This window comes from Pseudomonas sp. FG86 (assembly GCF_057808775.1).
In genome coordinates this window covers 1-56,191 of the sequence record NZ_JBMDIS010000038.1, presented here as the reverse complement: position 1 = coordinate 56,191, position 56,191 = coordinate 1, and the positions used below count along the sequence as shown (strand labels likewise).

53 protein-coding genes and 2 pseudogenes (1 of these 55 cut by a window edge) are annotated in these 56,191 nt (G+C 59.6%); 25 read left to right on the top strand and 30 right to left on the bottom strand.

Annotated elements, in window-relative coordinates:
- Both ACODSV_RS22020 and ACODSV_RS22015 read left to right on the top strand, forming a co-directional pair.
- Positions 1–317, top strand: the 3' portion of a protein-coding gene (locus ACODSV_RS22020; RefSeq protein ID WP_024074981.1) for an SCO family protein. It extends 289 nt beyond the left edge of the window; only the last 317 of its 606 coding nucleotides appear in the window; its start codon lies off the left edge, out of view; it ends in the stop codon at positions 315–317.
- A complete protein-coding gene (locus ACODSV_RS22015; protein ID WP_150053790.1) occupies positions 317–784 on the top strand; it encodes a copper chaperone PCu(A)C in 468 nt (155 codons plus the stop codon). The genes ACODSV_RS22020 and ACODSV_RS22015 overlap by 1 nt, the downstream gene beginning before the upstream one ends.
- A 24-nt stretch (positions 785–808) precedes the next feature.
- Here ACODSV_RS22015 and ACODSV_RS22010 read toward each other — a convergent pair whose 3' ends face one another.
- From ACODSV_RS22010 to ACODSV_RS21985, 6 genes are all read right to left on the bottom strand, one after another.
- Positions 809–1,735: an iron dicitrate transport regulator FecR gene (locus ACODSV_RS22010; RefSeq protein ID WP_150053791.1), complete on the bottom strand. Its 927-nt coding sequence runs from the start codon at positions 1,733–1,735 to the stop codon at positions 809–811.
- Positions 1,704–3,593, bottom strand: a complete 1,890-nt coding sequence (locus ACODSV_RS22005) for a two-partner secretion domain-containing protein (RefSeq protein ID WP_223817797.1) — start codon at positions 3,591–3,593, stop codon at positions 1,704–1,706. The genes ACODSV_RS22010 and ACODSV_RS22005 overlap by 32 nt, the downstream gene beginning before the upstream one ends.
- 7 nt (positions 3,594–3,600) lie before the next feature.
- A complete protein-coding gene (locus tag ACODSV_RS22000; protein WP_454843832.1) occupies positions 3,601–5,184 on the bottom strand; it encodes a ShlB/FhaC/HecB family hemolysin secretion/activation protein in 1,584 nt (527 codons plus the stop codon).
- Positions 5,185–5,324: 140 nt separating this feature from the next.
- Positions 5,325–5,654 (bottom strand): DHCW motif cupin fold protein, encoded by a 330-nt coding sequence (locus ACODSV_RS21995; RefSeq protein WP_150053793.1) that lies wholly within the window; start codon positions 5,652–5,654, stop codon positions 5,325–5,327.
- 191 nt (positions 5,655–5,845) lie between these two features.
- On the bottom strand, positions 5,846–6,316 hold the full coding sequence (locus ACODSV_RS21990; RefSeq protein ID WP_150053794.1) for a GNAT family N-acetyltransferase: 471 nt from the start codon (positions 6,314–6,316) through the stop codon (positions 5,846–5,848).
- Between the two features lie 12 nt (positions 6,317–6,328).
- Entirely contained in the window at positions 6,329–6,763 is a 435-nt protein-coding gene (locus ACODSV_RS21985; RefSeq protein WP_150053795.1) for a GNAT family N-acetyltransferase, read from the bottom strand.
- A 276-nt stretch (positions 6,764–7,039) separates the two neighbouring features.
- Here ACODSV_RS21985 and ACODSV_RS21980 point away from each other — a divergent pair, with 276 nt between their 5' ends.
- The 4 genes from ACODSV_RS21980 (at position 7,040) to ACODSV_RS21965 (ending at position 10,769) form a co-directional block, all read left to right on the top strand.
- Positions 7,040–7,876, top strand: a complete 837-nt coding sequence (locus tag ACODSV_RS21980; RefSeq protein ID WP_069076395.1) for an AraC family transcriptional regulator — start codon at positions 7,040–7,042, stop codon at positions 7,874–7,876.
- Between the two features lie 108 nt (positions 7,877–7,984).
- Entirely contained in the window at positions 7,985–8,578 is a 594-nt protein-coding gene (locus ACODSV_RS21975; RefSeq protein WP_150053796.1) for a LysE family translocator, read from the top strand.
- Positions 8,579–8,758: 180 nt separating this feature from the next.
- Positions 8,759–9,730: a LysR family transcriptional regulator gene (locus ACODSV_RS21970; protein WP_024074972.1), complete on the top strand. Its 972-nt coding sequence runs from the start codon at positions 8,759–8,761 to the stop codon at positions 9,728–9,730.
- A gap of 175 nt (positions 9,731–9,905) precedes the next feature.
- Complete coding sequence (locus tag ACODSV_RS21965) at positions 9,906–10,769, top strand: NmrA family NAD(P)-binding protein (RefSeq protein ID WP_150053812.1); 864 nt, start codon at positions 9,906–9,908, stop codon at positions 10,767–10,769.
- A 28-nt stretch (positions 10,770–10,797) separates the two neighbouring features.
- Here the strand turns inward: ACODSV_RS21965 and ACODSV_RS21960 are convergent, their stop codons facing one another.
- Positions 10,798–11,748, bottom strand: a complete 951-nt coding sequence (locus ACODSV_RS21960; protein ID WP_069076396.1) for a LysR family transcriptional regulator — start codon at positions 11,746–11,748, stop codon at positions 10,798–10,800.
- A gap of 98 nt (positions 11,749–11,846) precedes the next feature.
- Here ACODSV_RS21960 and ACODSV_RS21955 point away from each other — a divergent pair, with 98 nt between their 5' ends.
- Positions 11,847–13,061, top strand: coding sequence for an MFS transporter (locus ACODSV_RS21955; RefSeq protein WP_150053797.1), 1,215 nt, complete (start codon positions 11,847–11,849; stop codon positions 13,059–13,061).
- Between the two features lie 239 nt (positions 13,062–13,300).
- Here ACODSV_RS21955 and ACODSV_RS21950 read toward each other — a convergent pair whose 3' ends face one another.
- On the bottom strand, positions 13,301–14,014 hold the full coding sequence (locus tag ACODSV_RS21950) for a class I SAM-dependent methyltransferase (protein WP_150053798.1): 714 nt from the start codon (positions 14,012–14,014) through the stop codon (positions 13,301–13,303).
- A 226-nt stretch (positions 14,015–14,240) separates the two neighbouring features.
- Positions 14,241–14,636, bottom strand: coding sequence for a hypothetical protein (locus ACODSV_RS21945; protein WP_150053799.1), 396 nt, complete (start codon positions 14,634–14,636; stop codon positions 14,241–14,243).
- Positions 14,637–14,899: 263 nt separating this feature from the next.
- On the opposite strand from ACODSV_RS21945, the gene ACODSV_RS21940 reads away from it, so the two are divergent.
- Positions 14,900–15,310, top strand: coding sequence for a hypothetical protein (locus ACODSV_RS21940; protein WP_150053800.1), 411 nt, complete (start codon positions 14,900–14,902; stop codon positions 15,308–15,310).
- Between the two features lie 219 nt (positions 15,311–15,529).
- Positions 15,530–15,840: pseudogene (locus ACODSV_RS21935) on the top strand (DUF3363 domain-containing protein); the annotation flags it as partial.
- Here the strand turns inward: ACODSV_RS21935 and ACODSV_RS21930 are convergent.
- The 4 genes from ACODSV_RS21930 to ACODSV_RS21915 all read right to left on the bottom strand — a co-directional run bounded on the left by ACODSV_RS21930 (position 15,814) and on the right by ACODSV_RS21915 (position 20,208).
- Positions 15,814–16,215, bottom strand: a complete 402-nt coding sequence (locus tag ACODSV_RS21930) for a hypothetical protein (protein WP_024074966.1) — start codon at positions 16,213–16,215, stop codon at positions 15,814–15,816. The pseudogene ACODSV_RS21935 and the gene ACODSV_RS21930 sit on opposite strands and share 27 nt — an antisense overlap.
- Positions 16,202–16,615: a hypothetical protein gene (locus tag ACODSV_RS21925; protein WP_223817798.1), complete on the bottom strand. Its 414-nt coding sequence runs from the start codon at positions 16,613–16,615 to the stop codon at positions 16,202–16,204. The genes ACODSV_RS21930 and ACODSV_RS21925 overlap by 14 nt, the downstream gene beginning before the upstream one ends.
- A 119-nt stretch (positions 16,616–16,734) precedes the next feature.
- Positions 16,735–19,047, bottom strand: a complete 2,313-nt coding sequence (locus ACODSV_RS21920; RefSeq protein WP_223817799.1) for a TonB-dependent siderophore receptor — start codon at positions 19,045–19,047, stop codon at positions 16,735–16,737.
- Positions 19,048–19,356: 309 nt separating this feature from the next.
- Complete coding sequence (locus tag ACODSV_RS21915) at positions 19,357–20,208, bottom strand: AraC family transcriptional regulator (protein WP_150053801.1); 852 nt, start codon at positions 20,206–20,208, stop codon at positions 19,357–19,359.
- A gap of 540 nt (positions 20,209–20,748) precedes the next feature.
- Here ACODSV_RS21915 and ACODSV_RS21910 point away from each other — a divergent pair.
- The 4 genes from ACODSV_RS21910 to ACODSV_RS21895 all read left to right on the top strand — a co-directional run bounded on the left by ACODSV_RS21910 (position 20,749) and on the right by ACODSV_RS21895 (position 24,246).
- The gene (locus tag ACODSV_RS21910; RefSeq protein WP_223820625.1) at positions 20,749–21,420 is read left to right on the top strand and encodes a hypothetical protein; all 672 of its coding nucleotides are present in this window, start codon (positions 20,749–20,751) and stop codon (positions 21,418–21,420) included.
- Positions 21,421–21,609: 189 nt separating this feature from the next.
- Positions 21,610–22,425, top strand: a complete 816-nt coding sequence (locus tag ACODSV_RS21905) for an alpha/beta fold hydrolase (RefSeq protein ID WP_041160912.1) — start codon at positions 21,610–21,612, stop codon at positions 22,423–22,425.
- Entirely contained in the window at positions 22,415–23,584 is a 1,170-nt protein-coding gene (locus tag ACODSV_RS21900) for a PAS domain-containing sensor histidine kinase (RefSeq protein ID WP_150053803.1), read from the top strand. The genes ACODSV_RS21905 and ACODSV_RS21900 overlap by 11 nt, the downstream gene beginning before the upstream one ends.
- Before the next feature lie 230 nt (positions 23,585–23,814).
- On the top strand, positions 23,815–24,246 hold the full coding sequence (locus ACODSV_RS21895) for a bleomycin resistance protein (protein ID WP_150053804.1): 432 nt from the start codon (positions 23,815–23,817) through the stop codon (positions 24,244–24,246).
- Between the two features lie 295 nt (positions 24,247–24,541).
- On the opposite strand, the gene ACODSV_RS21890 is transcribed toward ACODSV_RS21895, so the two are convergent.
- The 3 genes from ACODSV_RS21890 to ACODSV_RS21880 form a co-directional block, all read right to left on the bottom strand.
- A complete protein-coding gene (locus ACODSV_RS21890) occupies positions 24,542–25,258 on the bottom strand; it encodes a hypothetical protein (RefSeq protein ID WP_190300929.1) in 717 nt (238 codons plus the stop codon).
- 2,462 nt (positions 25,259–27,720) lie between these two features.
- Positions 27,721–28,575, bottom strand: coding sequence for an MBL fold metallo-hydrolase (locus ACODSV_RS21885; protein WP_190300930.1), 855 nt, complete (start codon positions 28,573–28,575; stop codon positions 27,721–27,723).
- Positions 28,572–29,081: a sugar ABC transporter gene (locus ACODSV_RS21880; RefSeq protein WP_168233563.1), complete on the bottom strand. Its 510-nt coding sequence runs from the start codon at positions 29,079–29,081 to the stop codon at positions 28,572–28,574. The genes ACODSV_RS21885 and ACODSV_RS21880 overlap by 4 nt, the downstream gene beginning before the upstream one ends.
- A 126-nt stretch (positions 29,082–29,207) precedes the next feature.
- On the opposite strand from ACODSV_RS21880, the gene ACODSV_RS21875 reads away from it, so the two are divergent.
- Positions 29,208–30,095, top strand: a complete 888-nt coding sequence (locus ACODSV_RS21875; RefSeq protein ID WP_150053805.1) for a LysR substrate-binding domain-containing protein — start codon at positions 29,208–29,210, stop codon at positions 30,093–30,095.
- Between the two features lie 106 nt (positions 30,096–30,201).
- Here the strand turns inward: ACODSV_RS21875 and ACODSV_RS21870 are convergent, their stop codons facing one another.
- The 3 genes from ACODSV_RS21870 to ACODSV_RS21860 all read right to left on the bottom strand — a co-directional run bounded on the left by ACODSV_RS21870 (position 30,202) and on the right by ACODSV_RS21860 (position 34,189).
- A complete protein-coding gene (locus ACODSV_RS21870; protein ID WP_150053806.1) occupies positions 30,202–32,625 on the bottom strand; it encodes a TonB-dependent siderophore receptor in 2,424 nt (807 codons plus the stop codon).
- A 98-nt stretch (positions 32,626–32,723) separates the two neighbouring features.
- Entirely contained in the window at positions 32,724–33,686 is a 963-nt protein-coding gene (locus ACODSV_RS21865) for a FecR domain-containing protein (protein WP_041160911.1), read from the bottom strand.
- Positions 33,683–34,189: a sigma-70 family RNA polymerase sigma factor gene (locus ACODSV_RS21860; protein WP_024074944.1), complete on the bottom strand. Its 507-nt coding sequence runs from the start codon at positions 34,187–34,189 to the stop codon at positions 33,683–33,685. Before ACODSV_RS21860 ends, ACODSV_RS21865 begins: the two co-directional genes overlap by 4 nt.
- Before the next feature lie 417 nt (positions 34,190–34,606).
- Here ACODSV_RS21860 and ACODSV_RS21855 point away from each other — a divergent pair, with 417 nt between their 5' ends.
- The 3 genes from ACODSV_RS21855 (at position 34,607) to ACODSV_RS21845 (ending at position 36,441) form a co-directional block, all read left to right on the top strand.
- A complete protein-coding gene (locus ACODSV_RS21855) occupies positions 34,607–34,753 on the top strand; it encodes a hypothetical protein (RefSeq protein ID WP_024074943.1) in 147 nt (48 codons plus the stop codon).
- Between the two features lie 217 nt (positions 34,754–34,970).
- A complete protein-coding gene (locus tag ACODSV_RS21850; protein WP_150053807.1) occupies positions 34,971–35,840 on the top strand; it encodes an AraC family transcriptional regulator in 870 nt (289 codons plus the stop codon).
- A 109-nt stretch (positions 35,841–35,949) separates the two neighbouring features.
- Positions 35,950–36,441 (top strand): GNAT family N-acetyltransferase, encoded by a 492-nt coding sequence (locus tag ACODSV_RS21845; protein ID WP_150053808.1) that lies wholly within the window; start codon positions 35,950–35,952, stop codon positions 36,439–36,441.
- Positions 36,442–36,546: 105 nt separating this feature from the next.
- Here ACODSV_RS21845 and ACODSV_RS21840 read toward each other — a convergent pair whose 3' ends face one another.
- Both ACODSV_RS21840 and ACODSV_RS21835 read right to left on the bottom strand, forming a co-directional pair.
- A complete protein-coding gene (locus tag ACODSV_RS21840; RefSeq protein ID WP_024074940.1) occupies positions 36,547–37,077 on the bottom strand; it encodes a GNAT family N-acetyltransferase in 531 nt (176 codons plus the stop codon).
- Between the two features lie 107 nt (positions 37,078–37,184).
- Positions 37,185–37,742 carry a hypothetical protein gene (locus ACODSV_RS21835; RefSeq protein WP_069076416.1) on the bottom strand — a complete coding sequence of 186 codons (558 nt, stop codon included), beginning with the start codon at positions 37,740–37,742 and terminating at the stop codon, positions 37,185–37,187.
- Positions 37,743–37,894: 152 nt separating this feature from the next.
- Between ACODSV_RS21835 and ACODSV_RS21830 the strand changes: the two genes are divergently transcribed.
- On the top strand, positions 37,895–38,788 hold the full coding sequence (locus tag ACODSV_RS21830) for an AraC family transcriptional regulator (RefSeq protein WP_150053809.1): 894 nt from the start codon (positions 37,895–37,897) through the stop codon (positions 38,786–38,788).
- Here ACODSV_RS21830 and ACODSV_RS21825 read toward each other — a convergent pair.
- Complete coding sequence (locus ACODSV_RS21825; protein WP_024074937.1) at positions 38,730–39,317, bottom strand: LysE family translocator; 588 nt, start codon at positions 39,315–39,317, stop codon at positions 38,730–38,732. The genes ACODSV_RS21830 and ACODSV_RS21825 overlap by 59 nt on opposite strands.
- A 191-nt stretch (positions 39,318–39,508) precedes the next feature.
- On the opposite strand from ACODSV_RS21825, the gene ACODSV_RS21820 reads away from it, so the two are divergent.
- Positions 39,509–40,096, top strand: coding sequence for a TetR/AcrR family transcriptional regulator (locus tag ACODSV_RS21820; RefSeq protein WP_223817801.1), 588 nt, complete (start codon positions 39,509–39,511; stop codon positions 40,094–40,096).
- Positions 40,097–40,150: 54 nt separating this feature from the next.
- Here the strand turns inward: ACODSV_RS21820 and ACODSV_RS21815 are convergent, their stop codons facing one another.
- Positions 40,151–40,855 (bottom strand): FadR/GntR family transcriptional regulator, encoded by a 705-nt coding sequence (locus ACODSV_RS21815; RefSeq protein WP_024074935.1) that lies wholly within the window; start codon positions 40,853–40,855, stop codon positions 40,151–40,153.
- Between the two features lie 321 nt (positions 40,856–41,176).
- On the opposite strand from ACODSV_RS21815, the gene ACODSV_RS21810 reads away from it, so the two are divergent.
- Together ACODSV_RS21810 and gudD are read left to right on the top strand one after the other, a co-directional pair.
- Entirely contained in the window at positions 41,177–42,526 is a 1,350-nt protein-coding gene (locus tag ACODSV_RS21810) for an MFS transporter (RefSeq protein ID WP_024074934.1), read from the top strand.
- 12 nt (positions 42,527–42,538) lie between these two features.
- A complete protein-coding gene (gudD, locus tag ACODSV_RS21805) occupies positions 42,539–43,888 on the top strand; it encodes a glucarate dehydratase (RefSeq protein ID WP_069076418.1) in 1,350 nt (449 codons plus the stop codon).
- A 35-nt stretch (positions 43,889–43,923) separates the two neighbouring features.
- Here the strand turns inward: gudD and ACODSV_RS21800 are convergent, their stop codons facing one another.
- A complete protein-coding gene (locus ACODSV_RS21800; protein WP_150095225.1) occupies positions 43,924–44,808 on the bottom strand; it encodes an NAD(P)/FAD-dependent oxidoreductase in 885 nt (294 codons plus the stop codon).
- Positions 44,809–44,951: 143 nt separating this feature from the next.
- Between ACODSV_RS21800 and ACODSV_RS21795 the strand changes: the two genes are divergently transcribed.
- A complete protein-coding gene (locus ACODSV_RS21795; protein WP_024074931.1) occupies positions 44,952–45,389 on the top strand; it encodes an Rrf2 family transcriptional regulator in 438 nt (145 codons plus the stop codon).
- Positions 45,390–45,394: 5 nt separating this feature from the next.
- Here the strand turns inward: ACODSV_RS21795 and ACODSV_RS21790 are convergent, their stop codons facing one another.
- The 5 genes from ACODSV_RS21790 to ACODSV_RS21770 all read right to left on the bottom strand — a co-directional run bounded on the left by ACODSV_RS21790 (position 45,395) and on the right by ACODSV_RS21770 (position 51,635).
- Positions 45,395–46,840 carry a mechanosensitive ion channel family protein gene (locus ACODSV_RS21790; protein ID WP_024074930.1) on the bottom strand — a complete coding sequence of 482 codons (1,446 nt, stop codon included), beginning with the start codon at positions 46,838–46,840 and terminating at the stop codon, positions 45,395–45,397.
- Between the two features lie 128 nt (positions 46,841–46,968).
- Positions 46,969–47,829 carry a pirin family protein gene (locus ACODSV_RS21785; RefSeq protein WP_024074929.1) on the bottom strand — a complete coding sequence of 287 codons (861 nt, stop codon included), beginning with the start codon at positions 47,827–47,829 and terminating at the stop codon, positions 46,969–46,971.
- A gap of 757 nt (positions 47,830–48,586) precedes the next feature.
- Positions 48,587–49,816, bottom strand: a complete 1,230-nt coding sequence (locus ACODSV_RS21780) for a M20/M25/M40 family metallo-hydrolase (RefSeq protein ID WP_150055743.1) — start codon at positions 49,814–49,816, stop codon at positions 48,587–48,589.
- Positions 49,817–49,863: 47 nt separating this feature from the next.
- Complete coding sequence (locus tag ACODSV_RS21775; protein ID WP_150055742.1) at positions 49,864–50,922, bottom strand: diguanylate cyclase; 1,059 nt, start codon at positions 50,920–50,922, stop codon at positions 49,864–49,866.
- Between the two features lie 71 nt (positions 50,923–50,993).
- Positions 50,994–51,635 carry a LysE family translocator gene (locus ACODSV_RS21770; RefSeq protein WP_150055741.1) on the bottom strand — a complete coding sequence of 214 codons (642 nt, stop codon included), beginning with the start codon at positions 51,633–51,635 and terminating at the stop codon, positions 50,994–50,996.
- Between the two features lie 144 nt (positions 51,636–51,779).
- On the opposite strand from ACODSV_RS21770, the gene ACODSV_RS21765 reads away from it, so the two are divergent.
- Positions 51,780–53,180: an aminotransferase-like domain-containing protein gene (locus tag ACODSV_RS21765; RefSeq protein WP_150055740.1), complete on the top strand. Its 1,401-nt coding sequence runs from the start codon at positions 51,780–51,782 to the stop codon at positions 53,178–53,180.
- A gap of 35 nt (positions 53,181–53,215) precedes the next feature.
- On the opposite strand, the pseudogene ACODSV_RS21760 reads toward ACODSV_RS21765, so the two are convergent.
- A pseudogene (locus tag ACODSV_RS21760) lies at positions 53,216–53,650 on the bottom strand (thioredoxin family protein); the annotation flags it as partial.
- 317 nt (positions 53,651–53,967) lie between these two features.
- Here ACODSV_RS21760 and ACODSV_RS21755 point away from each other — a divergent pair.
- The gene (locus ACODSV_RS21755; protein ID WP_150055739.1) at positions 53,968–54,708 is read left to right on the top strand and encodes a response regulator; all 741 of its coding nucleotides are present in this window, start codon (positions 53,968–53,970) and stop codon (positions 54,706–54,708) included.
- A complete protein-coding gene (locus ACODSV_RS21750) occupies positions 54,705–56,036 on the top strand; it encodes an ATP-binding protein (protein WP_150055738.1) in 1,332 nt (443 codons plus the stop codon). Before ACODSV_RS21755 ends, ACODSV_RS21750 begins: the two co-directional genes overlap by 4 nt.
- Positions 56,037–56,191: the final 155 nt, after the last annotated feature.

Here is a 56,191-nt window from a genome sequence, read left to right as displayed (position 1 = left end):
GCGACGGCGAGATCATGCAGGTGATCTTCATCACCCTCGACCCGGAACGCGACACGCCCGAGATTCTCGACAAATACGTCAAGGCCTTCGACCCCAGCTTCGAAGCGCTCTACGGCACCCCGGAAGAAATCGCCGTGGCCGCCAAGGAGTTCGGGATTTTTTATGAAAAGATCCCGGCCGGCGACACCTACACCCTGTCCCACACGGCCACCAGTTTCGTGTTCGATACCCGTGGCAACCTGCGCCTGGGCCTGCAGGCATCCCTTACCGCTAAAGAGTGCGCAGAAGACCTGCTCACCGTCATGGAGGTCTGCTAATGACTGCCGTTCAACACCTCAAGCGCTTCACCTTTGGCCTGACCCTGCTGGGTCTCGCCGCCCATGCCAGCGCCCAGGTGCAAGTCACCGACGCCTGGGTACGCGCCACCGTGCCGGGCCAACCGTCCAGCGGCGCGTTCATGACCGTGACCGCCGACAGCGACAGCAAGCTGCTCAGCGTGGCCTCGCCGGTGGCCAAGGACGTGCAGATCCATGAGATGAGCATGAAGGACGACGTGATGCGCATGGGCCCGGTGGACTCGGTGGCCCTGCCAGCGGGCCAGGCGGTCAAGCTCGACCCGGACGGTTACCACGTGATGCTGATGGGCCTGACCGGGCAGATCAAGGAAGGCGACCAGGTGCCGCTGACCTTGACGGTGCAGAATGCCAAGGGCGAGAAGCAGACCGTCGAGGTCCAGGCCAAGGCGCGTGGGCTGGATGGCATGGACCATAGCAAGATGCATTGATGGGTTCAGCGGGGTCCATCCGGCTTAGCGCACCTCGCAATCAACGTTATTCGATTTGCTGGCGTTGGTCGCGGGGCCCTGCGGCCCCGTGGATTGGTTGAATGCGGGCGGTAGGGTGAACGAAATACCGGGGTTCTTCGGCAAGACCGCAGGAGGTTCCCTAAAGCTCGACGTGAATCCGAACTGGCCAGCCTTGAAACCCTGCGTACCGCCCTCGTTAGTCAAATTGATCAGACCGTCGAGCACGTGCACGTATAAACCGGGTGGCAGCACTGACGTAGCCTTTTGCACCACTGCCGCAAGCGATGCCTTTCCTTGCGCCGCCCATGACTCGACCGATGCCAGCACATTGGCCAGGCGATAAACATAGCGTGCCGAAACCGCAGCGACGACGGCGCTGTAAGAGTCGTCAGCGTGTCCGGCCGACGCGGCCAACCCCATGGCCAGGCTTTTCACCCGCGACGAAGCTCGCGTCGCCACCCCTGCCGTCGGCTGGTAATACACCTCCACGCTGGCCGATTGCAGGTTGATACGGCCTCGGGGCGTCATCAACGTCGAGCGATCCTGGCTGCGCTTACCGAGCAACCCACTGTCCGAGCGTAACCCGCCCTGTTTCAGGGTGAACACCGCCGCATCGGCGCCAGGCACATTCACGTCGTAGGCAAACGCGTCCACGCTGAGCACGGTACCCGGTTGCAGGGTCAACAGGCTGTCATCGCGCAGGCGCACTTGCGCATAGCCCTTGCCCTGGGTCGACAAGGTATCGCCGACTTCCACCAACGACTGCTCACCCAGTACGCGCAGGCTGCCGTCGAGCTTCTTGACGAACAACGGCCCGCTCAGATGCGTCACCACACCGGCCTGCGGGGCGGCCTGAACCCAGGTCGCTGCACTCAGCAGCGCCAGCAACAGCCACGCGTTAATTGCAGTACAGCTTTTTAGCGGGTTCATGTTTATTGCCCTGATCAGTGGAAGCGTCTGTATTGCCTTCCGCCTTGTTAGCGGGTACTGAGGGGCCCCGGCTTTTTTCAGCCGGAATACCGGAGGAGACAGTATCCATAACGCTGGAGGACGACCGGTTCACGGTCTTGATGACCTCATTCGTTGCCATTTGCACCGGGTTGTTCGGCTCTCTCGCCGTGGGTGGCGACAGCACCTGGCACAACGCCGAGTTCGGCGCCAACGTACAAATATCGGCGCTGGGCGGCACTGTGACAGGCTTCGGGGGCTCGACAGGCGGCCGCTCGACGTCAGTGATCGTCAAGCGCCCGCCAGCGGTGGGCACGCCCTCGGTAAACACCCGCCCGCTGCCGCTGGCCGTGCCGGCGCCGTCATGGTTGGCGGCCAGGGTGATATCTCCGCTGAACCGGATCAGCGAATTGACATGAATGTCGTTACCCGCCTGCGCCGTGAGGCCGACACCGCTGTTGGTGTTGTTGACCCCCGTGTAGAACGTGATGTCGTGGGTGGCTTGCAACAACACATTGGAGGTCGCGTTGGACAGCAGGTCGGCATCGATTTCACTGTCGGCGCCCGGTGCATTGGCGAAAGCCGACACATCGCCCAGTGAAGCCGAAGGGCCGGACAGGAACGAGGTAACCAGGATATTCGCCGGGTCCAGCTGCCAGAAGCCCGCCGTGCCGAGGGCCGCACGTGTGTCGACCCGCGCGCCGGCCACATCCAGGAAATGCCCGGACGTCTCGACAAGGCCGCCGTTGCCCGAGGCCGCGCCGCCGCGAGCCGACAGCGTGCCATAGACCCGCGTCGTGTCATTGCCCCATACGATGATCTTGCCGCCATCGCCGCTGGCCAGGGCGTCGGCGGAAATCCGCGCGTCCTGGCTCACATAACTGTGTTTGGCGTTCAGGATGGCCGGATTCTTGCCTTGGTAGTCACCGCCAATCAGCACACGGCCACCGCCGCGCTGGCCGCTGGCATCGATGCGCGCATTGCCCATCACACCGACCTGCTCGCCCAGCACGTGTATGTCACCACCACCCCCGACGCCCGTGGCGGTGGTGCTGCTACCGGCTTCGAGCAAGGTGGTACGGCTGGACTTGAGCACCACCTTGCCGTTGGCGCCGACCACGGCACTGTTGGCGTTCAGCGTGCCGCGCTGGTTGACCAGTGCACCGTAGATGCCGATGGTGCCGCCTTGGGCAATCACGGTGCCCAGGTTCAGCGCCTGGTCCTTATCCGCCGACACCACCACGTGCATGCCTGGATTAGTGGAGTCCACCAACTGCACCGAGTGCCCCGCCGCCAGCACCGTCTCGCCCTGGGGCGTGGTGATGATGCCGGTGTTGTTCACATCCGGCGCGATCAGGTACACCTGGCCCCCCGACGGCGTGGTAATCGCGCCCTGGTTGCTGACCTGGCCAGCCGGCCCGTCAGCGGAGAAACGCCGGTTGCCCGAGAGGAAGTCCGCGTTGGAAATCGCCAGGCTCGACGCCACCAGGCCGCCGACATCGATCTGCGCCCCGGCACCGAACACGATGCCGTTGGGGTTGATCAGAAACACCCGCCCGTTGGACTGCAAGGTACCGAGGATCACGCTGGGGTCCTGGCCGGTGATACGGTTGAGCACGCTGCTGTTGCTGCTCTGTTGTACAAACCGCACCAGCTCGCCCTGGGCGATGGAGAAGCTCGACCAGTTGATGATTGCATTGGGGCTGTTGGTGACGGTCAGGGTGTTGCCATCCTGGGTAAACGTCACCTGGCCGTTGACGATCACCGGGTTGACCGGGGCCGCCACCGCACTGGTTGCCATCGCCAGGGACAGCGCCATCAAGGTAGGTTTGATTGTCATGGCACCCTCAAAAGGCCAGGCTGAGACGGACGTGCAGGCGATCATCGCCGCGCTGGGTATCACTGGCTTCGGCGTGCAAGGCATGGCCGTAATCCATTTGCAGATTGAGGTTGCGTCGGTAGATCAGGCGCACACCCAGGCCTGCGCTGCTCAGGCTGATGTGTTCGAACTCACCGGGCAGCGCGTTGTTACGCGTCAGGTAGCCGGCGTCGTAGAACGCCAGGGCGCGGCACTGCCAACTGCCCCCCAGGCACAACGGCGGCGTGTAGGCTTCGAGGTTGCCGACCACACCCGAGTCGTTGCTCACCTCGCGCTCACGGAAGCCACGCACCGACGCCGCGCCGCCGGCGCCAAATTGCTCGCCGGGCACCAGGGCATCCTTGGTGTACTGGCCGTTCAACGCCGCGCGCAACTGCCAGGCGGCCGGCAGGATCTGCGTGAGGCTCATGGCAAAGCGCAATGCCGTGTAGTCATCCCGTGCATGGGCACGCGCCAGGTCGAAATCACTCTGTTGGCCCTTGGACCCGCCGGGGATGTTGTGCAACAGCGACAGGCCGATATTCGCGTCGCCATCCAGGCGCACCCAGGTGCCTTGGTAACCCAGGCTGAGGGGGTGCACGGTGATGTCGTTGCCCAGTTGCACATCGAACAGCTCCAGGCTGCTTTTATAGGCCTTGTAGTCGATGCCATAGACCAGCTTGGATTGGTAATTACCCACCGTCGCCAGGTTGTGGTTGTAGCGCGTGCCGAAGATCGTGCCGCGGCCGCTGACGGCCAGGTCGAAGATGCCCGCCGTCACCGTACCGCTGTCGACATCCGAGTAACTGGTGAAAAAGTCCAGGGAGTCGCCCAGCGCATACAGCGGCAGGTGGTAGCCCAGGCCGTAGACACTGACACGCTCGGGCTTCTCCACGGTGGTGGTGTATTGCAGGCTCATCACCTGGTCGCGCCCGAACATATTGGCGTTCTGCAACACGGCACCGACGTAGGTGCGCCCGGTTTCCTTGGAGCCACTGTTGTCCAGGTTCAGCGCAGCGCTCCATGGCGACTCATCGCTGACTTGCACGTCGGCGTCCACCGTATCGGCGGCCGCGCCAGTCTTGAGCTTCATCACGGTCTGCTTGGCCGGGTTTTCGTTGGCCAGCTTGAGGCTCTTGGACACCGCCGCCAGGTCAGGCGAGGTGCCCTCTTGCAGCGCCGACAGCGACTGGCGCACGTTGGCCGTGCTGAAATGCTGGTTGCCGGTGACCGTCACCTGGCCAATCCGCACTTGCACCACGTCCAGCACTACCACACCACCGTTCAACTCCTGCTCAGGCAGGTCGATGCGCACCAGTGGATAGCCTTGTCGGTGGAAGACGCCTTCAAGCGCCTCCTGGGCCTTGGCCACATCGCTGAAATCGCGCTGGGCCCCCACGAACGGCGCCACACTCTGCGCCAGTGCGTCGGCGGGCAGCAGCGTATTACCGCGCACCTCAAAGCGGGTGATATCGAAGCGTGGCGACAACGGCTCGCTATCAGCGGCCACTGCGAACGAGGTGCACACCGCCAATGAGGCGGGCACCAGCAACAGCATGAAACGGTCAATCATGGGTTGGCCCTTAGGCAGCGTGAGGTTTAAACGTCTTACGCTGCGTTAAGTGCCAGCAGGGGGTGGGCCCCGGCGCAGAGTGTAGCCACTACATTGCCACTGCGATAGAGAGTCCCCATGTTTTCGAGGGATTTGCAGGCTTAATCCACAATAAACAGCTTGGCCCCAGTGGCGGTGGATGAACGATGCCCTTCCATGTCATTGCCCACCTGGTAACTCATCCCGGCCGTCAGCGTGAACTGGCGGCCGTCTTCCAACGCCGTGTGCAACTCGCCTTCGAGGCACAGCAGCACATGCCCGCGCCAGCACCAGTGATCGGCCAGGTAGCCGGGGCTGTATTCGACCCAGCGCACGCGGGTGGTGCCGAAGTGGCGGGTGCGCCATACCGCATTGCCGGTAACACCGGGGTGAAGTTCGGGTTCGACAGTGGACCCGTCGGTGGTGCCAAACGGGACAGCAGTGAGTTCCATGGTGGGCTCGGTCGTCAGTTAACGTGGCTCGACCCTATCCAACTGACACCCGGCGCGATAGACACAGATCGCGGGCTTTTGTGGGATACAGGCGCGGGTACTTGTCATCCCGCCGCGCCGGTTTGCTTGGACGTGCGCTTAGGCTGATCGACCCTGCTTTCATCCTTCCCACAAAGCTGAACGGTACGAGTTCAGCAAACCAATCGCTTGACCATCGGGATACACGCCAGCTGCAACCCCGATGGCGAGTGGTAGACCGCCTGGTCCTGCCCCACGTAACCGCATTGCCGGTAAAAACTGGCGGCATTCAACGTGGCATCCAGCACAACTTCCTGGATGTGCAGCTCCCTCGCCAGGCCCTCCAGGAAATCCAGCATCGCCTTGCCGTACCCCCGTCCGGTGTAGCCCGGCAGCACGAACAACGCGCCGACTTCGTGATTGGTCAGGTCGAGCATGCCGGTGGCGACCGGTTTTCCATTCAACCAGCCCAGGTAAAACGGCTTGCTCATCAATTCGCGGTAGCCATCCTCGGCGGTGCCACGGGTCCATAGCGCCATTTGTTCGGCGGTGTAGGCGCCGATGCAGTGTCCCCGGATCGCTTCGCGGCGAACATCAAAAGCGGCGTCGGCGTCATCTGGGGTGGCGCGTTTTATCTCCAGCATAGGGTCCTTCCTTCATGCATTTTCATTGCCCGACCGGGTGAATGAGTAACGGTCGATATCGGTACGCAATTGCCAGCCCTGGCCTTGCCAATACTGGGCCGCAGGGGTGTTGGTCTTGAATACATCCAGGTGGCATTTGTAGATGCCCAGTGCCTCCAGTGCGTTGAGGCAGCGCTGGGTCAACGCCTGCGCGATGCCCTGGCGTCGATAGGCCGGCAGCACCAGCAGATGTTGCAGGTAACCGCGACGCCCATCATGGCCGCACATCACACAGCCGATCAACCGGCCTTCATGTTCAGCGACAAAGCTCAGCCCGGGGTTGCGCGCCAGATAGCGCTCGGTGGCCTCGCGGGAGTCGGCCTCACGCAGGGAGATGCCGGGCGTGTCTTGCATCAGCGCAAGGACGGCGGCGTAGTCGGAGGGCGTCATGGTGCGGATCGTGTGCATGGTGCGAAACCTTTTGGGATCGGGTGTACTCGTGATGGCGACAGGTGAGATAGGACGCTACCGGCTCGAATAAACCATTTCGAGCGGATACCGCCCTCCCCGGACAACAATACCGATGGCCGGGCACGGTGCTGAAAGGTCGGCTTTCGGCCTTTTCAGCTCAGGCAGTCATGGCTCAGCATCAACCCGCACAAATCTTCTAAACGTCCTGTTCAAAAGCACGGTAATTTAGTCGCCCGCACAGTTCAAAGCTGAACCCTACATCTGGAGCCTTCCGTGGATAAACGCAACTGGATTGAGCTGTCCCAGGATGCCGATACCGGGATTGAATCGATTCGTGCCCATTTTCAGGGGCATGCCTACGATCCGCACTGGCATGACAGTTTTCTGGTGGGGGTCACCGAACAAGGGGTGCAGCAGTTCAATTGCCGACGCGTGCGCCATCTTAGTACGCCGGGCAAGGTATTCATGCTGGAGCCGGGGGAAATCCACGATGGGCATGCGCCGACCGAGGAAGGGTTTACCTATTCCATGCTCTACCTTGATCCGCACTGGCTTGAACGGGAGTTGCATGGGTTGTTCGAGCACGCGCCAGCCAACAGTCAACCGGGCTTTGCCGACACCCTGAGCCAGGAGCCGGGCTTGGCCACTGCCGTTTATCACGCCTTCCACGTGCTCCATGAGGGTGACTTGCGCATCGTGCGCCAGAGCGCCATCGATACCTTGTTGGGGTCGCTCACTTGCCACCTTGATTGGCGCAAGCGGCGGGCCTTCGATCCGCGTCTGCCGTTGGTGGCCCAGGTCGCGCGTGACTATCTGCATGCCCATGTCTACGAGGACATTGGGCTGGATGATCTGGCTCAAGCCTGTGGGGTTGATCGCTTTCGCCTGACGCGGGCCTTCAAGGCAGCCTTTGGGCTGGCGCCTCATGCTTATCTGATCCAGCTGCGTCTGGCCAAGGCGCGGCAGCTGCTGGCGCGGGGCGAGTCGCCGGCGCAGGTAGCCAGTGCGCTCGGATTCTCCGATCAAAGCCATATGGGGCGCTGGTTCCGCCGTGCCTACCAGCTCACGCCAGCGGACTACCGTAAGCGCTGCTCAAACCTTCCAGACTGAATCCAGCCGACCCGCGACCATGGTCTCCTATCTGATCAAGGAGTCCATGCCATGTCTTTTCCGCTGTTCTTTTCTGCGTCTTCGATGCGTCCTCAGGGAGCCTGAGCCATGGAGTCGTTGCTGCCTTTCCTGCTGTTTGCGTTCGTGGCCTCGATCACCCCGGGGCCAACCAATATTCTGGTGCTGAGCCACAGTTCGCGGTGGGGGCTGGGCGCTACGCTGCCGATCATTTTTGGCGCATGCGTGGCGGCGGCGCTGATTGTGTTTGCAGTCGGGCTTGGCGTGGGCGAGACGCTGCTGCGGTTTCCCCGCGTGCAGCAGGCGATGGCCTGGGCCGGGGTGCTCTGGTTGAGTTGGCTGGCCTGGCAGATCTTTCAAAGCGCGCCGCCGTCCCTGAACCCGCCCCCGCGCGACGAGGGCCTGAGCGTGTTCGGTGCCGCCACCCTGCAATTGCTCAACCCCAAAGTCTGGATGATGGCGGTGGCGGTGACGAGCGTGTTTGCCAGTGGCGGCGACAAGACCATGCGGCTGGTGGTGTTGTCGCTGGTGTTTCTGTCGGTATCCTTGCCGTGCATGACCCTGTGGGCATTGCTCGGCGTAGGCAGTGCTCGGTTTTTTGGTTCACCACAGGCCTTCAAACGCGTGAACTTTGCACTGGCTTTTTTGCTGCTGGTGTCGGCCTGGTTGACCGTGCTGGTGTAGGTCCAGAAATGGGGACGGATCTGTTTTCTCTCCTTGGCTGCCTTCTCGGGAGTTGCCGAACAATCATCGCCTGGCAACCCTCCTGAAGGTACAAAACGTTTGGAGCGGGTAGAGAAAGCGCTGTATTGACAGAATGCCCACACAGCCAGATATTTGATGACTTTTGAGCACCAATAAATCATGAGTTTCGACGGTCGCATGCTCGCTAACATCAGTGTTCTGGCTGCCATCGTGCATAGCGGCAGCTTTGCGCGGGCTGCCGAAGCTTTAGGCATGTCGCCCTCAGGGGTCAGCCGTGCGGTGACTCGCCTGGAATCGAGTATTGGCATTCGCTTGTTTGACCGGACGACGCGCTCAGTCACCCTGACAGATGAAGGTCGGCAGCTCTACGCGCAAATCAGCCCCCTGCTGGCTGGCATTGGTGATGCCGTCACGCTCGCGACCGGCGCATCCACGGCGGTGCAAGGGCGTTTGCGGGTCAATGTCGATGCATTCTTTGCAGGACGAATGCTCGCGCCTCACATCGACAAGTTTTTGCAGCGCCATCCTAACCTTGAACTCGAACTCACCGTCCGCGATCAGCTCGGCGACCTGGTCGCCGAAGGTTTCGATATCGCGGTGCGGTTCGGTCAGCCACCTTCATCATCGTTGGTGGCCCGCAGGCTGCTCGACACGCGAACGGTCACCGTGGCCTCCCCTGACTACCTCAAGCGACGTGGCCGCCCAAATACACCTGGCGATCTGGCAGGACACTCATGTATCCAGATGAAAAGCGCCATGACGGGCCTGCCATTGGATTGGGAGTATGGGTCGGCAGGCGAGAAGATCACCCTGCGTACCAGCGGCCGCTTGCTGGTGAATGAGTCCAGCACACTTATCGCGGCCTGCGTTGGCGGAGCAGGCGTGGCGCGGGTCAAGGCCAGTGGGGTCAAGGACCTGCTGGCCGACAACAGCCTGGTTGAGATACTTCAAGATTGGCAGGGGGAGAGCTTTCACCTGTACGCGCTCTACCCCTCTCGCCACCTGCCTCCTGCAAAGGTCAGCGCATTCATCGATTTCGTGACAGAGGTATTGGATCTGTCCGAACCTGCGGCGCACAGCTATCGGGCTCGTTCTACAGCCCGAGTCAAGGTGGTTACAGACGTCGGTTGAGAATACGAAGGCGAGCCCGCCAATTCATGACTTAAGGTCATCACTCAGTTGACTCGATGGCTATTCTGTCATCATGCAGGCTTCGATAATCTGCCCCCGTCAGATCGCTGCTGCACATGGATGTACGTAGATGCAGTGGCGCATCCCCTTCGGACTCATTGATGGCAGGTCAATCATGTACGCAATCACTGGAATCACCGGCAAGGTCGGCGGCGCACTTGCCCGTGCTCTGCTGGAAAACAAGCAACCCGTTCGCGCCGTGATGCGCGACGCTCACAAAGCTGAATCGTGGGAAGCGTTCGGTTGCGAGATCGCCATTGCAGAAATGGACGACGCCGCCGCACTGACGCGGGCATTTAAAGGCGCCCAAGGTGTGTTCATCCTGCCACCGTCGGATTTTGATCCCGAACCGCACTTCCCCGAGGCCAAAGCGGTGATTGCGGCAGTGAGCGAGGCCATCGCAACGGCGCAGCCACAGCGAGTCGTCTGTCTTTCGACCATCGGTGCCCAAGCCGTGAACACCAACCTGCTTACCCAACGCACGCTCATGGAACAAGCCCTGAGCAAGCTTGATGTTCCCGTGACGTTCCTGCGCCCTGGTTGGTTCATGGAGAATGCCTTGTGGGACGTGGCCACGGCACGAGATGAGGGGGTGATCCACAGCTTCCTGCAACCACTCGATAAAACAGTGCCCATGATCGCAACAGCGGACGTCGGCCGGACGGCCGCTGCACTCATCCAGCAATCCTGGCACGGCCAGCGCATTGTCGAACTGGAGGGGCAGCACGTGAGCCCTGAAGACATTGCCGCTACATTCAGCCTGATACTGGGCCGTTCTGTTCAAGCTCAGGCAGTGCCGAGAGAGACCTGGGACAACCTCTTTCGCGCACAAGGGATGCAGCACCCGCTGGCTCGAATCCGCATGCTCGATGGTTTCAATGAGGGGTGGATCTCGTTTGAGGGCGGCAATATCGAACGAATTCAGGGCAGTGTTTCGCTAGTTGCCGTGTTGACCCAGCTGGTGAACCTTGGCACTTGACCGTGACACTTATCTGATATGGCGTGGCTTACGACCTCCTGGCATCAGGTGCTTTAAGGTCGAACAACAGCTCATGGGTTGCGCGATCAAAATGCTCGATAAGGAAATCCAGCAATACACGCACGCGGGGAACCCGGTAACGACTGCCGTGTAATAACGCGTAGACGCCGGCCTCTCGGACACAAAAGTCAGGCAACAGGACTTTCAGTCGCCCCGCACGGATATCGGCTGCGGCATCCCAAATGGTCTTACGTGCGATGCCATGCCCGGCCAATGCCCATGCGCGCGCGAGTGCGCCATCATTTGTTTCCCATGCCTGGCTCATGGGTACGGTGTGGTTCCATTCCTGCCCGTCCACCACAAAGTGAAAGGTGTTCAATGGGCCTGCGGAAGTCACCAGCACGATGAACTTGTGGTCAACCAAGTCAGCAGGAGTCTGGGGTTCACCGTATCGCGCCAGATAGTCAGGCGAAGCGCACAGTACTCGCCAGTTGGGCGCCAACTGCCTGGCGATCATCGAGCTTTCATGGGGCTGTCCAAACCGGATTGCCAGATCGACATCGTCCTGCACCAGGTTCGACACCGAATCCGACAACGTCAGCGCGATGTACAGTTCTGGGTGCAATGAACTGAATGCCTCAAGCCAGTCATTCAAAAGATTGCGGCCAAAATCGGCAGACGCGGATATCCGTACCTTGCCACGCACCTCTGTTTGACTGGCTTGAAGCCCCGCTTCCGCTTCATCGATAGCCCGCAATGCAACCCAGCACTGTTGCAAATAAAACCGACCTTCTTCCGTGAGGCGCAACTGACGCGTTGTGCGATCAAACAACTTGGTGCGCAGCGCCGCCTCAAGCTTGATAAGACGCGCGCTGGCCGCGGCTGGCGACAGCGCCAGCTTGCGTCCTGCGGCAGACAAGCTGCCGAGTGCCGCCGCCTCGACAAACAAACGCATATCACCCAATCGGTCAGTGGCCATATTCAATTCAAATTTGATAGTTCATCAAATGGTAGGCCAATTATCAAATCAGTGGCAATTCATCACACTCATGCCTCCCCTCCCGTTGAGCACAGGTCATGACCGGCAAATCACACTTTGAAAATGGCTCTTTCACGACTTCAGGTAATACCGAATACCTCACTACCGGGCGTCTCCCACTGGGGGCCCTGTTGGCGCTGACAATGGGTAGCTTTATCGCCACCGCCAACGAAACGGTACCAGCAGGACTGTTGCCGCAAATCGCCGAGGCATTTGGTGTGTCGCAAGCGTGGGCCGGTCAGATGGTGACACTCTGCGCCCTGGGCTCAGGGTTGGCGGCTATTCCCTTGACGCTCGCGTTGCAGGGTTGGCGTCGGCGCTGGGTGCTATTACTGGCCGTCGGGGTGTTTTGCGCCTGTAATGCGGTGACGGCCCTGTCGCCCTGGTTTTCATTGACGCTGGCTGCTCGCTTCATGGTGGGTATTGCAACCGGTCTGGCCTGGAGCCTGCTGGCCGGCTACGCCAGACGGTTGGTCATCCCACAACTGCAAGGTCGCGCTATGGCGCTGGCCATGCTCGGCATCCCTTTGGCTCTTGCCCTGGGCGTACCGCTGGGTGCCTGGCTCGGCAAACTGCTGGGATGGCGTTGCGTATTCGGCACGCTCTCAGGATTCAGCCTTTTGCTGATGGCCTGGATATATCTGAAAGTGCCTGATTATCCCGGACAACGCTCCGATCAACGCCTGCCGCTACGCAAGGTCTTGCAAACCCCGGGGGTGCGGCCCGTGCTGGCGGTGGTCATGCTCTGGATCCTGGCCCATTACACCCTCTATACCTATATTGCTGCGTTCCTGGCTTCTGTTGGATTGGCCGATCAGGTAGATCGGGGCCTCCTTTTATTCGGTATGGCAGCCTTGTTCGGTCTATGGATGATCGGCACGCTGATTGATGGCAGGCTTCGGAGCCTGGTATTGCTCAGCCTGACAGCATTCACCCTGGTTGCGTTTACCCTTGGGTTCGGTGGCCTGCCCGCGAGTGCGATCTATATCAGCATCGTCTTATGGGGGATGAGCTTCGGTGGTGCGCCAACCTTATTGCAAACCGCCTTGGCTGATGTTGCCGGTGACGGCGCGGATATTGCGCAATCAATGCTGGTCACCGTCTTTAACCTGGCGTTTGCAGGCAGTGGTGTGATCGGCGGCGTTCTCTTGGAAACCTGGGGAGCAAGCGCTATTCCCTGGGTAGCGTTGGCGTTGCTGCTGCCGGGGCTGCTGATTGTCTCGATAGCCAAGAGGCATGCTTTCAGGCGTTAACTATTGCTGAAGCGTTGAGGATTTACCCAGGTGGGCAGAGATGGCCATTGAGGTTTCATTTGATTTGGCCTCGATGCTCACCTTGGTTTGAGGGCGATCCCTTCAATGAACTTCCGCGCTCGCCCTCGTGATGACTGCACGTGAACGGTTTCTGCCGATTAAGGCGGTTAACCATGGGGCGATTTCTGCACGCTGTGAAAGGCTGCCTTCCGGCCAAGAGCTGCCACTCAGCTCGCCGTTCAGACCGTTCTACACGTTAACCAGGCCCCCCAGAAAAGACTGCTGAAAAAACGGGTAGCGTCCCCAAAACCCGCATCATGCAAAAGCTTCTGAACAGCCGCCTCAGAATGTGGAGGGTCAGCGCCTTGAAGAATTTTCCCAAGTTTGACTTTCACTTCATCCGGACTGGCTCCGTGCTGCCGCCAACGTTGCCCCCAGGCGGCGAGGAGCAACGGCTGGCTGGCATAGGCATATTGATTGCCGGCGACAATCAGCGGAGCCCCCGGTTTCAGACGAGCCCGAATGGATCGCAGAATGTCTCCCTTGGCATCATCCCCATCGAGATGATGGAGTACACCGATCAACGTGGCTGCGTCGTAGGACTCATCTGCGACCAAGTCTTCAACGTGCCCAAGGTGCACGTCCGTTCTTTCAAGCATGTTGTTGACGGCTAACTGCTGTTTCGCGGTTTCCAGCATCGATTCAGATGGATCAACGGCGGTGAAGCGCCAGCCTGGCTCAAGCCTGGCCATCGCGATGATCTCCTGCGCCGTACCGCCAGCGCCGACTACCAGTATTTTTGCCGAGCGCCTATTTCCAAGGCTTGCCGCGAGCATGCACGCCACCAGGTCCTGACAGGCGTCATAACCTGCCAGTGCGATACGGCTCTGTCGTCCGTATTCACTAGCCCGAGCATTATCAAACTTTTCAACTGAGTTAATGGGTGATTTCAAGGCGGTTCTCCCTGTCCTTGAATCAACTTAGGCCATAAAGAGCGATAATAAAAATTCATTAATTTTATGAGCTACATTCCCACAAGGAATGCCAGCGCGCTCAGGTATCGTCCAAGCGACAGTCAGCCAAGCGGCGGAGCAGTCGTTCGCGACAGGTAACAATCGGCCAGTAGCTGCCCTTTGACCTCATCCACTTACGGTTCAAAGCGACTATCCGAACATAGGGTCAACATTGATCAGGATCCCCGACTTGCAGAACCATTTTCAATGACCCTTCAGCCAAGTCATGAAGAAATTCAATTTCTGAGGTATTGATGAAAAAAATCGATCCCGAGAAGGTTTCGGCAGGCATTGCGAAACACGGAGACAGTCGACCTCGTAGCTTTTCCGGGTAAGCAATGAACAGCGCACCCTCCCTGTGGCCAATAGCAAAGGAATCGTTGGTACACCTGATTTCCAATGAATTACTTTGTGACTGGCTACCTCTCAGCGGCAGGTGGATGCTCGTACCCACCTTACATTTTCGAATAGCTCGCGAAACGGTGTTGAAATCTGCTGGTGTACCGAGCAGTCGGGCTTCGTCCACTGTGATAAGTACCTGCAAATTGATGCCTTTTATCAATGCTGTTCCTCCTGATATCGCACACAGCAGTATCGGTGAATCGCCCCGGGTTTCGTAGACGTTTTTGGAGTCCGTTTTGTGGACGGCAGAAGCCACTCATGAGCGGCCGCTTCGGGTCAAAAGACGTCTTTCGGTAAAGACATCGGAACGTCGCTACGCCCCGTGCGGACCGGGTAGCAGCGTGGAGATGGGAATCGCCTGAGTCGTTGCGCGTTTGATAGGTCATCGTCATTCTGGAAGCGACGATTTTTGAGGAGATTGAAGTGGACATTGACCGTCTGCTAAAAAAGCGGCAACTGAACGTGCAAGAGCAAAATGCTCTTGTGGCACACGGACTCATGGTAACCGCCAAAGCTTGGTTGGCAAGAGGGATTCCCCTCGCCTTAAAAAACTATGGCGAGTCGAAAGGCATTAGATGGTCAGAAACCGTCGTACTCGACCTTGAAGTCGACTTTCCCGGAATGCCAAGCCTTTATGGTCTTTTGCTCACTCACACAGAGCGGTTCATAGAGTTTGAAATTGAAACCGATAGCACTCATAGGTACGTGGAGTCGGTGATTCAATGGGAGGATGTTTCTGCTAATCAAGACTATGCGCCCCGCAAGCGTGGCACTGGAAAGGGCTTCGCAGCAATTGCTCTCCAGATGAGACGCGAAATTCTATGCGGCTTGTAGGTGTGAATCACAGAAGCTGAGATCCCATTGTTGATCTGAAGCCGCTTTGCGCCGACTGCTTCCAGCAACTGGTGTCGGCTTTGGGTCGTTTTGAGCCTGCCGCGACAGGCAACTATCGGCCAAAAGCGGTCATCACGGCCCTACAAAAACTGGAACGACTCGCTGCACCGAACACTGTTCTTAGAAATAGAGAAATTCGAGAGCGGAGAATGGGGCGTGCAGCAGGTGATCCTCGCCCGGAATTTGCCGGGAACTCTGCGCAATCGGGAGCTGGCGCAGCCAGCCAGGGAGATTGCCATCGAAACCGGCCTGGAGCACCGCCCGAAGTCGGATGGGCTGCGCGTGGCCGGCATCTACTGGCGTCGCGTCATGCTCGGCCAGTAGGCGTGGGGTTCTCGCTGGTGTGGTGGAAGCCGGCGATCGGGCAACGGTTAGGGCAGCAGCTCGCCGAGACGGTGCGCGGCAGCAGAGTTTCATCGAAAATCGGACGCCAGCGGGGACCATCAGTGAGATGGCTTTCCATCCTTTGAGAGCAGTTCTCTTGCCATTTCGATTGCCTGCTCACGTGAAGCAGCAAGAAGCAGAGGGTAACCCCAGAACTTGGCAAAAACGACCGCAAATGCCTTGTAACCAAGACGTTTTGCGGAGTGGGTTTCAACCAGGATCATTGCCAGAACCAACTTTCGCAATTCAACCTTGTGCTTTTTCATCCAGAGCGCGGTGCGCTTCTTTTCTTCCGGCGAGTGCTCATGGTCTTCTGCAGGTACGGTATCGGTCAAAAGTACGAAGGGTTCCCCGCGCTGCAAATTGGCCTCGAATTCGTCGAAGTCCTTCTGGTGATCATGTCCGGGTTCTTGCGTAAGGTTCATCCAGACCAATGGGAAGTCAGAACTATTCATCGACATGGCCGTTTCCTTTGCTTTTGATGCAACGCCAGGTGGCCGCAATGGCGAATACACCGGGTAACGTAATGAAGAACGCTGCCGAAAAGGCAACGTGCCAACCGTCGCGCAACCCGTCGGAGATTCCCCCGAGGGTATTCAGGACGACAAGCAGACTGCCGAGGACCAGGGCAACCCCCTGAGCCTTACGCGTTCCGATCAGCGCGAGAAGCACCGTCACGATCCAAGACCCATAGAATGCCGAAAACATCCAAAGCACATCGGGCTCAAAAGTAATCGCCGGTGTCGCTCCGTGCGCTCTCACAAAGTCGTTTACGTAGAAAAATAACTGGAAGGTGACAAAAAGTACGGCACCAGCGGCTGTCGTCAGCCAAAACAAGGCGACTTTGTTTGGGTTGTTCACGGCCGGGTCTTGGACGGGGTGTAGGGTAGGCTGAAGGGGCATAGGAGCTTTCTCGATAATCAATGGGCTGTTGTATGTCTGGGGATTTCTAACGGGTGAAGCGTTCGCCTGCTGAAAAATCAATACCTATAGTCCAGCGTCACCATCAAGTTGCGTGGTGCGCCATAACCTACGGTGTCAAAATCTCCCTTCTCCAACGCGTACTTCTTGTCGAGCACATTGTTGACGTTGACCGCCGCGGTGATCTGCTTCGTGATGGCGTAGCGCCCCAACAGTGATACCAGCGCATAAGAACCTTGTTCCCCGCCCAGCGAACTGGTGCCTGTGTTGGCCGCCTGGTAGAAGCGGCTTTGCCATTTGACGCCTCCGCCTAGCGTCAACTTGCTCCAGTCTCCGGGCAACTGGTAGGTGCTGAAAAGCTGGGCAGTGGTGCGTGGTATTTGCGAATTCAAGCGGACGCCATCGCCATCTTGTGCCGTGAAATGGGCGATGCCTGAATAGATGTTCCAGCCACGCGCCAGCTCGCCCTGCAAGTCCAACTCGATCCCGCGCGACTTCGTCCCATCCGAGCCCGTATAGGCTTGGGCACCACTTGGCGTACGGGTTCCTGCGACCATCTGTGCAGCGTTGTCCAACTCGGTCTGGAACAAGGCCACCGACGCATTCAGACGCCCGTCCATGTAAGCGCCTTTGAGGCCGATTTCCTTGGTTTTTCCCTTTGTCGGCGTGAGTACGTTGCCCTTGCTGTCGCGATAGTCGGTTTGCGGATTGAATATGCCCGTGTAGCTCACGTAGGCCGAATAGGTCTTGTCGATGTCGTAGATCAAGCCGGCATACGGGGTGAATTCACTGCTCTTCTTGTAGTGCAACGATGAGGCGCCGACGGCGTCGTCGATTTCGTAGTTGCTGAAGCGGCCGCCGACAATGAGTTTCAGAGGATCGGCCAGCGAGAACCGGGCTGCGCTATAGACACCGCTCTGTTTGATCAGGGTGCGGGTCGGTATCGAAGCCAAGGCATCGAAGTTGGGGCGGGGAAAGGCTGGGCTCAGTGCATAGACGTTGACCGGCGTAAAGCCTGCAAAGAACGGAGCGATAGCTTCCTGGCTGGCGGTGCGGCGCGAACTCGTCGCCCCCACCACCAAGTCATGCTGGCGGCCAAGCAGTTCGAAGGGGCCGCTCGCCATCACGTCGAAGGTGTTTTGACGGCTGCTACCTTCGGACGCCAGTGCCACCGGAAGAGCCCCGTTGGGAAAGGAGCCCAGCCCCGTGGCGCGATCGGGGCGGCCGACCAGGCCGAGCAGTTCGGCATCGAATTCCGTGCGGTATTGATTAGCGACGGCCCGGAGATTCCAGCCATTGTCAAAGCGGTGCTCGATCTCGGCAAACGCCGTCTTGAGTGTGTTGTCCCAATGGCTCCATTTCTGCGCGTAGTTCTTGGAGCGTGAATACTCCGCCTGCGTGCCGTCGCTGAACCATAGCGGTAAACCTCCCCAGGTGGAGCCCTTCGGCGTGCTGTCCTGGTAGTCATAGCCCAGACTCACCGTCGTGTCGGGTGTCAGATCTGCCTCGATGATGCCGTAGAACGCCTTCCTCTGCGGTTTGTAGCCATCAATGTACGAGTTTCCTTCCTGGGACGTCCCGACCATGCGGGCGCGGATACGGCCATCCTCGGTCAACGGAGTCGATACGTCGGCCATTTCCCGGTGGGTATCCCAGCTCCCTGCACCGAGCGAGGCGGACGCCGAGAAGTCGCGGGTCGGTCGTTTGCGCACCAGGTTGATGGCGGCCGAGGGATTGCCGGTGCCGGTCAGCAAGCCGGAGGCGCCGCGCACGACCTCGACACGATCGTAGAACGCGGTATCGAGGGAGCTGATGCCGCTCCCGCTGACGATGTCGCCGACGACGGTGGGTATGCCATCGTACTGAACGTTGTTGATCAGGAAGCCACGCGAATAGAAACTCGTCCGTTCGCTGTCGGATTGGTACGACGAGACGCCCGTGGTGTTATCCAGCACGCTCTGCACCGAGTTCAATTGCTGGTCGTCCATGCGTTGGCGGGTGATCACCGTCACCGACTGCGGTGTTTCTCGCAGCGAAAGCGGCAGGTGCGTCGCCGCCGACGTCTGGCCCGTGGTGTAGGAGCCAGTACCTTCCGTGGTCGCCGTATCCATGGGGCCCGTTATGGTGATGGCCGGCAAAGCTATCTCTTCTTGAGACGGCCCCTCAGCCTTGGTTTGAATCTGCCCTGGCTCGGCAGCGAATGCGTCCTGCGCGCTAATGAGGACTGCCGCCGCAACTGCCGATCCCATCACGGTGCGGAGCGCGTTCCTGATTGCGCCCTTGTACGACCCATCCAGATGAGGATAGCCAGCGGGCTCTGCGCGCATATCAATTGGCCAACGGGACTTCCCAACTGTTGCGATAATGAACATCAACAATACTCATTTGTATTTAGATGTTTCATTTAACAATAGAGACAACGGGGAGCGATGGCGAAACCCGGCCAGATTATTATTCAGTTAGGCCAAGTGCGATGTCATTTTGGTGCTCGGATGGTTTTCGTTGAAGACCTGGCGTTGCCCGAACACCTGCAGTCGCCGGCATCCGATAAAGGCTTTGCTCTCGACGAGGAGCCAGTCTTCACCATCACCACGACGTTGCGAAATGTCGGCAACTTCGCAAGGAAGGACCACAGGCGACGGTGGGCGGCCGGTGGTCCCGAACCAAGATAGTCTGATGCATCAGTGTGAGAGTTCATTGGGGAGCATGATGCCGGGCAAGGAAGCGAGCTCTGCGCCGCTGATGCGATCCGATAGGTAGCGTGCCGGAGGTTTGCCCACGGCCTTGCGGAACATGGTTACGAACCCGCTGGCGTTTTCGTACCCCAGCTCTATTGCCACCGTTTGCACGCTTTCACCCTTGGTCAAACGTTGAAGCGCAAGGATCACATGCAGTTGCCGACGCCAGCGCCCAAAGCTCATTCCAATTTCATGCAGCAAAAGACGGCTCATGCTTCGCTCGCTCATACCAATTCGAGTAGCCCAGTCGGCCTTCGACGTCTTGTCCGTGGGGTCGGCCAGCATCATTTCCACGAGGCGGCGTAATCGGGGATCACGCGGCATGGGCAGATGCAAGTCTTCCACGGGGGCCGCCACCAACTCATCGAGCAATGCGGCAATTAACCGGTCTTCTCGCCCCCCCTGGGCATATAACTCAGGAAAACCGGCCACCTTCAGTAGCAACTCACGTAGCAATGGCGATACCGAAATCGTGCAACAGGTTTTCGGAAGGTCCGGTGCTGCGTCTGGCTCAACGAACAGGCAATAGCATTCCGTTTCACCCGCCCCCCGCGCCGCGTGAGGCAAGTCTCCCGGTATCCATATGGCGCACTGCGGCGGCACGATCCAGACACCGTCTTCAATTTCGCAGTTGAGGATGCCGCGTAGGGAATAGATCAGCTGCGCCTTGCGGTGCTGATGCCTCGCATTTTCCCAGTCCTTTGTTACCGATGTGGCACTCAAGGCCACGACGGGGCGCGAAATGCTGTCGACGTCCCAAGGCACAGTTAGATCGGTGATCGCAATGCTAGACATGTTGTCTTGTAGAGCCCTAATGGAAGATGTGGATTTGGCCTAATCGGAAAATACTATGACCAACTTGCTCAATCACATCTAGCATTTCTTCCGCTTGGGGCTTGGCTCCTCTTGGAATATGTTCGCGGGGCCTGAAAGAGTTTCAGCGACAGTGACGGTCTATTGAAGGTGCTTAACCCGCTGCTGCTTTGTCAGGGGGTTGATTTGAGGTTTTTTGCTTGAGGCAGGCGCGCCTATCCTGTGGCGGGTGGCCCTTGAGGTGTAAGTTTGGCCATGTGGTCTTCAAGATTGAACGAATAAAACAGCCTATCCTGCCCACTCCATAACTCTCCCATCATGCTGCGTACTCTCCCGCTGGCCGATGGGCAGATTTTGTCTCAGACCAACCGGGAGAGCTACTTTTGCAAAAGGACAGTTCAACCTCTGCCTGATGTAAAAAGCAGTTCGCCGAGAGAAGTTTCGTGTGCCTTGATTCCCGAATGTGGATGAAGAAGACTCCATCCATTATCTGAGGTCGAACCAACGACCGAAGTTGTCGAAGTGGGATTACGTTTGAGCATGGGGCCGACGATGCAGGGAAAAACGTTCGAAATAGTGCGAATAGATCAAATCCACGAAATTGTTTCGCCAACCGTAGAGTCACTTTTACAGCCGTTAGGGTTCGAAGTTCAGGGCCCGCTGTCCTGGCTGCGTAGCGTCAATGCTCCCATTCGCCAACTCTTTCGCCTTGAGCAGCGCAAAGGCGGCGCGCTGGCGCCGTCATGGGCTCTGTCACTGGACTTCGTTCCCCATCTTTCCGGCAATGAAATCAAATGGCACAGGACGTCAAAATCAGCACGACCTGATCTGACTTTCGATGTGCGAGATCGAGCGTTTGATATCTCATACAGCTACGGACTTGATGTCATAGCAACCAGCGCTCCCAATATCCTCCGGGCTGCCATTCCAAAAGCTGAATCGTTTTGGAACGAGGCTCGTTCGATAACCGACCTGCCTGGTGCTTTCGAGCGGGTCAAGCAGCATTTGTCGACGGGTGGCCTGGGTTTCTACAATTACATACAACATCCTCTTGCATACGCGTTTGTATTGGCCATGAACGGCAAGCCCGACACAGCCGAAGAAGAGTTTCAACGCTATTCACAGCGTCCTTCAGAGGCGGCTCGAAAAAAACTCCGCAAGCTATTCATTGATGCAGGCGGTCACCTTGGCTAAGCGAGTACCACTTTTTCAATAGCATCAGCGGACATTCGTCTTCAGCATCTCGACGCCAGAATTAAAATGTTTGCCCGAACCAAGTGCGACTTCTTCAGGAGTCATAAACCTATACCGCGTGACGCGATCCCTTCGACTATCTACACTGCCGCAGACATCAAAACCTTTGGCGCGACCGGGGCGGCACGCATGGACCTTCAACATCGCAACAACGTAAAAGTAATGGGCGATGGTCCTTCAACGCTGATCTTTTCCCATGGTTTCGGCTGCGATCAGTCCATGTGGCGTTATCTCGCCGAAGGTTTCACCGATCGCTTTACAGTTGTCCTGTATGACCTCGTCGGAGCGGGTGAGTCGGACCTCGAAGCCTATGATCGGGAAAAGTACAACTCACTGGCCGGGTACGCCCGGGACCTGAATGAAATCATCGACCATTACGCCCGTGGGCCGGTGATCGTTGTCGGCCATTCCGTCAGCAGCATGATCGGTACCCTGGCTGACCGCCAAGCGCCCGGAAGCATTGCCGCCCATATAATGATCGGCCCTTCACCCTGCTATATCGACACCGACGACTATGTCGGTGGTTTCAAGCTGGAGGACATCCACTCGCTGCTCGACATACTCGACAGCAACTACCTTGGCTGGTCCAGCACCATGGCCCCGGTGATCATGGGCACACCAGGGCAACCGGCACTGAGCGAAGAGCTGACGAACAGTTTTTGCCGCACCGAGCCCGATATCGCCAAGCAATTTGCACGAGTGACGTTCATGTCCGACAACCGCCAGGACATCGTCGGGCTGGCGACACCCACGCTGATCCTGCAATCCACCGACGACCTGATCGCCCCCCTCGCCGTGGGTGACTACCTGCACGCTGTGCTGCCCAACAGTACGCTCTGCCTGGTGGCCAACGTCGGCCATTGCCCACACATGAGCGCGCCCAGTGCATGCTCCGAAGCTATGGAGAACTTCCTGTCACCCTGGATAGGCGAACATGTCAACTGACCAGCCGTTGCTACCCGATAATCAGATGCTGTTCGATGAAGCCCCCTGCGGGTTGGTGGTAACGAAGGAAGACGGCACGATTCTTCGCAGCAACCAGACGTTTAGCCATTCGATCGGCCTGGACGCCCAGGCACTCATCGGGCGGCGTTTTCAGGACCTGCTGACCATGGGCGGGCGCATCTTCCATCAAACGCATTGGTCGCCGCTGATGCAGATGCAAGGATCCGTCGCCGAAGTAAAACTCGATCTGGTTCACCATGACAAACACATCGTGACCATGTTGCTCAACGGCGTCCGACGCGAGCACGCCAGCGGTGCGTTTTATGAGCTGGCGCTCTTTGGCACCAAAGATCGCGACAAGTACGAGCGCGAGTTGCTCAACGCACGAAAAGTCGCCGAAGACCTGCTGCGCGAAAAAACCGCCGCCGAATCGGCCCTCAGGCAGGCCCAAGCCGAGCTTAAAAGCGCCTATGAAGAGGCACAGCTTCGCGCCTCGTTCGCCGAACAAATGGTGGCCATCGTCAGTCACGATCTGAAAAATCCGCTGACGGCTATCAAAATGGCCTCTGGCATCCTTGCCCGAGAAGAACGCACCACTCGAGAAAGCAAAATGCTGGGCCACATCAGCCAGTCGGTAAACCGTGCCGAACGCATGATTGCCGACCTGCTGGACCTGGCATTGGCCAGGGTTGGGCAAGGCATCACGCTTAGCCCTTCAACCGTGGATTTGCACGCCTTCGTTGGCGCCAGCGTCGATGAATTACGTATGACATTCCCCGAAGCCACGTTGGTGCATCAGACTGTGGGGACAGGCAACGCCTGTCTGGATGCGGACCGGGTGCAGCAAATCATTGGCAATCTGGTGGCTAACAGCGTGGCTTATGGTGATTTACAACAGCCGATCACGATCACTTCACGCGTTAAACAGGATCACGCCGTTGTATCGGTAAAAAACCAGGGGTCGGTTATTCCCGACTCGTTGATGGGTGTTTTGTTTGAGCCAATGATTCGGGGGGGAAATACCGGCACCGATTCGCGCAGCGTGGGGCTTGGACTCTTTATCGTTCGAGAGATCGTCAGGGCGCATAACGGTGTCGTATCGGTGAATTCAACGCCAGAGAGTGGCACCACCTTTACCGCGACATTTCCGATGGTTTGATACAGCTCATCCGCCTCAATTTCTTCTCGTATCGCCGTTACCTTTAACGGGTGGTTTTCTGCACGTAGCGACGGGCAGAAAACGGCCAGAAGCTGCCACTCAAAGCGACTCGATAACTCCCACCCAAGCGTGCATCATCATGCTCACCACGATCCCGCCCTGGCAGCGAAGCCGTAGGTGCAGAACCTGCCCGCTCACAAAAACAAGCATTTTGAAATGGAAGTCATCTCATGTTCGAACGTAACAAACTGGTTCCGGAGTTAATGGTCACCAACCTGGATAGCAGCCTGGCTTTTTGGGTTTCTCTTCTGGGGTTCAAAGTAGCTTATCAACGTTCGGATGACGGATTTGCGTACCTTGATTTGAATGGTGCTCAAGTAATGCTTGAGCAGATTGATCCGGACGCGGGTCAATGGCTGACTGCGCCATTGACCAAACCGTTTGGAAGAGGCATCAACCTACAGATTGATGTTGAGGCTATCGCACCCATCATCCAAAAACTTGTTCAGGCTGGATTTCCACTCTATCGAGAATGCAAAGACACCTGGTATCGGGCTGACAAAATAGAAGTAGGTCAGCGCGAATTCATCGTCCAGGATCCCGATGGTTATCTCGTAAGGTTGGTAGAGCGGTTGGGTGAGAGACCGGCTTGCTCAATCTGAACCTAAGCCAAGCCGACCGTCAGCTTTGGGTCTTTTTCAGCCGGTCGCGACAGGCAAAAATCGGCCAGGAGCAGACATTCGAGACAGGCTAGCTATGGGCTATTTTCGGAGTTTGTTGATGGGGCTGGGGGGCTCCCTTGTCTCATTCTCCAAGGTCCCTCTCTAGGAGCCCTCCAACGCCAGTCGTCGCTTCGGCGTAGCTAGGCTGGCTGATAACGCCCTTTTTTCAGCGCAAAAGGGCCAGCGTGAAAGTGGCTGCACAAACAGCGGCCATCCTATACCAGGCCCGGTCGGCTTATTGCCCAGCCTGGCTGACAGGGGTAACGCTGCGGGTGTGATAATCGCCCGACGAGTCCTGGATGCAGTAATTCGGGGACATCGGTTTTTCCTCGCCGGCTTTCAACTCAACCACCTCATTGCGGCACGTTGTCTGGAATGTTTGCGACTGGAATGCCTGCCGGACTTCATAGTCGGCGCCTGCGCGTGGCACGAAACTGACGGGTGCTGATGAGCAACTGGACCCGGATGTGACGAACGCCACAAACACGATCAGCGGCTGCCCGGCCGGGACCACACGTTCATCGAAGTACCTGCGCGTCTCATCGATCTTCGCGCTGACCGGGGAGGCCGGCATGCCGATGACATTGTTCTGATAGTCGGAAGGCCACATGCCGAAGATATCCATGCTCTGACCGCTGGGCTCGATACGCGAAGGACTCCATCCTTGCGGCCGCTCGCGGGCGGCCAGCGCTTTTCTGTAAGTGTCGTTGAAATACTGCTCGCAACTTTGGCCGGATACGAAACCTGCGTATGCCCCTTGCCCGCTGATCAGGCGGATGCGCGCCGTACTGGCGGGGTCGTACTTGGCCATCTCGGCCGGGTTCTGGACATCGGTTTTCTTGAAGGTGCAGCCGCCGACAGCCAACGGCACGATGAACAACAGCCCCAGGCGTGCGATGACAGTGCCCAAGCCGGTATGAATTGATGAGCGCTTGCTGGCGTCCTGCTTCATTATTTTCTCCCTGTTAGTGGCGCAACCTTGGTGATGGCGGGGTTTGGGCAGGCGTTTGCTTTCAAAGTTCGCGGGTTCGCATTGGATTGGGGCAAAGAAAGCATGGCGGCGGCCTTCTCTCTCTCCCGAAGTGTCGCGCGTACAGTCTACCCTGTTATGCTGATTCAGCAATCCGGCGTGTAGATAAGATGCTATACGGCATTAAGTGACAGGAATGTCGGCTAATTGATAGTTAGGGAAAACTGAGTATCCGTCGCTTAATAGCCAATGGGTTTGTGTTTTTCAGCACTGCGATACTCTGTTCCGGCTGCACATCTTATTCGTCCCAGCCGACAATCAACGAACCCGCTGAACCCGAAACACAAGAAATCATCTCCAGCTTCAGTTACGCAATAAACTCCCCATGGAAAGACAGTCGCTTCGGCAAGGACGCATACTCAGCGACACTCAAAGTTATTCCCGATGCACAGGATACGGGCCCCAGCCTTGCCGCCCCGACCCTGCCGGAATTAGAAATAAAGATCTCGGAGTTCTCATCTGGCGGCGCTTGCGGACAAGATTACTTGGCGGGCCTGAGTCTGGGTTTGATCCCCAGTTGGTGTACGCGGACAAACCTTTTCAAGTTCAATTTTATATTGAATAAGGATCAACGCTTTTGCAGGCAGAAAACCTACTCGATAAACGCCACGTCGTTTTCACATCTCACGATGATTCCGTTTGCACTATTCAATACGGACAATCAGCCATTGACGCTCTATCAGGCGGCGCTTAAAGATTTTCTTCGGATAGGTCAATGTGCGACGCGTTGAGATGCATGTTAACAGGCTTTGTTTTGCGGCTACGAGGGACTCATTCCAGGCGTTGGGACGTTCAAAATTTATCTCTGGTGAGCGGCAGCGTTTGGCCGATCTCTGCCTGTCGCAAGGGCCGTAATAGAGAGCGGGTGCCCAGACATTCAAACCATACGAGTAGATAATCGACTGCTACTTCAGCCATTTCCAGTGCGTATGAACAACGAATCTTCCCAACGCGAATCTACCGGCAGTGCAGCATATAACCTTGCGCAGGCCCACGGTGCCCGGCCCATGTCCGTTGATGGTTATCATCAAACGGTAGAACTGTGCGGTCGCGTCGCCTGCGGCTGGCTGTTCCGCTACAGGATCATTTGCAGCCTGGACATCCCAGCGCATGACCAAGAGTCATTCGCTGGCGCTGTAGGTTGCTTGGTTGCTGACGACGGAGAGATACGTGATCTCTCAGGTCCGATGTTCATGGACATGCTTCATATGCTGGCATAGCTCGCGGAACCACCTTGACCGAACTCTGACGTTCACTATGTATGGGTGGGAGTCGACCCAGAGCTGCCGGTGGCGACAGGCAGTCATCGGCCGATTCTGTTGAAAAAGTCGGCTTTTTCAGAACACAGCAGGATGGGCCCGTGAAAGCGCCTCTTCAGCACGTTTCTACGTGAAATCTCAGCCTGAAAGCTCTGCGGACATTCAAGATTTCAAACTCCGACGCGTACTTTGATGCCTCAAAAACTGCCGCCGACTTTTTCAACAGAATCGGCCAAAAGCAGTCACGCCGAATGCCTACGAAGTCAGGGGCGATTCAGGTGCCGCCGAAACATAAAAACTGTATGCCCGATAGTCACATCCCCCATGGAACCTTCCCAAAAATTGATGTCAATTTGATAGCTCGTTACAACAACAAGATCATCTTGGATCAGTCAGCGTCAGGCTATTTCCTGACACTTTATGGAGAGAGTGATGAGAGCTATCATTGCGATGTTATTGATGTTGAGTACCTACGCCCATGCTGGTTGCGGCAACATTAAAGACAGCACCTTGCGTAACGAGTGTGATGCCATAAAGCGTTGATCTCCGAGTCACGCGGGACCAGCCGCTCTTCATCGACGCTGGACCCGCGCACTTGAACTCGTCAGTTGTTAAAGCGCCTGACGATTTCTTATCCTCGTGGCCACCTCTGCCCAATCGATACCGAAGTTCAGATGTACCTCACCACCTGTACGCCTTGGGTCCAGGTTGTGTGAAAACGGGCTGGATGCCTCCTGCCATATCCTTTTCCCTGTCGTGACTTCGAAGCCTAGATTAGGCACCTCGCAATCAAGTGCCTAACGTCAATGCCTTTGGCCGAAAGCGTTTCCGGAGGATAAAAATTGGGGTCACACCACTGAGCCCGAGCCAAGATGGACGATTCGCTGCTGATCGTGGTCGTCCAGCCACAACCCTGCCCAGGATCCATCGCCCCCCGTCCTGAGGAATATTGAGAGCCGCTCGTTTACTCTGGGATCTTCGCAGGCCGTCCATCGAGCAGTATCGGCGGAGTCCGGAACGTGAAAGGCGGTGATAGCGCTGTTGTTGTATTCAGGTTCGGGATGCAAGTTCATGTCTTTCCTAATCATTGTCTTTAACGAGCATCGTAAATGAAGCAGGATTGGCTCACGTTTCGTAAGCAATGACGTAGCGGTTACCGCAGCGCTTGATATGAGCAAAGCCAAGCGAGCCCAAGTGCATGCCAGCAACCATCAAGTTGTCTGAACTGGCAACATCCAGCACTCTCGTTCGCGTGGCCGCCGATAGCAGCGGGTCCTGGTCGAATGCAATCGTGACATCGGGGCGGGCAATCTGAATCTGAGGAAAGTGAACGATATCGCCCCACACCAGCAGGTTGCCCACCCCGGACTCGAAGCAGTATCCGCAGTGCCCGACGGTATGCCCAGGCAACGGCATCGCGCTGATGCCTGGCAATACGTCATTGACGGTGAACGGGCGCAGGTTTTTCCGGTACCGCTCGAACACCCTTCGTGCAAACAGGAAGTTTCCACGGGCGCGTTCACTGGCCTGGCCAAGATGGCCATCGTCCTCCCAGAACATTAGCTCTCGCTCGTGCACAACCAACTCAGCATTGACGAACGCCATCTCTCCCACTGCGTTCAACAAGCCACCGATGTGGTCGGGGTGCGCGTGGGTCAGCAGAATCGTGTCTATTTCGCCGGGCTTCACGCCAGCCACTGCAAGATTGGCCGGTAACTCGCCGCCCCATTGTTTGAAGCCTCCGGCCCCGGCGTCGATCAGAATCGTACGACCACGCCCACGCACCAGATAACAATTGATATGGATTGAGGCAGGATTGCTGATCCCGGCGGCTAACTGAAGCCGGGCCGCTTCCGTTGGTGTGATGTTGGCTAGAAAATCCAGGCTAGCACCCAGGTAGCCGTCGCTGATGGCTGTGATTGAATAATCGCCAATTTGCTGGCTGGGGAGTCTCCCACGAGGTAGGTCCACGTGACTCATGGCTGTAACTGCGCAGTCATTGCACGATAGACATTCAGTCCCGGCAGATCGATGGCCCTGGCCTGAGCGCAATCCAGTTTGGCCAGCCAGCGGTGTGCAGGGGTACCGTCCAAAGCAACGGCGTGTAGCGCTATAGGTGTAAGGCCTGACTCAATCAATACTTGAGGACCTTGTTCACTGACCAACAGGAATTCGTCCGCGCCCACGGCAACTGCCCGGTCCAGGCCGGCGTAGAGGTTGCGTCTCCAATCAGTGATGTGCGACTGCCAACGGGAAAAGTTGCCGCCCCCTTTTTGGCGGTACTCATCGCTCTGCAATACGGCCAGCGTGTCGACTGAATGCAGGGCCAAGTAGGCCGGACAATCGCCGCTCAAGGCTTTGAATCGCTGTGAGGAGCTAAAACCACTCACCGAGATCAACGCGGGCAGTTTTTCCAGGCTGTAAAACGCATTCCACTCGGCTTCGCTGGCGGGATCGGCGTAGTTGCATTCGACTGTGTAAATCATCATGGCACTTCATTGATTGATGTTTCATCATGCTAGCGGCACGCCAATCAGCCATAAAACGACTTTTCGGCACCCATCAGTGACTAAACATCAAGGTCGGTGCTTTGACTTGAACCAGGAAAGCCCATGCGTCGAAAGCTCCCGAGTAACGCTGCCTTGATAGCCTTTGAAACAGCAGCCCGCCATGGCAGTTTTGCCCGTGCCGCAAACGAGTTGGCCCTGACCGAAGGCGCCATCAGTCGGCAGATAGGCCGCCTGGAAGCCTTTCTCGGCGTCACCCTATTCGAGCGCGTTGGCAACCGCGTACGGCTCTTACCTAATGGTGAGCGCTACGCTGCCCAAGTGCGCGAACTCCTCGACCGACTCGACAGGGACAGCCAGTACCTGATGGGACAGCCCAGCGACGGCGCAAGCCTTGATATCGCCGTCAGCCCAACGTTTGCCCTGCGCTGGCTAATTCCCAGGCTGTCTGGCTTTTGCGAGCAACACCCGAATATCTGCGTGCACCTGTCGGAACGCATGGAGCCATTCGTACTTGCCGGGAGTGGCTTTGATGCCGCCATCCATTTTGAGCATCCGGCCTGGACAGGCATGCACACGCACCGCCTGTTGAACGAAGTATTAATTCCGGTTTGTCACCCTGCTCTCCTGAATCCCGGTGAGCAGGCAACGGCTCTGGATTCACTGCCGCGATTACACCGACGACAGAACCCGGATGCGTGGCAGCGCTATGCCCAGGAAACCGGGATTGTCCTGAGCAACCCAGCGATGGGCGCACGCTACGATTTGCACGCGATGTTGATTGAGGCTGCACTGGCGGGGCTCGGCGTGGCACTCGTACCGCGCCTGTACGTGGAAGCAGAGTTGGCGCAAGGCCGGCTGGTTGCACCATGGCCCCAGGAGAAGAACATCGCCAAGACGTTTTGCCTCGTGTTACCCGAACCCCTTGAGCTAAGCCGCGCTCCCATCCAGGCCTTTGCGCATTGGCTGTTGGAGCAAGCGCAGGTGAAATAGAGGCATACACATATCGAGTCCTTGTCTGGCGACTGCGCTTGCTTGCCGATCCGGTCGCCAAGGTGACGATTACCAATCGATAACTTTCGCAAGCAAGCGCAAGGCCTTACCAGTTGTAGCTCAACGACCCGGTCACATTTCGGCGATACCCGTATTTGCAGCTGTCGCCGGTGTAGCCACACTGAGAAACATAGGTTTCGTCGGTCAGGTTGGACGCATTGAGTGCGAGCTTCGCCCCTGCATAGGATGAAGACAGCTTGCCCAGATCGTAGCTTAGGCTGGCGTCAAACAGCGTGTAGTGGGGAATGCCTTCGCTGTTTTGCGAGTCGATATAGCTGGGGCCGACATAGCGTACCCCTCCTCCTATCGCCAAGCCCGATAGCGCACCACTCTGAACAGTGTATTGCGACCACAGCGAGGCCAGTTGTTCAGGGGTATTGCCAGGTTGATTGCCTTTTTCATCGGCGGTATTGCTGCGGGTAATTTCAAGGTGTGAATAGCTGTAGTTGGCCATCAACTCCAGAGCATCGGACAACTGCGCCTTGCTTTCCAGTTCGATACCACGCGACTGGATTTCTCCGGTCGCCACCGAGAAACGATTGTTGGCAGGATCGGCAGTCAGTACGTTTTGCCGCGTCAGGTCGAACAGCGAGACGGTCACATAGCTGTCACTCCCCTTGGGCTGGAATTTGATCCCGACTTCGTACTGGCGACCGGTTTCGGGTTCGAAGGCACTGCCGTCACGCGCCACCGCCGTGATGTTAGGGAAAAACGACTCGGAATAACTCGCATAGGGCGCCACGCCGTTGTCTGCCAGGTACATCACCCCGGTCCGCCACGTGAAGGCGTGATCGCGCTGCTTGAGGTCTGCCGCCGTATCGGTGGCGTAATGGATTGTTTTCGAGCGTGCCCAGTCTTGGCGACCACCAAGATTGAAGACCCAGTGGTCGTCAAATTTGAGCTGTTCCGAGAGATACACACCCACCTGGTCAAGCTGGCGACGCTGGTTGATGTCGTAGAAGGCGTCCAGGTCGCTGTAGTCCTGGTGATAGACCGGCGCATAGATATCCAGTGGATCAACCACGTTGCCGCCCCCCAACTGGTTGGTGCTGGCGTGCTGCAAATCGATCCCGACCAAGGTTGTATGTTCGAAACGGCCGACGTTCCACTGGGCTTGGAAGTGGTTATCGAGCAGCGCATTCTTCACCTCTTCGTGGCCCAGATAACCGAAGCGGCCCACTGTGCGCTGGTCGTCATCCAGGCCATATTGGTAAATCGTGCGCTGTTCCTGATAGGAACGGCTGTAACGGGCGTTTTGGCGAAATGTCCAGATATCATTGAGATGATGCTCAAACTGATACCCCAGTGACCACTGTTCTACGTCATATTTGTCGAAGTCAGGGTCGCCGACAAAACGATCCGTGGCGATCCGTCCGTAACGCGAGCTGTCGAGGGTGCCTATCCGTGGCAAGGCGTAGTAGCCCAGCACATTGCGGTCTTTTTGAAATGACGCCAGAACCGTCAGCGAGGTGTCTTCCGAGGGCCGCCAACTGATTGCCGGGGCGATGAATTGACGGTCATCACGGGCGTAGTCGATTTGCGTACCGCTCTCTCGCCACAGCCCGGTGAGGCGATAACTCAAGACGCCATCATCGCTAAGCGGCCCGCCGAAGTCCGCCGCCAATTGCTTGCGATCAAAACTGCCTGCCTGCACCACTAGTTCATGGAGCGGCTCATCGGTGGGACGCTTGCTGATCACGTTGACCATGCCGCCCGGTGAGCTCTGACCGTAGAGCACCGACGAGGGCCCGCGCAGGACTTCCACTCGCTCCAGTCCATAGACTTCACCCACGGCACGGCTCTGGTTGGCAAAGCTGTACTGGCGCAGGCCATCACGATAGATCCCACCGCCCGTTGTCGCGTCAAAGCCACGAATACTGATCGTGTCGCGTCGGGTATCGACGCCGTTGGCTTCACCATTGACCCCCGCCGTATAGCGCAGCACCTGCCCGATGCTTTGTGGCTGCTGAGCATCGATCTGCTTACGGGTGACCACACTGATCGATTGAGGCGTTTCCATGATCGACGTATCGGTCTTGTTGGCACTCATGGTTCGGCTGGCGACCAGACCATCGTTGCGGCCCAGCGAGGTGTCGTACGCAGTGCCACTGATTGCGGTCGGCGCCAACTCCAGCACGTCGCTGCTGCTCGGTACCAGCAGCAGGCTACCGTCATCCTGGCGCTGATAGGTCAGCCCCGAGCCGAGCAAGAGCTGCGTCAAGCCGGCCTCAGTACTGAAATCGCCTTGCAGCCCCTGGGTATTCTTGCCAGCCGTCAGCGTTGAGCTGCCCGCCATGGTGATCCCCGCCTGTGCGCCAAACCGTGACAGCGCGGCATCCAGGGGGCCTGCGTCGATGCTGTAATGCTGCGAACTACCGGCGGCAAAGACAGGAAGGCTGCAAAGCGGTTGTACGCTGAGCAACAACAGTCCAAGCGTACGGGCACGCAGGGCGCGGGAGGGTGAAGTCATACGGGGCTCCTAAGGGGTTAAGACCCACCTCTGGCGGGTGGGTGATCCCTATAGGCCAAGCGAGTTTGAAAAAACTATCGCGCAGCGGAAAAAATAATTCAGGCGGGTACGATCGAAACCCAATACCGGGTCATGCGCTCGATACGCACCGGCAGCGTGCGAGCGACCAGCGTCAATGCTGCATCGGTGTCATCCAGCGAAAAACTGCCGGTGAGGCGTAACCCTGACACCTGCTCATGGCAACGTAAAACACCGGGACGGTAACGCGAGAGTTCCGCCACCAGGGCATCCAGGCGCAGGCGATCCGCCGGCAGCACTCCGCGCAACCAAGCCTGGGAGACCAGTAGATCGGCGCGGTTTGGCACGCCAATCCCGAAGCGGTCCACGCGTGCCTGCCATCCAGCCTCGAACGAGGATGGCGCTTGTTGGCCTCGTGAGTGCACCTGCACCTGGCCTTCCAGTACCGTCACCTGTGTGCCCTGCCGATCATGGCGCACCTGCAAATACGCGTCGCGACTCTGCAGGATCGCGTCCGGTGTGATCAGTTGCAGCGAGCGCGACTCTGCCCGAACACGCAAGGCCAACTCACCCTCGATCATCTGGATGCGCCGCACTTGGTCAGTAAAATCCAGGTTCACCGCGCTGGCCGTGTTCAGCCACAGCGAGCTGCCATCAACCAGGGTCCACTGGTGACGCTCGCCCGTTCCTGTGCGGTAGTTCGCCAGTGCAGCGCGCACCGGCGTGGAGCCCGCGCCTTGCCAGGCAACCCCGCCAACCGCCCCCAGGATCAACAGGCGCTTGAGTACCTGCCGACGTTTCTGCATGTCCGGCCCGGCCGATTCCAGTGCCCTGCGCGCGGTGGCGTCGCGCAAAAGATTTGCGCCAGGCTGCTGCAACAACGGCAAGCTGGCGACACGTTGCCAGGCATGTTCATGCTCATCGCTCGCCTCGCGCCAACACCGCAATGCCTCCAGATCAGGCGCATTCATCAGCCCGGACTGCATCCTGACAAGCCAATCAATGGCGGTATCGCGCACCTGCGGACTAATGTCGGACCTCATTCGAAACGGCTCGCATAGCAAACGCTGAAGGCTTTTCCCATGGCCCTTTGCACTTGAGCCACGGTCAGCCCCAACTGCGCAGCGATCTGTGGATACGTCAGGCCGTCGAGCTGAGACATGAAGAAAACCTGTCGTATGCGCGCAGGCAGGCCAATCAGCAACGAGTCGAGTTGCAACAAGGTTTCGATCACCAGATAGCGGGCTTCGGGTGACGATTCCACCCCTTCGGGTCGAGCAGCCAACGCTTCAAGATAAGCCCGCTCAATCTCCTGGCGGCGCCAGCGATTGATCAGCAGTCCATTGGCAATCGCTGCGAGAAACGCCATGGGCTGGCGCAACTCGCGCACCTGCTGAGGCGCGCGCAGCACGCGGATGAACGTGTCGTGGGCCAGGTCCTCGGCATCGGCACTCTGCCCCAATCGCCGGTTCAGCCAGCCCTGCAGCCAGCCGTGATGATTCTCGTACAACTGTTCGACGGACGATATTGGGCTGGCATCCTGCATGTGAGGCTCGCGAGACGTGAATGATAACGCTTCTCATCTTATTGGTCCGGCGGAGGGTTGTACAGCGTTTACACATGTTTCGCGGTGGAATTCTCCGCCAATCAAACTACGACCCGGTGACCTTGCGGTGCGTATGGGCAGGAAATTCCGTGTCGTTTCGCTGACTCCCCAGCCTCAACGCCACCGCGGGCGGCTCGAAACTGTCCAGTTCGAATTGATCAACCGGGGCCCCGTCTCAGTTGTCCGAATTTGATTATATCTTGGCAGCATACTCAATATCGGCAAGCCCCAGCAGTCCCTACCATCCTCATCAAGGCCATTGCCGACGGCGAGACTCAACCGATCATGCGGCGCTGGCTGGACGGGAAACGCGGATATCCGCACCCGTTTCAGTTCAAACAACCAGGGTGAGATGAAATGAAGCAACTTCTTATTTGGGCGCTTTTCGGCACGATCGTGTCGACTCCACTGGCCGCGCAGGCATCGGATGGGGCTGATGCGTTGGTGCGCTGGCATGAGCAATTCAAGCAAGAGCAAAAAAAGCTCACTGAGCGCCAGGAGTGATCATGGCTCCGGTAGTTCTCAGTCATCCGGCTTGATCTATGTGCCGGGAGCTGTCGTTCAGGCGGCAACTATATGGCCATATGGCCATATGGCCATGGCCGGCACCGCGCACGTCGGTGAGTCCGCTGGTCTATACACTTGAGCAAGTACGGCTAGGCGCAGGCATGTGGGTATAGTCGATCCTATCGTCCAGCGCACATCCCGGAGTTTCCAACCCGTGTCTGACTTGCCAGGCAACGCCACCTACACAAAACGCTTCGACGCCGTACTCGCCTATATCGACGCGAATCTTGAAGGCGACTTGTCGGTGAAGACGCTGAGCCAAGTGGCGTATTTTTCGGCGTTTCACTTCCATCGGCAGTTCACCGCGTTTGTGGGCATGCCTGTTGCGCGCTATGTGCAGCTGATGCGTCTACGACGCGCGGCGCATGACTTGTCTTCCCGCGCTGACTATTCGGTGCTGGAGGCCGCATCGGGGGCGGGCTTTGAAAGCCCAGAAGCCTTTTCCAGGGCGTTCAGGCGAGCGTTCGGCATGGCGCCGAGCGCATTCAGAAAGCGGCCGAATTGGCAGGTCTGGCGTGGGGTGTTCAGCGTCCCTCATTTTTCCAGGAGCATCATCATGCAGGTACGAATAGTTGAGTTTCATTCCGTCAGGGTTGCTGCATTAGAGCACCTCGGCGACCCAGAGCGCGTGGATGAAAGCGTGCAGTCATTCATCGCCTGGCGCATGCAGAGCGGGCAATCGCCGGTAGCTTCCAGTCGCAGCTTCGGTATTCCTTTCGGCAATCCTGATACCACCCCGGCCGATGAGTTCCGGTTTGCCATTTGCGGCGAGATCCACGCGCCGCTGGCAGCAAATGCGTTCGGCGTCACTGAACGCGTCATCCCGGGTGGGCGCTGTGTGGTGGTGCGTCATGTGGGTTCGCCGGATCACATCGCAGAGTCGATCTATCCGATCTATCGTGACTGGCTCCCTGGCAGCGGCGAAGAGCTTCGAGACCAGCCATTGTTTTTCGAGTACCTGAGCATCTTCCCCGAAACACCGCAGGATCAATGGCAGACCGATATTTATGTGCCATTGCAATAGTGGCGCTTTACCGCCGGTAGAGTGAAGAATGCCCATCCAAGGCCGCGATGGCGGTGTTATTGGCGCACCGCTATGATGTGGCCTTTCGCTAAACGCCTCAGGAAAGACCATGCCCGCCCTCACCTTCCGCAACGCCCTGCCCGCCGACGCCGCCCGTTGCTTTGATATCGAAATCAGCGCCTATGAGGGCGACGAAGCCGCGACGCTGGAGAAGATCGCCACGCGTATTGCGCAATACCCGCAAGGTTTTTTGATCCTGGAGGCCGCTGGCGAGGTGGTGGGTTTTATCAATTGTGGCTGCGCCCATCAGGTGGTGATGTCGGACGAGGCGTTCAAGGAGCTGGTGGGCCATTCGCCCGAGGCGCCGAATGTGGTGATCATGTCGGTGGTGGTCGACCCGGCGCATCAGGGCAAGGGCTATTCCACGCTGCTGATGACCGAATTTGTGCAACGTATGCGGGCCATGGGCAAGCAGACGATTCACCTGATGTGCAAGGAGCGCCATGTGCCGTTGTACACGCGCATGGGCTACCGCTATGTGCAGCCTTCGCCCTCGGATCACGGCGGGATGGCGTGGCATGAGATGGTGATGACTTTTTAATGCCCCCTTGGAGCTAATCCTGTTTGCAGCGTCCAGCCAGGCACCACGAATTGACTCGGAATGCCTTGATGTCCAGGACTCGGATTAGCAGCCGGGTGTTTTTGTCTAAAGCGCTGTGATCGTCAGGGCTTTACCGAACAACCGGTTCTCATGGGTTTCGCCCTGGAAGGTATACGTCGGCGAACCGAGCAGCTCGTACCCGCGCCGAGGGTAGAACCCCAGCGCCCGCTCATTACCCACCCACACCGTCGCCCACACTAACGTCGCGCCCCCCAGCCGCGCACGTTCTTCCGCCGCTTGCAGCAGTTGATAGCCGATGCCCCGGCCGGTAAAGCGTTCCTGGATGTACAGGCGTTGCAGTTCGGCCACGTCGGGCCCTGGAATCAGCGGGTGGCCGGCGCGTAACTTGAGTTGGGCAAAGCCGACGAGGTGACCGCCGGATTCAGCCACCACCAGCGCAATCCCCGGCTCGCTGATCAGCCGTGCGATGGTCTGCGGCGCAAAGGCTTGCAGCGCTTCGGTGGCGATGGAAGTCCGTATACCTTCGGTGGCATAGGTGTCGAGGAAGACCTGCATGCCCAGCACGCCGATACACAGGGCATCCTGGGGAATGGCGTCGCGGATCAGGTAGGTCATTGCGGCATGGGCTCGATACGGGATGGTTTTTTGTAGGCGCGAACACGTTCGCGCCTATTGTGGGGCTCATTCACCTCACTCACCGGCAAGGCTGAGTAGTAAGGTTTTTACGGGTTAGAGATTAACGTCCCCGTACCGGCAGGCGGGTAGATGATTTCCTGGGTGTCCAGGTTCCGGATGCTGGAATAGGTGTGGTACTGGGTACTGTAGTTGGGCCCGACCCCCTGGGTGCTTGCACTCAGGCGGTAGGTCACCACATAACGCTGCCCGGCCTTGAACTCCACGTCGTCGGCGCCTTCATTACAGAACGCACCGCCAGTGCCCAGGGCATTCATCGACACGTTGCACCAGCGCAGCGAATGTTTGCCAGGGCTGAGCTTCAGCGCCTGTTCGCCGGTCACGTTGAGGATCGAGTGACGGCCAGCGCCGGGCAAGGGCACACCATCGACTTCGAACGCCAAGGCCAGGCGGTGAAATGGCACGCCCAGTTCACGTTCGCGCCAGGTATCGAAGTACACCAGCGCGGGGTTGGGGGCGCCGTTGGACAGGTCGACGGGGTGGAGTTTTTCCGGGGCCCAGTCGCCCTGGTAGTTTTTGTAGTGGTAGTCGGAGCAGGCGCCGAGCAGTGGCAAGGTCAATACGGCGGCAAGTTTCAGCAGTTTCATCGGGTAACGGTCCTTGTGGGCGATGAGATCCTATCGACAGCACTTTTGTTTTCTTGAATAACCATCGCGCCCAAACACTGACAACCATGGCGGTGCCTCGCCGGGCTGTGTAATCATCGCCTCTCGATCTCTCGAGGGATGGAGCCACCGCCATGTCGCTGAACACCACCACCCACCCGGCGCAAGCACCGCGCTTCTGGCGTGACGAGCGTCTGCCGTTCATCGAAGCGCGGACCATTGCCGACGGGCGCAAGGTCACCTACACCCGCCACTCCCACGAGCATTTTTCCATCGGTGCGATCACCACCGGGCGCAGCTATTACCACTATGGCGCGCAGACCTTCCAGATCAGCGCTGGCACCGTGGTGTTGATGAACCCCGGCGATGTGCACGCGTGCAACCCGATCCATGACCAGCCCTGGTCGTATCACATGCTCTACCTCGACACCCCGTGGCTGACCGACCTGCAATACCAACTGGGGTTCAGTACCGACCAGGGGTATCGCCCGTTCAGTGCGCCGCACACCCGCGACCCGGTGCTGTACAAGGGCCTGATCGAGCTGTACCAGGTGCTGCTGGATGAGCGGGCCGAATTGCTGCACAAACAGAGCGTGCTGGTGAGTTACTTCACGGAAGTGCAACAGCGCCTGAACCCTTCGCCGGCCCCCGTGCGGGAGGTCAACCACAAGCTGGAGCGGGCCGCCGAGTACATCCGCACGCACTGCACCGAGGCCTTGAAACTGGAAGACATCTGCCTGGCCGCCGAGCTGTCGCCGTCTTATCTGATCCGCGCCTTCAAGCAGTATTACGGGCTGACGCCCCATGCCTTCCTGGTGAACCGGCGCATCCAGTTTGCCCGTACCCAATTGCGCAAGGGTGAGTTGATCGCCGATGTGGCCTTGGCTGCCGGCTTTGCCGACCAGGCGCATTTCCAGCGCACCTTCAAACAGCATTTCGCGGCCACGCCCGGGCAGTACCGCGACTTGCTCAAGCCATCAGCAAATAACCCACACTGGCCACCAGCAACGCGGCCATTGAGCGGTTGAACAGGCGCACGCCGTGCGGGTTGCCGAGGTAGCGGCGCAAGAACGTACCGGCATAGGCCCAGCACGCTACCGACAGGTAGCAGATCACCAGGTAGAGCCCGGCAAACAACCACACTTGCCGGGCGTCGCCATCGGCGACAAACAAGCCCATCCCCGCCACGCAGGCCAGCCAGGCTTTCGGGTTGAGCCATTGCATGATCGCGCCATAGAGCATCGACGGCGCGGTGGCCGAGCCGTCGGCGTCCAGCCGGCCATCGTCCACCGCCAGCTTCCACGCCATGTACAACAGGAAGGCCACCCCGCCCCACTGGATCAACTGAGTCAGGATCGGCCAGCGCACCAGGACTTCATGCAGCCCCAGGCCGATCAGCACCAGTAGCAACGTAAAACCTGTGGCGGCGCCGAACACGTGTTTCTGGCTGGCGGCAAACCCGAAGCGCGCGCCTGAACTGAGCGCAACCACATTGACCGGGCCCGGGGTGATGGAGGTAGCCAGAGCGAAGGCCGCCATGGAAATGATCAAGCTCATTGCAGTTCCTTTTTGTCATGCCAAGCGAAGATGACTTCACGGTAAAGGGCCAGGCCAACGCGGTATTGAACAAAATGACCCTGGCGCCTCAAATGCGCCCCGGTTGGGCTTCCTTGACGGTAAATAGACCCTGTACCCTGTCGCCGCGCCCCCACTGTGCGCCGACCGATCCCAGCCACGTCAGGATGCCAATGCCAAACCCGATTCCTCGCCGGCGCGATGCCGCCGTCACCCGCGACGCCATTTTGCTGTCTGCGCGCAAGGTGTTCGCCCGCTCGGGCTATGACGCCGCTACCGTGCACGACATCGCCCTCGGCGCGGGCCTGACCACGGCGCTGGTCGACCGCTACTTCAGTTCCAAGGAGCAGTTGTTCGCCGACGTTATCGCCGACACCCTGGCCCGCCCGCTTATTCCCGCCGACGGTCATCTGCGTGCGGACAACCTCGGGCGCACCCTGGCGACGGCACTGGTGAGCATCAGCGACGACAGCAGCGCGTCGCTGGAAGGTTGGCTGCTCCTGCTGCATTCGGCGTCGAGCCCACGCGCAGCGGCGATTGGCCGCGCGCAGTTGGAAAGCAGCCAACAGCCGAGCATGGCCGCGACGCTCAAGGGCGCGCACGCGCAAGAACGCGCGGCGCTGGCGATGGCGCTGGTGGCGGGGTTTCAGGTGATGCGCCAGCAGCTGGCGTTGTCGACACTGGTCAAGGCTGACCCGCAGGTGTTGATTGACTTGCTGACACCGCTCTTTCAGCAGCTGGTAGACGCACCCTCGACGTGACGGACGCGCGGCCATTCAACTGGAGTGAGCATGGGGACCGGGCTGCACACTGGCTTACTCGCCGGTCATGCGCGCCAGGCTGTTGCTCAAATGCAGCAGCATCGCCGCGCGTGCCGCGTCAGGGTCCTGGCGGCGGATGGCGTTGAGGATCGCCTCATGTTCCAGGTTGGCCAACTGCCCCAGCTTCATCAAGTCCGCATCGCCGCGCTCCTGGGCATTGATGCGCGCACGCGGAATCACTGAGTTGCCCAGGTGCTGGATCACGTCGGTGAAGTAGGTGTTGCCGGTGGCCTGGGCGATCAATTGGTGAAAACGCACATCGGGCTCGACGCTGCTGCTGTCCTGGTTGCCGAGTGAGTCCTGGTAATCGTCGAGGGCCTGGCGCATCTGCTGCAATTGCGCGTCGCTGCGGCGCAAGGCGGCCAGGGCGGCGGCCTGGGTTTCCAGGCCCATGCGCAATTCGAGGATGCCGCGCACGCTGACGGCGGTGTCATGGGTCAGGTGCAGGCCCTGGCGCTCGTCGCGCGCCAGCACAAATGTGCCCACGCCATGCCGGGTTTCCACCAGCCCGGCCGCCTGCAGTTTCGACAATGCCTCGCGCACGACCGTGCGGCTGACGCCGTACTCGCCGACGATGGCGGATTCGGAGGGCAACCTCTCGCCCGGCAGCATTTGGCCAAGGAGGATGCGTTGGGTCAGCGCGGTGACGATGTCATGGGCCAGGCCCTGGGAGCGCTTGCGAGGGGGGTTGTTGAGCATCGGTCATTCCATGCATGGGACTCGGCCAATACTAACACCCTCGATCGCCACCAACTTGTATGACAACAAACAAACTTATCCTTTGTGATGCTGCGTTTTTTTACCGGACCGACTTGCCTGCGGGGCAAGTCCCGCAGCGCATACCTCCCGCAATATCGATGTTATTCGAGGGAAACCGGCTTCCACACAGCGTGCAGACAACTGAAATTTACGTTGCCACATCGAAAATCCAAGTTGTATGATGTCTATCAAGTTGTCAGACCTCTCCGACAACCCCTGAACCCATCCCCGCACAACAATAATCAGTGGGAGTTCTACCTCGTGACCCCTTCCAGCCCTGCGACAGCTGCGCCTGCCCTCGACCCCGTCCTGGCCCGCGCGATCAAGAAAGTGAAGAGCCATGTGCTCCCACTGTTCGTGATCATGTTCATCGTCAACTACATCGATCGCGTCAATATCGGCTTCGTGCGCACCCACATGGAACACGACCTGGGCATCGGCGCGGCCGCCTATGGTTTCGGTGCCGGCTTGTTCTTTATCGGCTATGCCTTGTTCGAAGTCCCCTCCAACCTGCTGCTGCAAAAAGTCGGCGCGCGTATCTGGCTGACCCGCATCATGTTCACCTGGGGCATCACCGCAACCCTGATGGCCTTTATCCAGAACGAAACCCACTTCTACATCCTGCGTTTTCTGCTGGGGGTGGCCGAGGCCGGGTTCTTTCCGGGAGTGATCTACTACTTCACCCGCTGGTTGCCTGGGGTGGAGCGCGGCAAGGCGATTGCGATCTTCCTCAGCGGCTCGGCCCTGGCTTCGCTGATCTCCGGCCCGCTGTCCGGCGTGCTGCTGCAAATCACCGGGCTGGGCCTGCATGGCTGGCAATGGATGTACATCATCGAAGGCATGGCCTCGGTGCTGCTGTGCTTTTTCGTGTGGTTCTGGCTCGACTCCAAACCCCACGACGCCAAGTGGCTCAGCCGTGAGGAACAGGACGCACTGGTGGGCGAAATCGAGCGCGAACAACGCGAGCGTGACGCCGCCACCACGGTCAAGCCGAGCCTGGGCAAGCTGCTCAAGGACCGCCAGATCATGCTGTTCTGCGCGCTGTATTTCTGCATCCAGCTGACCATCTATGCCGCCACCTTCTGGCTGCCGAGCATCATCAAGAAAATGGGCGACCTGAGTGATATCCAGGTGGGCTTCTACAACTCCATCCCCTGGCTGATCTCGATCATCGCCATGTACTCATTCGCGGCGCTGGCCGGCAAGTACAAGCACCAGCAGGCGTGGGTGGCCACGGCGCTGTTGATTGCAGCGGCGGGCATGTTTTTCTCCACCACCGGCGGACCGATCTTTGCGTTTGTCGCCATCTGTTTTGCGGCGATTGGCTTCAAGTCGGCGTCGTCACTGTTCTGGCCGATCCCCCAGGGTTACCTGGATGCACGCATCGCGGCGGCAGTGATTGCGTTGATCAACTCGATTGGCAACCTTGGCGGGTTTGTCGCGCCCACGACCTTCGGTTTCCTGGAACAGACCACCGGGTCGATCCAGGGCGGTTTATATGGGCTGGCCGGCACCTCGATCCTCGCGGCGATCCTGGTGTTTTTCGCCAAGACCCTGCCCGGCGCCCACACCCCCAGCGTGCCGCACCCCGCCCCCGTCTTGAGCAAATAAGGAAGCGTTTTCATGAACACAGAACATCAGCACCACGCCCGCCACGCTCCGGTCGTCACCCACCTGGACGTGATCCCGGTGGCCGGCCATGACAGCATGCTGCTCAACCTCAGCGGCGCCCATGGGCCGTTTTTCACGCGCAACATCGTGATCCTCAAGGACAGCGCCGGGCATATCGGCGTAGGCGAAGTACCGGGGGGCGAACGCATCCGCGAAACCCTGGAAGACGCGCGCAGCCTGGTGATCGGCAAGCCGATCGGCCAGTACCAGGCCATCCTCAATGCCATGCGCCGCACCTTTGCCGCCCGCGACAGCGGTGGGCGCGGCCTGCAAACCTTTGACCTGCGCATCACCATCCATGCCGTCACCGCCATGGAAGCCGCACTGCTCGACCTGCTCGGCCAGTTCCTCGAAGTGCCGGTAGCGGCGTTGCTGGGCGAAGGCCAGCAACGCGATGCAGTGAAGATGCTCGGCTACCTGTTCTACATCGGCGACCGCCACCAGACCGACCTGGCCTACCGCAGCGAAGCCGACGCGGACGACTGGTTCCGCCTGCGTCACGAACCGGCCATGACCCCGGATGCCATCGTGCGCCTGGCCGAAGCCGCCCAGGCCCAGTACGGCTTCAACGACTTCAAGCTCAAGGGCGGCGTGCTGCGTGGCGCCGAAGAAATCGAAGCGGTCACCGCGCTGGCCGAGCGCTTCCCCGACGCACGCATCACCCTCGACCCGAATGGCGCCTGGTCCCTCAAGGAAGCCATCGCCCTGTGCCGCGACCAGCATCACGTGCTGGCCTATGCCGAAGACCCGTGCGGCGCGGAAAACGGCTACTCGGGGCGCGAAGTCATGGCCGAATTCCGCCGCGCCACCGGCCTGCCGACCGCCACCAATATGATCGCCACCGACTGGCGCGAGATGGGCCACGCGATCCAGCTGCAATCGGTGGACATCCCCCTCGCCGACCCGCACTTCTGGACGATGCAAGGCTCGGTGCGCGTGGCGCAGATGTGCCATGAATGGGGCCTGACCTGGGGCTCGCACTCCAACAATCACTTCGATATTTCCCTGGCGATGTTCACCCAGGTGGCCGCCGCCGCACCGGGCGATATCACCGCGATCGACACCCACTGGATCTGGCAGGACGGCCAACGACTGACCAAGGCGCCGCTACAGATTGTCGACGGCCATATCCAGGTGCCCGCCAAGCCGGGCCTGGGGGTGGAGATCGACATGGACGCCGTGGCCCACGCCCACGAACGCTACAAGGGCATGGGCCTGGGCGCGCGCAATGACAGCGTCGCCATGCAGTTCCTGATTCCCGGCTGGAGCTTCGATAACAAACGCCCCTGCCTGGTGCGCTGAGCCGATGCCCGCGAAAAGTGACAGCCCGAGTGGCGTCAACCGTTGATCAACGAGAAGTGCGCGCCCACCCCGGCGCGCACGCCCTCGGCCACCGCCAACGCCACGGAACCGGCGGCCAGTGACGCATCGCCACAGGCAAACACGCCGGCCACGGAGGTCTGGCGGGTTTCGTCAGTGTGCAGGTAAGGACCGGTGGGGCCGTCGACGCGCCCGCAGCCCAGTTGTTCGGCCAACGGGCTGAGCCGGGTCCGCGACATTATGAACACCCCATCCAACTGCACGATTCGGCCGTCAGCCAGTTCCAGGTCGGCACGCTCACCGCTGATGCGCGTCACGGCTGCGCTTTCCACGCTGACACCGCGCCGGTCCAACTGCGCCTGTTGCTCGGCATTCGGCGTGAACACGCCATTGGTGAACAAGGTCGTGCTGCCCCAGTCCGGCAACATCAGGGCATGGTGCATCGCCAGCGGCGAGGTGGCCAACACGCCGATGCGCCCTTGGCCCAGCTCATAGCCATGGCAATAAGGGCAATGGAACACCCGCTTGCCCCAGCGCTCCTGCAAGCCGTCAATGCCGGGCAATTCATCCACCACTCCGGTGGCCAGGATCAGCCGCTTGGCCTGGAACCCCCCATTGCATTGGGTGCGCACGCTGAAACCGCCCTGCTCCGCCTCCGCCTGGACCACGCTGTCCTGCACCCAGGTGACCGTCGGGTACTCCATCAACTGGCTGCGACCTTCGGCGGCGATAATCCCAGGCGCCTGGCCGTCCTGGCCGAGAAAGCCGTGGGAGGTCGCCGCAAACCGATTGCGCCGCAGCCCCGCATCAATCACCAGCACCTTGCGCCGCGCCCGCGCCAGTTGCAGGCCCGCTGACAGGCCGGCGTAGCTGCCGCCCACGATAATGACGTCGTGCATCATGGAAGTGACCCCGTGTTGGCGCGCGCGGTGGTCCGTGCGCTTTCACGACACACCATAAGTTACGTAAAAATACCGCGTCAAGTGTCTCGCAACTTTTTAGGTTACGAACGATACTCCCGACCGAATCGACTTGAGGGTTTTTGATGAGAAATGACACCCGCCTCTCGCGCATGCTGCATGTGCTGATCCATATGGGCCGCCATGAAGCGCGCGCCACCTCGGAGACCATCGCGCAGATGCTCGGCACCAACCCGGTGGTGGTGCGACGCACGCTGGGGCTGCTCAAGGAAAAGGGCTATGTGCGTTCGGAAAAAGGCCATCAGGGTGGCTGGACCCTGGGCAAGCCCTTGAGTGAAATCACCTTGCTGGATATTCACAACGCGCTGGGCACGCCGTCGATCTTTGCCATCGGCCTATCCACCGATCACCCGCAATGCCTGGTGGAGCAGGCGGTAAACGCGGCGCTGACCGACGCGTTCGACCAGGCCCAGGCCTTGTTGCTGGCGCGCTTGGGCGATGTGACATTGGCGCAACTGGCAGATGACTTTGACGAGCGCTACCGCATCGCCATGGCGCCCTGATCGCGTTATAACCCGCGCTTGCGCAACCACTGCAGGAACCCCTTCTTCGCCGGCACCACCGGCGACTCCTGGGTCATGACCTGCGCAGCATGGATGCGGAAATCCAGCAGTGCTTTCATCGCTTCGCCGATGTCATGCCGCGCATCCAGGCACGGCTTGAGGTATTCCTTTTCGATACGGTACAGGGTGCAGAAGGTCTTGGCGGAGAAGTCCGCCGGGGTGGCCTCGTCGGACAAGATCCCGGCTTCGCCAATCACTTCCCCCGGCCCCATGCGCCCGGCCTCGAACTTGTGCCCGCCCTTGACCAGCATCACCGAGACCACGCCGGATTCCACGATAAACAAATGGTCGCTGACCTCCCCCGCCGGCAGGATCATTTCACCGGCACGGTAGCTGTGCAGGGTCATGTTCTGGCTGAAGGTGTCTTTCTCTTCCTGGCGCAACGTGGAAAAAATCGACGAGCGTTCCAGCAACGCCCGCGCACCGGACACCGCCGGCGGCGCGCTGCTTTCAGTGGCGGACAACAGCCCCACGCCCGCCGCCTGCAAATGCCGGAAGGCCAGGTCATACAGCTGGTTGCGCACCTCGCGCTTGAGCGGCATCGCCGGCACGAACCCGCTGATTTCGTACTCCACGCCCCCACTGGCCGAGGTCTTGAACGCCACGCTCGGCGCGGGCTTGGCCAGCAGCGGCCGGCAACCTTGCATCGCGCGCTCCAGCGCCTCGATCACCGTTTGCGGGCGTGCATGAGGGCTGACTTGCAGGCACACCGACAAGCCGAACATATCCGCCGGGCGCGAAAAGTTGATGATCTTGGCCTTGGCCGCCAGGGAGTTGGGAATCACCGCCATGCTGCCCTGGGAGGTTTGCAGCCGCGTGGCGCGCCAATCGATGTCAGTGACACGGCCTTCGGTACCGTCGATGGAGATCCAGTCATCCAGCTGGTAGGGCTTGGTGGTATTGAGCACGATCCCGGAAAACACATCACTCAAGGTGCTTTGCAAGGCCAGGCCGACAATGATCGCCACCGCGCCGGAAGTCGCCAGCACGCCCTTGACCGGGAGGTCGAGCACATAGGCCATGGCGGCGATGATCGCGATCAAGAAGATCACCGCGCCCATCAAGTCCTGCAACAACCGCCCGGTATGCCCGACGCGCTGCATCATCAAGGTGCCGAGCAACACCGTGAGGGTCCGCGCGGCGAACAGCCACCAGCCGATCTGCAACGCGGTGGCCGCCAGGTGCAAGGCCGTGTTGTCGGCATAAGGCGCCAACTGCATGGGGTTCATGCCGTCGTTGAACAGCACGGCGCTGAATACCGCGAAGATCACCAGCCGCGCCGCCAGCTTCCAGTTGGCCAGGTTGGCGGAAATCAGGCGCCATACGGCGATGTCGATAAAGATCAGCGCCAGCGCGCATAACATCGGGTGATCAGCGATAAATGAGGGCATCCAGGCGACTCCAGGGTGAATGACGGGAAGATCGCATGAAATGGGGATGCGGGGTATAGCGCAGAACAAAATGTGAGGGCGAGCACGCTCGCTCCCACATCAGGTTTGGCGTCACCTTTGAGTCAGTGCTACATCCGCCCGAACTTACCCGATTGGAAATCGGCAAACGCCTGATGAATCTCCTGCTCGGTGTTCATCACAAAGGGACCATGCCCAACGATCGGCTCGTCGATGGGTTCGCCACTGAGCAGCAGCACCTTGGCGTCGTCATTGGCCTCCAAGGTCAGTTGGGTACCGTCACGCTCGAACACTGCCAATTGCCCCTGGCGCGCAAGCTCTTGGCCATTGACCAGCACTGTACCGCGCAGGATCACCAGGGCGGTGTTGCGTCCGGCATGCAGGTCCAAGCTGAGCGCCTTGCCAGCATGCAGGCGCAGGTCCCACACATCGATGGGCGTGAAGGTGCGCGCCGGGCCTTGGGTGCCCGCAAACTCACCGGCGATCAGGCGCAATTGCCCGGCCTGGTTGGCCAACGGCAACAGCGGAATATCACCGTCGAGAATCGTCTGGTAGCCGGCGTCGGCCATCTTGTCCTTGGCTGGCAGGTTGACCCACAGTTGCACCATCTCCAGTGCCCCGCCGCTGCGGGCGAAGGCTTCGGAGTGGAATTCCTCGTGGAGGATGCCCTTGGCGGCGGTCATCCATTGCACGTCGCCCGGGCCGATCTTGCCGCCGGCACCGGTGGAATCACGGTGTTCGACTTCGCCGTCATACACGATGGTCACGGTTTCAAAACCGCGATGCGGGTGTTGGCCGACGCCGCGACGTTGCTCAGTGGGGGTGAAATCGGCCGGGCCGGCGTGGTCCAGTAACAGGAATGGGCTGATGTGCTTGCCCAGGGTGTCGTAGGAAAACAACGTGCGCACCGGAAAGCCATCGCCGACCCAATGGGTGCGGGGGCTGGTGTAGATGCCGATCAGTTTCTTCATGGTGGTCCTCCAAAGTGCCTACACCATAAGTCGGCATAAGCTGAAGTACTAGCCGGTGAAAGCAGCTTGGTTCGTTCTACGTATAGGACAATCCACTGACCCGGCGCTCACGTGCCAATGGGGAAGCCCTATACGCCGCCAACACCTGGCACGCTTGGACCCGCCCAATCGGCGCGCTACTGCCGTCACGTAAATAGCTCAACGACAAGCCGCCAAAGGTCATGCCTACCCCATCCCCCTCTTAGCCAACCGTTGGCACTGTCACGCTCATCACCACAATCCGCCGCGTGATATTGCGCAGGGCTCAGGTGAAACCGACGGTCTGCATCGCGCGTCGGGAAGGCGCCGGGGCATCCGACAGGGAAATAGTCCGAGGGCTGGTCATCCCTGGCCTATGTGCTGATTGGCGGAGTCCTGGTGGGCACCGTGTTGACCCCTGTTGTTTTTGCCGGCGCTGTGCAGCCTGGTGCTGGGGCGGGAGAAGCAGATAAGTGTCGAAACCTCCCACTTGACGGCCGGATAGCCTTCCGGGACACCGCTCTCCAAGGCTATACCGCCCCCCTGTGGCGAGCGAGCTTGCTCGCGTTGGGCCGCGAAGCGGCCCCAGTCCAGGCGATGGGGATGTTCAGGTCAATCGCGTTGTTTGCTTCAGAGCTGCTGCGCAGCCCAACGCGAGCAAGCTTGCTCGCCACAGGGGAGATGCGATCATCGGTTAAGAGGGGCTCACCCACACTGAACGGATGAGCGCCTATCCCGGTCAGCCCTTTGAAAGCTCCATGATCATCCGGCTCAGCAAGTAGACCCGCGGCGCGACACTTTCCACTTCCGCATATTCTTCAGGCGTATGAATGTTGCCGCCGACAATCCCAAAGCCATCCAACGTCGGTGTCCCGACCCCGGCCGACAAACTCGCATCCGCCGCGCCACCACTGCCTTCAATCGTCAACTGCTTGCCCAATTCCGCATAAATCCCTTGGGCAATCGCCACCAACTTGTCTGACTCCGGTGTCTGCGGCATCGGCGGCAAGCCGCGTTGCAAACTGGTCTTCACTTGCGTCTCGGGAATCAACTTGTTGGCCGACACCCGTGCCAGATCTTTTTCGATCCGATCGAACTCTTCAGGTAATGCCGCGCGCACGTCGGCCTTGGCGATGGCTTGATCGGGGATGACATTAGTGCGATCCCCGGCCTTGATCACAGTGAAGTTGATGGTGGTTTTCTTCTCTTCATCCCCCAGCTTGCCCAGTTGCAGGATCTGATGCGCGGCTTCCATGGCGGCGTTGCGTCCCAGTTCCGGGGCGACGCCGGCGTGGGCGGCCTTGCCTTTGACTTCGACCACCGCGGTGGCGCTGCCTTTGCGCCATACCACCAGGCCGTCCGCCGGCCGGCCGGGTTCCAGGTTCAGGGTGACGTCGTGGGCCTTGGCGGTATTGCGGATCAGCTCGGAGGCGGCGTCGGAGCCGGTTTCTTCGCTGGCGTCGAGCAGGAAGGTGATTTGCGCATAGTCCTTGAAGCCTTGGTTTTTCAGGACCTTGAGTGCGTAGATACCGGCGACGATGCCGCCCTTGTCATCCATCACGCCGGGGCCATAGGCGCGGCCGTCCTTGATGTGGAACGGGCGCTCGGCAGCGGAGCCTTCCTTGAATACGGTGTCCATGTGGGCCATCAGCAGGATCCTGGCCTTGCCGGTGCCCTTGAGGGTGGCAATCACATGGCTGCTGTTGGCGGCCGCATCCGGCACGCGCTCGATACTGAAGCCCAACTGCTGGAGTTCATCGACGGCAATGTCGCTGACCTGGGTCAGGCCCGGCCCGTAGCCGGAGCCCGAGTCGATATTCACCAGGCGCTCCAGCAGTTTCAGGGCATCGGCCTTGTACTGTTCGGCGTCTGCCTGGATCTGTTTATGGGGTTCGGCGCTGTAGGCCGGGAACGTGAAGGACAAGGCCAGGGTCGCGGCCAGAAGGGTACGGGGGAAGGTAAAAAGCATGCAACGGTCCTTGTTTTTATAGGGAGGTTACGCCACACCCTACCCCACTAGACCGACCGCAACCAAGCCCCCTGCACCGCACTGACGCAGTTGCGCCCGCTGCTCTTGGCTTCGTACAACGCCAGGTCAGCATCATTGAGCCAACTGGTGGAGTCGGCATGCGTGAGTTGATAAGGGGCCAGGCCGATGCTCAAGCTGGCGCGCAAGGTCGGGTCCTGGGCGTAGGCCAGCGCGTTGAAGCGATCACGCAGGGCGTCCATCACTTCGGTGGCACGGTTGAGCGGCATGCCCGGCAGGATCACGCAGAACTCATCACCGCCGTAGCGCCCGGCCAGGTCGGCGACACGCAGGTTCTGGCGCAGCACCTTGCTGAGCTGGCGCAGGACGATATCGCCAGTGACATGGCCGTAGGTATCGTTGATCACCTTGAAATGATCGATGTCGATCAACGCAATGGCCGCGCCCTGCTGCTCGCGCCGGCAGCGCTGAAACTCGATTTCCAGATGGTCCTTCCAGGCGCCGTGGTTGAGCAGGCCAGACAAGCTGTCGGTGCGGCTCAGGGCCAGCAGTTCACGCTTATGCCGTGCAAGGTTCAAGGCCTGGCGGTAGCAGATCCAGCCCAGGGCCAGCGGGTAAAGCATGAGGATCGGCAGGCACGCATAGAGCTGTGCCGGCGTGGTCAAGGCAATGAACGCGGGGGTGAATATCAGCAGTGATACGCCAATCCCCAGCCCCTGTGCCACCCAGCCCATCAGCATGAAACGCGGGCCGCCGATGGCGACGTTGTTCATGGTCATTATCGACAGGGTGGTGACGCTGGGCAGCGGGTTGAAGTGCATGGCACCGACCCAGAAGCCGCCGCAAAAGGAGTCGAACAGAAGGTTGCGGCGTTCACTGCGCAGGGCCTGGGGCGCGCGCAATGTGGACTGAAAGGCCAGGTGCGGCCATACGAAGGCGTTGAGGATCATCCAGACCCACACCCATAGGGGCGGGTTCACTGGATACATGCCAAACGCCACGCACACAAAGCCGAGCGTCAGCCCCAGGGTGCGGGATTTATACAAGCGTGTAGCGAGCGGAAATCCCTTTCCTCCGGCGGCCGGCATGCTCTGATGATCCTATATGAATGCCTGGAGTCTATCAGGGCGGCGGCAATACGCCACTACCGCTTATAAGCTTACAGCCCTGCCGGGGAAAAACCCCGCGCCAGCATCAACGCCACCCCCAGCAACAGCGCGGCCGTGACCCGTTGTAACAACACCCGCCGCCGGGGGTTTTCCAGCACGTGCCGGATGCGCTGGCCGAAATAGCAGTACAGGCAACCGCTGGCACATTGCAGCAGCAGGAAGGTCAGCCCGAGGATGGCGATGTCCGTCGTCGAGCGGTGCTCCCCTGCCCCGGCGAATTGTGGGAACACGGCGCTGAACATAATGAGGGTCTTGGGGTTGGAAAACCCCGTCAGCAAGCCCTTGCCGAACAGGCCGCGCGCGCCCTCGACACTGCCGGCGGTGTCGATTGGCAGGCCGTTGCTGGTCCACTGCTTGTAGGCCAGGTAGAGGATATAGGCCACGCCGACAATCTGGATGCCCTGGGTAATCGCCAGGTTGCCCTTGATCAGTTCGGAAAACCCCACGGCGAAGATCAGGATCGAGATCAGGTACGACACGCTGGCACCGACCTGCGCCGGGATCGAATTGCGCAACCCGCCCTTCAAGCCCAGGCTCAGCAGCAACAGGGTCATGGGGCCTGGGCTGAACGTCAGGGTGGTGCAAAACAACAGAAAGTAGAGAAACGAAGATAGCGTCAATGCGCTGGTCATGGCCCTGGCTCCTGGGATCAGACAGCCGCAGATGGGCCGGATGCCGCGCAGTCTAGGACAGCGGCATTGCGCAAGGCAGGTAAAGTAATGCCTAATTCGCCCGAACTTCACCGGTAAAATGACCGGCAAAGACAAGGAAGCCTTATGTTGGTAACCCCCATCGCTTTTGTCGACGGCACCCCCAAGGTGCAGCAGATTGTCGACGCGTTCAGCCAGTCCATCGAGCAAGGCGAATGGGCACCCGGCAGCAAATTGCCGTCGGTACGTGAGTTGACCGAGACCCTGGGCGTCAGCAAATTCACCCTCAACGAAGCGCTGGATCGCCTGCGCGGGCGCAACCTGCTGACGTCCAGCCAAGGCCGCGGTTTCTTCGTGGCGATGGACACCGCCCGCCCCGCCTCGGCGGCCTGGGTCGACCTGCTGCCCCAGGACCTGCTCAGTGTGTTGCGACGGCCCTTGGTCAGCGCCGGCAGCGACCTGCGCCCCGGCGGCGGCCACTTACCGGAAAGCTGGCTGGACAGCGAGGCGATTCGCCAGGCGATGCGCAGCGTTGTACGTGCGCCATCGCTGCGTATCGCCGGGCTGGGCACGCCGGCCGGGCTGTTGCCGTTGCGCCAGGCGCTGCAACATAAGCTGCACGGCGAAGGCTTGTCGGTACCGGTGGAGCAAATCATCACCACCCCCAACACCGTGCAAGGCCTGGACATGCTGATGCGCCTGCTCGCGCGCCCCGGCGACACGGTGCTGCTGGACGCACCGTGCTACTTCAACTTCCACGCCAACCTGGCCCTGCACGGGGTCAAGGTGTTGACGATCCAACGTCGTCCCGACGGTTTCGACTTCGCCGCCCTCGAACAGCTGCTGGCCGAGCACCGCCCCAGCCTGTACCTGACCACCAGCGTGCTGCACAACCCCACCGGGCATTCCTTCAGCCCCGGCCAGGCGTTTCGCCTGCTGCAACTGACCCAGCGCTACCACTGCCATATCATCGAGGATGACCTCTACGGCGACCTTCACCCCAACCCGCCGCCCCGCCTGGCCGCCCTCGCCGGGCTCGACCAGGTCACCTACCTGTCAGGCTTCTCCAAGATCCTCAGCGCCAACACCCGCGTCAGCTACGTGGTGGCGGCGCCACAATTGGCGGCGAACCTGACCCACATGAAGTTGATGAGCGGCGGCGTGACCTCCGAGCTGTTCGAGCAGATCGTCTACCGCATGCTCAGCGAAGGCAGCTACGCCAAACATCGCAAGCGCATGGTGCAGCGCCTGACGGAGGCCGGTGGGCGCGTGGAGCAATGGCTCAAGCGGTGTGGCTGTGAACTGCCGATGGGGTATGAAGGCGGGATGTTCATCTGGGCGCGCCTGCCCGCCGGTGTGGACGGCGAGCGCTTGGCCCAGGTCGCATTGAAGCAAGGCATGGTGCTGGCGCCCGGCGCACTGTTCGGCTACGACCCGGCCCATCGCGACTCGATGCGCTTCAATGTCGCCCACAGTGATGAAGCGCAGGTGCGGCAGCTGTTCGAGGCGCTGCTGCTCAAGGCGTGACGCGCCCCAGCCGTGCCAGGTGCAGCCGGACGCAACGCCCTGGCTTCCTCCAACAGTGTCTGGATCACCTGCTCCTGCTCGTCATAACGGCCCTCTCCCCAATGGCTGTAGCGCCTTTTGCCGGTGGCGTCGAAGAAGTAATGGGCCGGCCAGGCCTGGTTGTCGAACGCCTGCCAGATCCTGAAGTCGTTATCGATAGCCACCGGGTACCCGATCCCCAGTTTCTTCACCTGCTGACGCACGTTATCCAGCACTTTTTCGTGGTCGTACTCGGGGGTGTGCACGCCGATCACCACCAGGCCGTCCTTGGCGTACTTGTTCGCCCACTGGTTCACGTACGGCAAGCTGCGCTGGCAGTTGATGCAGTCGTAGGTCCAGAAATCCACCAACACCACTTTGCCCTTCAGCGCGGCCGCATCAAGCGGCGCTGAGTTGAGCCAGGCCACGGCACCGTCCAGGGACGGCATGGTCGGGTTGGACTGGCTGAAAGGCTCGGCGTCGACGGCTTTGGGCAGCAAGTAACATAAGGCAGCGGCCAGGGCCAGGCTCGCGAATAAACAGCAGATGGTCCGGGTCTTCATCACAGCGTCCTCGGCAGGTGTTCGATGACGTCCATTGAGCCTGCGCGAGGTATCCGGATTGTGTCGAAAAAAGCCCGCGGTATCGGTATTTTAGCCTCACCGTGTATCTGCTTATCGCCAGATACACTGGCATACAAAGGGCACAAGGCAAGGCACCGGGCAGTGACTAGACTGCGCAGCAATAATGACTGCCTGAGGAAAACAGCATGGACCACGTCGATCACATCCTGATCGTGGATGACGACCGGGAGATCCGCGAACTGCTCGGTCATTACCTGAAGAAAAACGGCATGCGCACCAGCGTGGTCGGCGACGGTCGCCAGATGCGCAGCTTCCTCGACACCACCCCGGTGGACCTGATCGTGCTGGATATCATGATGCCCGGCGACGATGGCTTGCAGCTGTGCCGGGAACTGCGGGTCGGCAAGCACAAGGGCACGCCGGTGCTGATGCTCACCGCGCGCAACGATGAAACCGACCGCATCATCGGCCTGGAAATGGGCGCGGATGATTACCTGGTCAAACCCTTCGCCGCACGCGAGCTGCTGGCCCGGATCAACGCGGTGCTGCGCCGCACGCGCATGCTGCCGCCGAACCTGGTGGTCAGCGAAACCGGGCGCCTGATCCGTTTCGGGCGCTGGCGCCTGGACACCACCGCGCGCCATCTGCTCGATACCGACGACACCCAGGTGGCCCTGAGCGGCGCGGAATATCGCCTGCTGCGCGTGTTCCTGGATCACCCGCAACGGGTACTCAACCGCGACCAGTTGCTCAACCTGACCCAGGGTCGCGACGCGGACCTATACGACCGCTCCATCGACCTGCTGGTCAGCCGCCTGCGCCAGCGCCTGCTGGATGATGCCCGCGAACCGGCCTATATCAAGACCGTGCGCAGCGAGGGTTATGTGTTCTCCCTGCCGGTGGAAATCCTCGGGGCCGGACAATGAAGTGGCGCCTCGGTTGGCCACGCACGCTGGCGTCGCAGTTGTCGCTGATCTTTCTGGTCAGCCTGGTGTGTGCCCATGGCCTGTCCTTCAGTGCGCAGTTCTACGAGCGCTATATCAGCGCGCGCACCACGATGCTGGATAATCTGGAAAACGATGTGGCCACCTCGGTGGCAATCCTCGACCGCCTGCCCGCCAATGAGCGCGCCAGCTGGCTGCCGCGCCTGGACCGGCAGAACTATCGCTACCTGCTCAATGCCGGCGAAAGCGGCGAACCGATGAACAGCGATGACATACCAATGGCGGCCGCGTCGATCAGGCATGCCCTGGGCGAGCATTACACCCTGACCTTGCGCACGATCCCCGGCCTACAGAAACACTTTCAGGCGCACCTGACGCTGGCTGATGGCAACCCGATCACCCTCGACGTACGCCCCGCCGCCCCGCCCGTTGCTCACTGGTTGCCGGTGGTGCTGGTCCTGCAACTGGCGCTGCTGCTCGGCTGTACCTGGGCGGCCGTGCGCCTGGCCATCCGCCCGCTGACCCGTCTGGCCCGCGCCGTGGAAACCCTCGACCCGAACGCCCACCCGACGCCCCTGGACGAAACCGGCCCCACCGAAGTCGCCCACGCCGCGGTCGCGTTCAATGCCATGCAGCAACGCATTGCCGAGTACCTCAAGGAACGCATGCAGATCCTTGCGGCGATTTCCCACGACCTGCAAACCCCCATCACCCGCATGAAACTGCGCGCCGAACTCATGGAAGACTCCACCGACCGCGACAAACTGTGGAGCGACCTCGGCGAAATGGAGCATCTGGTGCGCGAAGGCGTGGCCTACGCGCGCAGCGTGCACGGCGCCACCGAGGCCAGTGCACGTATCAACCTCGACGCATTCCTCGACAGCCTGGTGTTTGACTATCAGGACATGAACAAGCACGTCAGCCTGTCTGGCAGAAGCGCTCGGGTCTTCGACACCCGCCCCCACGCACTGCGCCGCGTGTTGGTCAACCTGGTGGACAACGCGCTGAAATTTGCCGGCAGTGCCGAGCTGGAAGTGGGCGTTACGGCGACGGGCGAACTGTCGATCAAGGTGCTGGACCGCGGCCCCGGGATTGCCGAGGGTGAACTGACGCAAGTGCTGCAGCCGTTTTACCGGGTGGAAAACTCACGCAATCGTGGCACCGGCGGCACGGGGCTGGGGTTGGCAATTGCGCAACAACTGGTGGTGGCGATTGGCGGGACGCTGACCTTGAGCAATCGTCTGGGCGGCGGGTTGTGTGCCGAGATTCGCCTGGGTCGGCCAGTCAGTCGGCCGCGCAAAGACTTATAATGCGAAGGGGCTTGGTCGACACCTCACGATCCTCCACATATGGCAAATACTAAACTGCCACCACGGACAAAGACCGCTTCACCTAAATTACTTATCACGCGGCGGTTGCAGAAGCTGAGTGCAACACGGTTATTGATTTGAAGCTGGAGCATGAT

Bases quoted from the DNA above. Each gene is read 5' to 3' on its own strand.
- ACODSV_RS22015 (WP_150053790.1), top strand. From the start codon at position 317: ATGACTGCCGTTCAACACCTCAAGCGCTTCACCTTTGGCCTGACCCTG.
- ACODSV_RS22010 (WP_150053791.1), bottom strand. From the start codon at position 1,735: ATGAACCCGCTAAAAAGCTGTACTGCAATTAACGCGTGGCTGTTGCTG.
- ACODSV_RS22005 (WP_223817797.1), bottom strand. From the start codon at position 3,593: ATGACAATCAAACCTACCTTGATGGCGCTGTCCCTGGCGATGGCAACC.
- ACODSV_RS22000 (WP_454843832.1), bottom strand. From the start codon at position 5,184: ATGATTGACCGTTTCATGCTGTTGCTGGTGCCCGCCTCATTGGCGGTG.
- ACODSV_RS21995 (WP_150053793.1), bottom strand. From the start codon at position 5,654: ATGGAACTCACTGCTGTCCCGTTTGGCACCACCGACGGGTCCACTGTC.
- ACODSV_RS21990 (WP_150053794.1), bottom strand. From the start codon at position 6,316: ATGCTGGAGATAAAACGCGCCACCCCAGATGACGCCGACGCCGCTTTT.
- ACODSV_RS21985 (WP_150053795.1), bottom strand. From the start codon at position 6,763: ATGCACACGATCCGCACCATGACGCCCTCCGACTACGCCGCCGTCCTT.
- ACODSV_RS21975 (WP_150053796.1), top strand. From the start codon at position 7,985: ATGGAGTCGTTGCTGCCTTTCCTGCTGTTTGCGTTCGTGGCCTCGATC.
- ACODSV_RS21970 (WP_024074972.1), top strand. From the start codon at position 8,759: ATGAGTTTCGACGGTCGCATGCTCGCTAACATCAGTGTTCTGGCTGCC.
- ACODSV_RS21965 (WP_150053812.1), top strand. From the start codon at position 9,906: ATGTACGCAATCACTGGAATCACCGGCAAGGTCGGCGGCGCACTTGCC.
- ACODSV_RS21960 (WP_069076396.1), bottom strand. From the start codon at position 11,748: ATGGCCACTGACCGATTGGGTGATATGCGTTTGTTTGTCGAGGCGGCG.
- ACODSV_RS21955 (WP_150053797.1), top strand. From the start codon at position 11,847: ATGACCGGCAAATCACACTTTGAAAATGGCTCTTTCACGACTTCAGGT.
- ACODSV_RS21930 (WP_024074966.1), bottom strand. From the start codon at position 16,215: ATGTCGATGAATAGTTCTGACTTCCCATTGGTCTGGATGAACCTTACG.
- ACODSV_RS21920 (WP_223817799.1), bottom strand. From the start codon at position 19,047: ATGTTCATTATCGCAACAGTTGGGAAGTCCCGTTGGCCAATTGATATG.
- ACODSV_RS21915 (WP_150053801.1), bottom strand. From the start codon at position 20,208: ATGTCTAGCATTGCGATCACCGATCTAACTGTGCCTTGGGACGTCGAC.
- ACODSV_RS21905 (WP_041160912.1), top strand. From the start codon at position 21,610: ATGGACCTTCAACATCGCAACAACGTAAAAGTAATGGGCGATGGTCCT.
- ACODSV_RS21900 (WP_150053803.1), top strand. From the start codon at position 22,415: ATGTCAACTGACCAGCCGTTGCTACCCGATAATCAGATGCTGTTCGAT.
- ACODSV_RS21895 (WP_150053804.1), top strand. From the start codon at position 23,815: ATGTTCGAACGTAACAAACTGGTTCCGGAGTTAATGGTCACCAACCTG.
- ACODSV_RS21890 (WP_190300929.1), bottom strand. From the start codon at position 25,258: ATGAAGCAGGACGCCAGCAAGCGCTCATCAATTCATACCGGCTTGGGC.
- ACODSV_RS21885 (WP_190300930.1), bottom strand. From the start codon at position 28,575: ATGAGTCACGTGGACCTACCTCGTGGGAGACTCCCCAGCCAGCAAATT.
- ACODSV_RS21880 (WP_168233563.1), bottom strand. From the start codon at position 29,081: ATGATTTACACAGTCGAATGCAACTACGCCGATCCCGCCAGCGAAGCC.
- ACODSV_RS21875 (WP_150053805.1), top strand. From the start codon at position 29,208: ATGCGTCGAAAGCTCCCGAGTAACGCTGCCTTGATAGCCTTTGAAACA.
- ACODSV_RS21870 (WP_150053806.1), bottom strand. From the start codon at position 32,625: ATGACTTCACCCTCCCGCGCCCTGCGTGCCCGTACGCTTGGACTGTTG.
- ACODSV_RS21865 (WP_041160911.1), bottom strand. From the start codon at position 33,686: ATGAGGTCCGACATTAGTCCGCAGGTGCGCGATACCGCCATTGATTGG.
- ACODSV_RS21860 (WP_024074944.1), bottom strand. From the start codon at position 34,189: ATGCAGGATGCCAGCCCAATATCGTCCGTCGAACAGTTGTACGAGAAT.
- ACODSV_RS21855 (WP_024074943.1), top strand. From the start codon at position 34,607: ATGAAGCAACTTCTTATTTGGGCGCTTTTCGGCACGATCGTGTCGACT.
- ACODSV_RS21845 (WP_150053808.1), top strand. From the start codon at position 35,950: ATGCCCGCCCTCACCTTCCGCAACGCCCTGCCCGCCGACGCCGCCCGT.
- ACODSV_RS21840 (WP_024074940.1), bottom strand. From the start codon at position 37,077: ATGACCTACCTGATCCGCGACGCCATTCCCCAGGATGCCCTGTGTATC.
- ACODSV_RS21835 (WP_069076416.1), bottom strand. From the start codon at position 37,742: ATGAAACTGCTGAAACTTGCCGCCGTATTGACCTTGCCACTGCTCGGC.
- ACODSV_RS21830 (WP_150053809.1), top strand. From the start codon at position 37,895: ATGTCGCTGAACACCACCACCCACCCGGCGCAAGCACCGCGCTTCTGG.
- ACODSV_RS21825 (WP_024074937.1), bottom strand. From the start codon at position 39,317: ATGAGCTTGATCATTTCCATGGCGGCCTTCGCTCTGGCTACCTCCATC.
- ACODSV_RS21820 (WP_223817801.1), top strand. From the start codon at position 39,509: ATGCCAAACCCGATTCCTCGCCGGCGCGATGCCGCCGTCACCCGCGAC.
- ACODSV_RS21815 (WP_024074935.1), bottom strand. From the start codon at position 40,855: ATGCTCAACAACCCCCCTCGCAAGCGCTCCCAGGGCCTGGCCCATGAC.
- gudD (WP_069076418.1), top strand. From the start codon at position 42,539: ATGAACACAGAACATCAGCACCACGCCCGCCACGCTCCGGTCGTCACC.
- ACODSV_RS21800 (WP_150095225.1), bottom strand. From the start codon at position 44,808: ATGATGCACGACGTCATTATCGTGGGCGGCAGCTACGCCGGCCTGTCA.
- ACODSV_RS21795 (WP_024074931.1), top strand. From the start codon at position 44,952: ATGAGAAATGACACCCGCCTCTCGCGCATGCTGCATGTGCTGATCCAT.
- ACODSV_RS21790 (WP_024074930.1), bottom strand. From the start codon at position 46,840: ATGCCCTCATTTATCGCTGATCACCCGATGTTATGCGCGCTGGCGCTG.
- ACODSV_RS21785 (WP_024074929.1), bottom strand. From the start codon at position 47,829: ATGAAGAAACTGATCGGCATCTACACCAGCCCCCGCACCCATTGGGTC.
- ACODSV_RS21780 (WP_150055743.1), bottom strand. From the start codon at position 49,816: ATGCTTTTTACCTTCCCCCGTACCCTTCTGGCCGCGACCCTGGCCTTG.
- ACODSV_RS21775 (WP_150055742.1), bottom strand. From the start codon at position 50,922: ATGCCGGCCGCCGGAGGAAAGGGATTTCCGCTCGCTACACGCTTGTAT.
- ACODSV_RS21770 (WP_150055741.1), bottom strand. From the start codon at position 51,635: ATGACCAGCGCATTGACGCTATCTTCGTTTCTCTACTTTCTGTTGTTT.
- ACODSV_RS21765 (WP_150055740.1), top strand. From the start codon at position 51,780: ATGTTGGTAACCCCCATCGCTTTTGTCGACGGCACCCCCAAGGTGCAG.
- ACODSV_RS21755 (WP_150055739.1), top strand. From the start codon at position 53,968: ATGGACCACGTCGATCACATCCTGATCGTGGATGACGACCGGGAGATC.
- ACODSV_RS21750 (WP_150055738.1), top strand. From the start codon at position 54,705: ATGAAGTGGCGCCTCGGTTGGCCACGCACGCTGGCGTCGCAGTTGTCG.